Raw genomic sequence first — 57,671 nt, 5'->3', positions numbered from 1 at the left:
CCACGATTGATTAGCTCTGACATTTTTTGTCGATCAGTCAGTTTAATTAGCGTTAATAATTTCGTTTTTATCGTGCAATCAGTCTCGTCATTCCATTGGCTTAATACGTCAACTTGCTGTTCACTAAAGATTAAGTAGATGGAATGAGGAAACTCATTGATAGAAAGTGCTAACACTTTGCCCGCAAGACGATTGCGGGCTGGTTTAAGCACATTTTCCTGATATAAAACATGATTAAGTGCCGTTTCCATTGATACTGTTAATAATGGATAGAGCACTTGAGATGCGATATCATGAGAAAAAGTGGCTTTTTCCATTTTAGAATTTAAATCCTTTGTGTAATGCAACTATACCTCCAGTCATATTGGTATAGGTAACTTGATCAAATCCTGCTTCTTCCATCATACCTTTTAGCGTTTCTTGGTCTGGATGCATACGAATAGATTCAGTGAGATAACGGTAGCTATCTGCATCATTTACAATCGCTTGCCCTATTCGAGGTAAAATATGGAAAGAGTAAGCATCATAAATCTTACTTAACGGTTCAATGACAGGTTTTGAGAATTCAAGGACTAATAAACGTCCACCTGGCTTCAATACACGAAACATTGAGCGTAATGCTTTAGCTTTATCGGTGACATTACGTAAACCAAATGAAATGGTAATACAATCAAAATGGTTATCAGGAAACGGTAACTCTTCAGCGTTTGCTTGTACATAGTTAACATTACCAACGATACCGTGGTCACGGAGCTTTTCACGCCCCATTTTTAGCATTGAATCGTTGATATCAGCTAAAACAACTTCACCATTTTCCCCTACGAGACGAGAAAACTTAGCGGTTAAATCGCCTGTTCCACCAGCAAGATCAAGTACACGTTGATTACGTCTTACACCACTAGCTTCAATCGTATAACGCTTCCAAATACGGTGAACACCAAAAGACATTAAGTCATTCATTAAATCGTATTTAGATGCAACAGAGTGAAAAACTCGTGCAACCATAGTTTGCTTTTCGTCTTTGCCAACGGTTTGGAAACCAAAATCAGTCGTTTCCTTAGTTTGTTGAGTCATATTATTTGCCCGCTAATTAATCAAAATTTAATAAATCAATACTGTCTTTTGGAAATCTTATGTCTCTTTCTATTCAAATCAATCAGAAGCTGATTTTTCAACGAGATCTTTATCAATGGTTTTTTTTATCTCAACGCCTAACGTTTTAAAACCTTCTGCTTGATTAATAAGATTCCCACGACCTTCAGAGAGTTTTTTCATTGCTAGTAGATAGCTAGATTGCGCTTTTTGAATACTATTTCCTAGCCCCTGCATATCATCAACGAAAAGTCGTAACTTGTCATACATTTTAGCCGCTCTATTTGCAATTTCTTGTGCATTTTGACTTTGATATTCATAGCGCCATAAGGATGCAATAGTACGCAAAGCAACAAGTAGAGTGGATGGCCCAACTAACATAATATTATGTTTTAATGCTTCCTCTAATAAATCGGGAGAATGTCCAATTGCAACGAGATAAGCAGGCTCAATGGGTATAAACATTAAAACATAATCTAATGACGTTACACCGGGTAATTTGTGGTAATCCTTAACACTTAATCCTCTAATATGAGTTCTGATTGAGTTTACATGTGCCGCTAAAGCTTGTTTTCTTTCATGATCATCATTACTTGTAAAATATTTTTCATAAGCAACAAGTGACATTTTCGCATCAATTACGACGTCTCTGCCATGAGGTAAATGAACAATCACATCAGGTTGATAACGCCCACCTTGTTCATGACGAATACTCACTTGAGTTTCAAATTCATATCCTTCACGTAAACCTGATGATTCTAATATACGTGATAGTACTGTTTCACCCCAGTTTCCTTGTATTTTATTATCACCTTTTAATGCATTTGTTAGATTAACTGCTTCTTGCGCCATTTTGACATTAAGTTGTTGGAGTTGGCGAATTTCATACACTAACGTGTGCCGTTCTCTTGCCTCTTGCCCAAATCCTTCTTGAACTTGCTTACGAAAACTTTCTAGCTGTTCACGAAAAGGAGAAAGAAGATGAGTTAATCCTTGGCGATTGAGTTCTTCAGCCTTACGACCACTTTGCTCAAAAATACGATGAGCTAAATTTTCAAATTGTGTAGCGAGTCGTTGTTCACTATTAAGCAATAATCGCTGTTTATCTTCTGCTGATACACGACTTTCTTCAAAACGGGTTGTCACTTCCCTTAATTCAGCTTCTTGTGATGTTATGGTTTCTCGCTGAGCACGAACTTCTTGCTCTAATTGGTCAATCTGTTGTTGCAGTGCAGGAATGACAGTCGCTTTTTCTTGCGCAACAGCGATTTGAGTATAACCGTCACGTAACATTATTTCTTTTTCTGATAAGCGTTGTTGAACCAGCCACCAAACAACAATGCCACCGATTAATACACCACTTAGCAAACCAATTAATCCATACAGCAACTGAATATCCACTAAAACAGCCCTTTTGCTTTATTGCGAGTTAAGTTAAATCGCATAGGTACTATTGTCTAGCGACAATTTGTATCATACTCATATTTGCGAGAAAGTGCGCAGTTATCCCATCCATTTAGCAAGCCATTGCAAACCAAAAGCGCCTGGAGCCAAAACACCAAAAGCCCAAATCATCGCAGAAGTGATATTTGTCATTTGAAAATAGCGTTGAGGCATGGCACAAATACCGGCAACTAAAGGTACGATTGCACGAAATGGTCCAAAGAAACGACCAATAAATACCCCCCAAACTCCCCAACGATTAAAAAAGTGATGCCCTCTTACTAATACTTGAGGAGAACGTGAGATAGGCCATAAGTTTTTAACGCCATCCTTATAATGGAAACCAATCCAATAAGAGAGCCAGTCACCAAAGAAAGCACCTAAAGTGGCTGCCAACCAGATTGGCCAAAAAGAAAGTCCACTCTCTCCAATTAACGCACCTAAACCCAATAAAATAACGGTTGCAGGTAAGAGTAATGAAATAAATGCGAGCGATTCACCAAACGCGAGAAAAAACACAATGGGAATAGCCCACATTTCATGCTCTTTAACAAAGAGCGTAATGGTATGAAGAATATCTTGAACTGTCACAATAGAGACCTTGTATTCGGTTATCTTAAGTAAAATAAGCTAATTTAATTAACCGAATATAAATCACTTCACTATTCTAGAAAATAATTTTGTAATTTATCTCTGGTTATTCTATCTAAACCAATATCTTTTTCTAACCATGTATCAATATTGCCATAATGCTGGTTAATGCTTGTAATTGCTGTATTTAAGAAATCTTCTTGTACTGAATAAACATACGCGAACTTTTCAACAAGATTTTCATTAAGCGTTTTTGCAAGTTCTTCAAGGAGATAAGCGCGATAAGGTGCCAATGTTTCATTAGTTAAAAGATAGTCTTCCATGACGACATCAAATGATGCGCCTAAAGCAAATAGTACTAATGCAGAGCCAACACCTGTTCTATCTTTACCCACAGCACAATGTTGTACAACTCCACCCTTTTCAGGTTGCTGTAATAAAGTCGCTAATTGTTTATAGGCTGAGTTATTAATTGGTAGCTGTTCATATAGTTTGAACATAAATGCTTTCGCATCAAATTGTTCAAGCAATTCTGGGGATAAATTCTCAAGATCAGCAGAAACTTCTTTCGATAACGGATTAGCTGGCGCATGGTGATAATGTGCTCCATCCCAAATGCGGTCGGGCTTAGTTATAATTTCACTATCATCACGATAATCAATTATCTGAAATAAATTAATATCGATAAGAAGGGATTGATCGTTATCGGTTAGCCTATCAAGTGATCCTGACCGAAATAACATTCCAGGCTTAATAACCCCGCCATTATTCAGTGTTTTTCCACCTAAATCACGGAAATTAATTCCGCCTTTTAATGGTAATACAGAAGGATGTGCAGATAGGATCTCAGTCATAATATTTTTCTCATTGTTGTATGGTTAAGACGCTATGACCTTAACAGAAATACTATTCTATTGTCATGCCATATTAACTTAACAAATTTCTATAAAAAAACCCTTAATACTGTGATATTAAGGGTTATTATGACGTGAGATAAACTTATTTCATTAATGCACGAGCGGCTTCAATGACAATACCTAACGCATTGTTTTCAGTTTTCTTTAGTAGCTCTGCATCAGGGATTTCTTGTTGAGTACGATTAACAATAACACCAGCAACCATACCTGCACGTAACCCTTGGCTTGCACACATTGTCAGCAATGTTGCAGATTCCATTTCATAGTTCATTACACCCATTTCTTGCCACTCTTTCATTGAACCTTTAAAGCGACGAGTAACACGACCCGTGTAAGTGTCATAACGTTCTTGACCTGGGTAGAAAGTATCAGAAGATGCAGTTACACCAACATGTACAGTTGAGCCATTATCTTTTGCGGCTTTATACAGAGCATTCATACACTCAAAATCAGAAACCGCAGGGAATTCCATTGGCGCGAAATGTAAGCTAGCGCCATCTAAACGTACCGCTGCAGTGGTAACTAAAATATCACCAACATTGATGTGCTCTTGAATAGCACCAGTTGTACCAATACGTAAGAAAGTACGAATACCGAGCTGAGCTAATTCTTCTACAGCGATTGAGGTTGATGGACCACCAATACCCGTAGAGCAAACAATAACTGCTTTTCCATCAATCTCACCACGCCATGAGGTGTATTCACGTAAAGAAGCCAAATGAACTGGGTTATCCATTAATTTTGCAATTTTTTCAACACGCTTAGGATCACCTGGAACAATTGCTAAAGTGGCACCTTGTAGGTCATTTTTGGTTAAACCTAGGTGAAAAACATCAGACATAGCAGACTCCTCAATGGGGAAAAAACAAGGAATTAAATTAAAACTTACTTTATCGGTTTTTTTCACTGCTTATAGTGATATGCGTCACTTCACAGGAACCAAAACAAGTAACAATTTCATAAAAACGTGATTCACATCACAATTTGGTGGCGATTTCTCTATTTAATTATACCTAAAAAACGCGTGTATAGACTTATTTTCATTTATCAATAATGGTTATAAAACAATTTAATGATACATATTAAAGAAGGGGTCATTTATAAAATTCCGCTTATTTACTGGATTTAATAAACCACCAATACAGTATAGATGAATATCCTAACTTCACGTACACTACTCGCCTTTAAAAGGTTATCTAATATATAGCTATATGTGCGTTATTACAGGAGTCAGAATGAGCTTATTTAACCAGATAGCAAGCCTACTTGGCGGTGAAAAAATCAATCAATATAAAACAGTACTCGATTGGGTTGAATCTCAAGGTGGTATTGAAGGACTAGTCAAACGGTTTAATATCGCAGGCTTAAGTGAGATTATTCAATCATGGATAGGAACAAATGCAAATTTACCGATAAGCGCGGAACAAATTGAGCAAGTGTTTTCATCCTCAGTCATCAGTGAATTAGCTTCTAAAATAAATATGAGTCAGTCTGAAGCATCTGATATGGCAGCTCAATATTTACCTAAATTAATTGATAAAGTTACACCTGACGGCGTTATTCCTAAAGATTTAGACTTAATGAGCGCGGGAATGAATATTTTAAAATCAAAAATTTTTGGTGAGTAATATTCATTTTTTTATTTATTAATTCTCCTTAATTTTATGCGTTTCCCCTCCTGATTAAATATAGTGAGAAAACGCATTATTAAATTAATTACAGTAATTTTTCTTCAATTAGCGCATTATGGAAATGTTCAATTTCTTCAAGTGTAGCTTGCACTCGACCTAATGGTAAATCTAAAGCATATGGGATATTTTGTTCTGGAGAATACACCGCTAATAAATAAGTCTTACCGTTATTTTCAATAACAATAGGTGGTGATTTTTTATTTCCTGAATAAGAAACACTTATCTCTTTACCTGAAAGATTTATTTTATACGTCGCAATAAACATTTTATTTGTTGAAACTGTTTTTACTGGAATTGTCACCAATTTAAGTGGTTTAGTTCCTACTGACAATAATGCTTTCTTTACTTTGCTCGTTAATATTTGACGATAAATAAAGAAAGCGGTACAGAAACCAAAAAGAGCAATAAAAACAATCGCACTTGCAAAACGAAGCCAAATATTATCTATCGCAACATCTACTGTTAATTTATTTAAATCTGTTTTATCAGCAATAGCCTCTACTTCAATATCTTTCGCACCAGTACTTAAAAAAGTAAAGTTACGAGAAACGGTATTACCTTGATAACGTAAATCAACACTACAATTCGTTAAAACAAATAGCTTAGTACGACAAGAGCCATCAATATTCGCATTTACATATGTTGCGTTTTTACTAATATTGTAATCATACATAATATTAGGAATTTGATATGCACTAAATACCGTTAATACCAGCATGGCAATAACTAAAAATAAGGTACGAAATATCCCACCATCCCCTCTTAATGGGACTAATTTTAAAGGTCTTGAGGGAAATGCGTCTAAAACTTTATCTGAAAGTTTAATACTATTTTGCACAATAAAGAGATCCGTAAAATAAGAATTTTTTGCAGTATAACAATTAAAAATAATATCAATAATAAGATTTATTCTTAGTTTTACTTTATCTACAAATACATTTACTACAGAAAAAAATAAGCCTGAATGCAGAAGATAACTTTGCAAACAGGCTTATTAATTTCGTTAAACTAAATTTAAATATTTATTATACGTTTTCACGTAAATATTTAGCAGCTTCAACCATATTCGCTAATGCCGCGCGAGTTTCAGGCCATCCACGCGTTTTTAGACCGCAGTCTGGATTAACCCAAAGACGTTCTGCTGGAATACGTGATTGTGCTTTTCTTAATAAACCAACAATCCATTCCACATTAGGTACGTTTGGCGAGTGAATATCGTAAACACCTGGTCCAATTTCATTTGGATATTCAAAGTCTTCAAACGCCTCAAGTAATTCCATATCTGAACGTGAAGTTTCAATTGTAATAACATCAGCATCCAGTGCAGCAATTGAATCCATGATGTCATTAAACTCGCAATAACACATATGGGTATGAATTTGTGTCTCATCATCCGCAATTGCAGCACTTAATTTAAAGGCATCAACTGCCCAATCGAGATATGCTTTCCACTCATCACGACGTAATGGTAATCCTTCACGCAGTGCAGGTTCATCAATTTGAATAATGCCAATACCTGCTTTTTGTAAATCATCAACTTCATCACGTAGCGCTAAGGCAATTTGTTTTGCAATAGTTTCACGAGTGACATCTTCTCTTGGGAATGACCAGCAGAGTATTGTCACAGGTCCTGTTAACATTCCTTTTACTGGTTTTTCAGTTAATGTTTGCGCATAAGTAGCCCAATCTACTGTAATTGCTTCTGGGCGACTGATATCACCAATAATAACTGGTGGTTTAACACAACGTGAACCATAGCTTTGTACCCAGCCATTTTGAGTGAAAACATAACCATCAAAATGTTCACCAAAGTATTCCACCATATCATTTCGCTCTGCTTCACCATGAACTAATACATCTAATCCTAGAAGCTCTTGCTCTTTAATAGCTTGCTTAATATGTTCGCTAATATTTTTGCGATAAGCGGCTGTATCGATACGTCCTTTCTTGAAATCTAAACGAACAGTACGAATTTCAGTTGTTTGTGGAAATGAACCGATAGTCGTTGTTGGCCATAATGGCAAATTAAAACGTTCACGCTGTACTTTAGCTCGAGCAGTGTAAGGTGAATTTCTTTCACTATCTTGTTCGCTAATTGCTTTTAAGCGTGCAGCAACTTGAGGATTATTCACTCGAGATGAATGCTTACGTTGACGAATAGGTGCACTATACTGTGCTAATTCCTCATCATATTCACCTTCTGATGCATTTAGTGCTTTTGCTAATAATGCAACTTCACCGCATTTTTGAATAGCAAAAGCAAACCAGCTTTTCACTTCATCATCAAGCTTAGTTTCTGAATTTAAATCAATTGGACTATGCAGTAATGAGCATGACGTACCAATCCAAAGTGGGCGTTTACCTTTTAAACCAACAACTTGTTGATAACGTTCAGCTAAATCTGCTTTCCAAACATTTCGACCATTAATGGCACCTAATGATAATACCCAATTTTCAGGTAGCGATTCGTGTAAATGTTGCAAGTTATCTTTACCTGCTGAAATATCTACGTGTAAGCCATCAATAGGTAGTTTTTTAATAATATCAAGATGATGGGAGATACCATCAAAATACGTTGTCAGTAATAGCTTCACTTGACCTGCTAGCGCTTGATAAGCCTCTTGATACGCATTTTGCCATTGCGTTGGTAAATCAAGAACCAATGCAGGCTCATCAATTTGTACCCACTCAATACCTTTTTCTTTTAAGGCCGCGAGTACTTGCTGATAAACAGGAAGGATCTCTTTTAAGAGTGAAAGTCTGTCAAATTCAGGTCCTTTTACTTTACCTAGCCAAAGATAGGTAATTGGGCCAAGTAAAACAGGTTTGACGTTATGGCCTAAAGCCAGTGCTTCATCAACTTCATCTAGCAGCTCTTTCCACGCAAATGTAAATGACTGACCTTGCTGAAATTCAGGCACGATATAGTGATAGTTAGTATTAAACCATTTTGTCATTTCAGAAGCAGCAGCAGGCTCACCCGTTGGTGCACGACCACGAGCGACTCTAAATAAAGTATCAAGATCAAGCGTGCCATCTTCATTACGATGACGAGGTGGCACATTGCCAAGAAGTAGGCTTGTTCCTAATACTTGGTCATACCAAGCAAAATCACCAACAGGTAATAATTCAACACCTGCTTGAGATTGTTGTTGCCAATGACGAGCACGTAATTCTTTACCTACAGCAATAAGTTCTTCTTGTGAAATTTTGCCTGCCCAATAACTTTCTTGTGCTTTTTTTAACTCTCTATCTAAGCCGATACGAGGGAATCCAAGTGTGTGGTTGCGTATTGTCATAATTAAAATCCTGTTTTTAGCCGTCTAGATGTTTACACATCCATAATCTACAGGTAGTGTATAAATCACAAGCGCAAATTTTTCATTAACAACGTGAAGGTTTCTCATGATAGAAATTAAACATCTAAAAACGATACTTGCACTTAAGCAATCAGGATCTTTAGCAAATGCGGCAAATCAACTTCATCAAACTCAATCGGCTCTTTCACATCAATTTAGTGATTTAGAGCATAGATTGGGATATCGCCTTTTTGTGCGCAAAAGCCAACCTCTGCGCTTTACACCACAAGGTGAAGTGTTAGTCAGACTTGCTGAAGAAGTGCTTCCTATTATGCGTAAAGCGATAGAAGAATGTAACGAACCTGGCAGTGCCAGTCTTAATATCGCTATTGAATGTCATAGCTGTATTCAATGGCTAACCCCTGCACTTCAGCGATATAGACAAACTTGGCCTGATGTTACTGTTGATTTTCACTCTGGTGTCACGTTTGATCCACAACCTGCACTACTGCAACGAGAATTAGATATCGTACTGACATCAGATATTCTTGATGATACCCGTTTAAACTATACACCTCTGTTTGACTATGAGGTGAAGCTGATTTTATCGCCTGATCATCCTCTCGCTAATCGTTTGCATATTCAACCCCAAGATCTTACTGCAGAGACGCTTTTCATTTACCCCGTTCAAAGAGAGCGTTTTGATGTTTGGCGTCATTTCCTACAACCTGCAGGAATTTCACCTCAATTTAAACATGTTGATAATACTTTGCTATTAATTCAAATGGTGGCAGCAGGAATGGGTATTGCCGCATTACCGCATTGGGCTGTTGATAATTTTGAAAAACAAGGATTAGTCGTAACAAAAACACTAGGAGAAGGATTGTGGAGCCGATTATATGCTGCAAACCGCACAGGAGAGCAACATCAACCGGCTATCAGAGAATTTATTCGTTTATCAGGTCAACACGCAATTAACCATCTTCCTTTTGTGAAACAGGTCGGCGGATCCAGCGACGATGTATCCAAAGCGATCCAACAATCAGGCTTGCGCCAATGATAAAACTAGGCCAATCAGGATGCTGTTGCCAAATAGTAAAGTTCACTAATAGTCCTGCTGGAACCATCATGTTATTCATAATGGCTAGGGTTCCAGCATCAACTTGTGTGGCACCATAGTTCCACATAAAATAGCCTATACCTGAGGCACCAATACCTAGCCATAGCAGAACTCCCCACTGCCATGTGGTGGTTGGCACTTTTTGTACATCACCAAAGCAAAGCCACCCTAAAATCGCAACAACGCAAGCTCCAAGATAGAACCAAGAAAATGCATGATGTTGGGGTAAAGGGTGTACTTCCATTAATCGTTTATAGCCTACTTGACCAATAGCAAAGAAAATATTGGCGAGTTGCACCAATAATAACCCATACCAAAAGTCATCACTAAGATGGTCATAGCGAATAATCGCAGCTCCCAATACCGCTAATAATGAGCTAAAAACATAGCCCCAACGTAAACGCTGACGCTCTAATAAATCATAAATTAGCGTGACATAAAGCGGTGTTAACACTGTGAATAATAAAAATTCAGCTACAGTTAAATAGTTATAAGCGTGAAAAACAAATAGGTACATAATACCTAATTGACAGGCCCCTACGCCCATATACAATAAAATAACTTTAGGCTTGATTCCTTTCCAACGTAAAAACGGTAAAAAAACAAGGGCAGCTAAAGACACTCGAATCAAAACAGAAAGCCAACTATCAACCTGACCGGCGAGATATTCGCCAATCAAGCTGAAAGAGGCAGCCCACAGCAGTGTTGTTATAACAAGCAACCACATAATTAATTATCTTTCTCTACAAGTAAGGCTTCCATTAAATCCAGCTCATGAAGTAATAATTGCAAGGTTTCATTACTGATTTTTCGAGTTGCACGTAAATGGTAAAGCTCACCTCGTTCTGCACGTAATGCCGTTAAGCGAAAACGTCTTTCGAGATCTTCTTCTAACATATTGTGAATCATCTCGTCTTGTGTTGCTGTTCGGCGTCTTAAATAGCCAGCAACTCGAGAAGCAACCTCATTAATTTCTTCTGCATCTAATTGTTCTTCTGTGCTTCCTGCTAAGCGTTCTTCCATTTTACCTAAGCTAACAATCGCCACTTCAGCCATTGCTTTTCTAGCAAAACGAACCTCATTACCATCAGCTTCTTTATCTGTTGCTTGTACACCTTTTAATAAGAAAGGTAACGAGATAATCCCAATTAGGATAGATAATAAAATCACACCCGCTGCAATAAAAATAATTTGATAACGACCAGGGAACGTACTGCCATCGGTTAAGAAAAGAGGAATAGAAAGCGCACCAGCAAGCGTTATGGCACCACGAACGCCAGCAAATGATGATAACCATAGTTCACGCGTTGTATAGGTTGCGAAATCTAGTGGATGTTTTTTCATTAAAAGGCGGCTCATTTTTTTCATCAGCCATAACCAACTAAAACGTAATAACAATAATGCAAAATAGATAACGAAAACGGCCGCAAATAGCATCCATACTTCAACGTCAGGGTCAAGATCAGCTTGAATAACAGAACTCGTCCAAATGACAGGTAATTGTAGGCCTAACATAATAAAAACAAGACCATTGAACACGAATTCTAACATTGACCAAACACTATCAGCACGTAAGCGCATAGCTAAAGGTGCATTGCGGATAACACCTGATTTGCTAATCGTCATACCAGCCGCAACAGCAGCTAATATGCCAGAAAAGCCTATATGCTCAGCAATGAGATAAGAAGCAAAGGGGAGTAACAACATAAAGACGATTTGTGTAGCCGGATCGTCGCCACTCCAACGGCTCATTAGTCGCAGTGATTTACTATAAATAAGCGTTACACCAATCCCTGCAAGTAAGCCCCCTACTGCCACTTTAAAGAACTCAAGAGTTGCACCACCAACGGTAAAGACCATTGTCCCCATAGCAACAGCAACGGCGAATTTTAAGGCAACCAGACCTGAAGCATCATTCATTAATGCTTCACCTTCAAGAATACCCATGATCCTTTTAGGTATCCGCCCTTTTCCTACAATAGAAGAAAGCGCAACGGCATCTGTTGGTGATAATACGGCGGCTAATGCAAAGGCTGAAATCAATGGAATACTCGGCATTATCCAGTAAATTAAATAGCCAATACCGACAACAGTAACCATGACTAAGACAAGTACCAGAATAAAAATCTCTCGCCCATTTTGAATAAATTCACGGGTTGGCGTTTTCCATCCATCAGCAAATAATAAAGGCGGAATGAGCAAAACGAGGAATAGCTCAGGATCAAACGTGACATGTAAACCAAATTGAGGCCATGCCAATAAAGCCCCTATCACAATTTGTATTAATGGTAACGGAACACGGAAAGGAATAACTTTTGTCACAACTCCCGAAACAGACACCACCAAAATTAAAATTAAAATCGTAAAGAAAATTTCCATGTTACCTTACACGCCTATTCAATCCTGCAAAAACTCAACGCCTTTCTGTTTAATAAAAAAAGACCCACTAAAAATAAAGCAAAATCGATACGACTCTGACTTTTCTTCATTTTTACTATTTATATTTTAATCAGAACTACTTAAATCAATGAGCGGCTTTTGAAAATTAAGATTAATCGCACACTGATGAATATATGTCGCTTTAAAAAGTGCTTATCAACATTAACGGCATAAATAATCAAAAGAATACAATTTTCTTTCTATTTTTATTTCCATATCATTGTTTATAAAAATATGAATTATTAAACATATTGATACTCAGTTAGAAATAAAAAATATCGCTCTCACTTTTTATAACTCATTCTTTATTCAATAGTTCTAAGACGAGACATCATCACAACATCACAATATTTACCGTCTCTGAATGCCGCTTTTCGACGAACACCTTCTACTTCAAACCCTAAGCTTTCATAGAGATGTATTCCGCGCTCATTATCAGCATAGACTTCAAGCTCTATACGTGTGGCTGCTAACCATTGGAAAGCATAATCTATTGCGACATTTATCAAAGCTCTGCCAACGCCTTTTCCTGAATATTCAGCACCAACGCCAACACCAAAACTCACGATATGACGTCGACGAGGATGATTGTCAATTATCAGACATAAATGACCTGCAATTTGATCATCAAGAGTAGCAGTAAAATGGGGAATATTTTGCTCTGCAAATTCAGTTAGCCTTTTTTTCCATAGCGTGACTGAGGGGTAAGGAAATTGGCATGTACAGATGTATAAGTCTGGATGGGTATATAACCGTTGAATTGCAGGTGCATCTTCGGGTTCGCCATGGCGTATTTTTATTTCTTGCATATCTTCTACCAAAGAATTAATCACTAGTCTTAATTTCGACAATAGCGAATAAAATTAGATAAATAAATAGCAAAAAGGCGGAATAAGAATATATTCCGCCTTTTGTGTTTAAATTGGATTATTCAAATCAAATAGCCCAGTGTCCGGCATAAAATGCCACCAACGCGACAGTGATAAGCACAGTTCCTATATTGAGTTTACGCCATTCTCCTGCAAAGATGCGCCCAATGACTAAACAACCAAATCCCAACATAATTCCTGTAACAATATTGCATGTTAGTACAATAAAGACAGCACATACCATACCTGACATAGCATCAACAAAATCACTAAAGTCTAATTTAGTCACATTTCCTAGCATTAATAAGCCAACATACATTAATGCAGGAGCTGTTGCATAAGCAGGAACTAAATAAGACAAAGGTGATAAAAAAAGAATAAGTAAGAATAAAATTCCCACAACAGTCGCTGTTAATCCTGTTTTACCACCAGCAGCTGTACCTGCTGCAGATTCGACATAAACAGCTGCAGGTGCTGCACCAATTACACCTGCAAAAATACTGCTCACAGAATCTGAGGTTAATGCTTTACCACCGTTAATAATCTGACCACGTTTATCAAGTAAATTTGCTTGCCCTGCCACAGCACGAATTGTCCCTGTAGCATCAAAAATAGCTGTCATAACTAGCGCTAATACACTAGGTAATACAATGGGTTGTAAAGCGCCTTTGATATCCATGGCCATAAATAACGCAAGCCCATCTTCACCTAACTCAGGCATTTTAAAGAAGCCCTGATATTTCACATTAGGATCAAAAATAAGCCCTATAATAGAAATAGCGATAATAACCAACAGTACGCCACCCGGCACTTTACGTTTTTCTAAGCCAAAAATAGCAGCTAATCCGCCTAAAGACATCAAGACAGAAAATGAGGTGAATTCTCCCATTGCAACTGGCAAACCAGCAACTGGATTTTTAATCACTAAGCCAACACTATTAGCCGCAATAAGAAGTAAAAACAGCCCAATACCAATACCAGCACCATGTGCAATACCTATTGGTATATTTTTTAATATCCAAGTACGAATGCCTGTTAACGAAAAAAACGTAAATAAACATCCCATCAAAAATACAGCACCTAGTGCGACAGGGACTGAAATATTTTGTCCTAATACTAGACTAAATGCGGTAAATGCAGTTAATGAAATTGCGCAACCAATCGCCATGGGAAGGTTTGCCCATAATCCCATTAATAAAGAGCCAAAACCCGCAACGAGACAGGTTGCAATAAAAACAGCTGTATGTGGAAAACCCGCTTGTCCTAACATGCTAGGAACAACGATGACTGAATAGACCATAGCAAGAAATGTCGTTAAACCTGCGATCATTTCTTTGCGAACTGTTGTTCCTCGTGCTGTCAGTCTAAAATAGCCATCAAGCTTACCTGTTGTTGTCGATTGATTAGCAGACATTACATTCCTCAAACATAAAAAACGATTCACTTCCACCAAACGAAAACGATTACGTATAAATTAAACTACACCTTAATGAGAAAACTTCATAAAGGGAACTAAAAAGCAAACGATTGTTTTTATGTGTGGATCAAGTGAGAAAATTTGACGCAAACGATTATCTTGCGATTTATAGGTAAGAATCAAGAGAAAAAATGTTTTTTAGTAAATAAAATGACAAAAAAGAAATGCTGAAATTCTTCGAAAGAAAGAGAGGAAAGTAGATAGCCACTTTCCTCATAACAATATTTTTTATATTTATCTGATGTTGAGTTATTTTCTTAAGAGAAAATACACATAATTCTATGTTTATATTAGTGTTATTTTTATAGGAATAAAACATACACATCATTTAGCTTTATATTAATAAATAAATATTAATAACTAATCATGTTTATTATTCCACATAACATCTTTCATTTTTCCCTAGCTTGGCGTTTAAATACAGAATTCAATATAATTGTTTGAAAAACATTCAACCTAATAATATAAAGTTAGTAGATCTCTGCGTCTTTTAGCAACTTATTTCTCATTCAACATTAATGTTTCTAGATTATTCTTAAGTTAACAGCAATTAAGTGCATTTACCTATTTCAGATATAACTAATTGATTAATAATCATAAAATATAAATAAAAAATTAACTCAAATAGTGAGTATAAAGAGAACCGAAACAAATGATTAAATACATTAATCTCTCTATCGTTTTATTACATATTGAGTTTCTTATTACGATATTTTTAAATTCGATAGAGAGATAAGAAGACGAAATAAATTATAAGGAGTGGCTATCTTGTGTTTGTATCCCGGCATTAAATCGGTTCATTGTGGAAACTAAAAATAACCCTACCATTATTACAAGTAAAAAAGGTAATAAAGATGGTGATACTTCAGATAATACACCTGAAAGTAATGGGCCTGAAAGATTACCTATTCCCCATAACATCGCAGCAGACGCATTCGCGACCATCAAATTATTACCAGAAAAATATTGACCTATTTGTACTAATGCAATGGTATAAATAGCGCCCGCTGTTGCACCTAAGATTAATAATAAAGGCCATATTAAAAGAGTATGAGGCATGGTTATAGGTAATAACAAGCTGGCAAATAATGTCACAACGCCACAAATTCGATATAAACGTGTTCTATTCATATTGTCAGCAAGCCAACCAAACGGTATTTGCATAATGGCATCACCTGCCAAAATAGCGCTTATCATCATTGCAGCAATTGCTTCTGTATGCCCTACATTTAAGCCATAAATTGGAAACATCGATAATACAGTTCCATCAAAAAAAGCAAAAAAGAGAATACCACCACAAATTGCAGGCGCCACTTTTATAAAATATATAATCGAAAAACTAGGCTCTTTCGTATTTTTAGGTAATTTATCGCCTTTTTTCTGATCCATCATTAAAAAGAGAATGACAGAAATAAGATGAATAAAAATACTCAATAAAATAGGTGTTTTATCAGAAATCCCGTAAATCGCAATAATGGAAGGGCCTACCAACTGGCTTATCGTAAACACAGTAGTGTAAACGGCTAAAATTCGGCCTCGTTTATTATCTGGTGATAATTCATTTATCCAAGTTTCACCTAAACAAATCATGACACCGCTCGCGATTCCCGTTAATAAGCGTAAAGGGAAAAGAAGCTCAAGAGATAATGACCCCATTAAAGGAATTAAACTCAAAGCCGAAATAATAGTAGCAAATAACATCGCAAGACGTTTACCTACCCACTGCACAATATGGCGAGCAAATGGAGAAACAATTAACATTCCCATTGCAGGCGCGGCAGAAATTAATCCAATAATAGTCCCATTAATTCCAGCTACATTTAAACGTAATGCAACAATTGGAATAGTCAATCCAATAACTATACCGATAACGCCAATGCTAAGTGTAATCGTAGTAATAGAAAAAACTTCAGATTGGCGGTAATTTTGATATGACATAACATTTTGTTTCTACAAGGATGCAGAAATCTCTTTAAAAGAATAGTAAATAAAAAAGTAAAATGCATTATAGAAGATATAGATAAGATAAACAGGCTTTAAACAGCAAGACTTAGAAATAAAGATAATCTTTTATGTAAAGAAAATCTTTATCTCATCATGTGTTTTTTTAAGAAAAATATCGATAAATCAGTAAAGAACCTGATATAAGAACGATCGTATAGATAACATTCATAAAGCGCGCTTTAGACATACGTAATGTTAAATTTCGCCCAATCCAAACACCCGCAAACATAGCAGGCAAGAAAACAATAGCAAGTTGAAGAATATCTAGTTGCCAGTAAATTCCAACAAATAAAAAAATGATAACTCGAATTAGTGTACTAAAACCGATTAATGTGGTTTGAGTTACTCGAAAACTATTTTTATCTTCAATTCTTCCTGATAAATAAATAGCATACAAAAAACCACCACTACCAAATAGTGCACTAAATACACCACCAATCAACCCAAAAGGATAAACAAGATATTGAGAGAAATGACTAGATTTCTTTTGCCAAAATAGAGCATATAAGGCGTAAAAAACTGCAAATAATCCTAATAGTAGAGAAAGAATATCAGGGCGCGTCGTCAATAAAACAAATGCCCCAACAAGGCTACCAGTGATAATTAACGGAATAAGGTAACGAATTTCTTTAAACTCTGCTTTTTTACCATCTCTAATCATATTGACAATAGCGGCGCTTAAATCAATTAACGCTAGCAATGGTACAACCATAGGTAAAGGTAGATAAATTGCTAATACTGGGCCTGCTATTAATGCTGAGCCAAATCCTGCCATGCCAAAAATGATATAAGCAAAAAAAAGAGTCAGCAGACAAATAATTAACTCAGTCCAAGAGAGTAATTCAACCATAGCTATTCCTAAATAATTACTATTCGCAACAATGATATTAACCTAACTGTTAAAAATCACACATAAACGAATAGCACATTTATGAAATATGATAGAAATGGCATCTCATTTTTCCGCATATCGCTGTTTAATGCTATTATCTAACGAGAATAACACTTTTAAACTAACGATATCTTGAATTGCAATGAACCCACAATCACCTAAAAAAACAAATGAATACCTTGGTAATAAAGTAAAACAGTTACGTCAATCTCGTAATCTGTCACTTAATGAGTTATCAAGAAAATCCGGTATTTCTAAAGCCGCATTATCAAAATTAGAATCTGGCGACTCTAATCCTAGAATTGATACTTTAGAAGCTATCGCGATTGCACTTGGCTTTCCTTTAGGTGATTTATTTAGTTTTACACGAGAAGAATATCCCCGTTTAGAACGACATAAGCCTATTGTGGGTGATTATGCTCAAGAATTTAAATTTCGTATTGGTATTGGCAATATTACTGAAATATGGCATATCGAAATGAAACATGGTGCTATTATTAACAGCCCCGCTCACGTCGATGGTACTCAAGAACATATTATGGTTTATTCAGGCAAGTTGATGATGCGATTTGAAAATGAAGAGACGGTATTATTAGAAACGGGTGACTTTTATGCATTCCACGGTAACGTTCCCCACTCTTATATTTGTGTTGAAGGGCATTTACGTGCTAGCGTAATTATGTCTAGCCCTAATCAGCAACACTATCATCGTCGTCCTTAAGACCTATCTACTACATAAATTCGTAGTATCGCATTGTCATTTTTATTGCTAAATATCCTATGATTGCAATGCGATTACCTATCTCTTGAAATATGATTTTTATCTTAATTTAAACTCTTTTTCTTTATATTAATTCCTTTATATTAATTCCTTTATATTAATTCCTTCATATTAATTCCTTCATTCTGAAAATTTTATCAATATTCTTTTCTTTTCCATTTTACAATATTTTTACACTATGCTTTTAGTATTAATTTTTATTGGTGATATAAAAAAGGAAGTAGCAAATGGGAGCTGATCATAATCACGGCGATATTAAATCATTACCTGCATCTCGTTTACTCATTGCATTAACATTAACAGGCTCTTTCATGTTAGTGGAATTTATTGGTGGCTATTTAACGGGGAGTTTAGCTTTAATTTCCGATGCGATGCATATGATGACAGATGCTTTCGCACTTTTATTGGCGTTGATTGCTATTCATGCAGGAAGAAAAGCCGCTGACTTATTTAGAACCTATGGATATGCTCGATTTGAAATTTTAGCGGCTACTATGAATGCTTTTATTTTACTCGCAGTGGCTTTTTATATTTTATATGAAGCTTATCGACGTCTTTCTATCCCTGCTGAAATTCAATCTATAGGGATGTTATCCATTGCAGTAATTGGTCTTATCGTTAATCTTATTTCAATGAGAGTGCTCAAAAGTACTAAAGACGATAGCCTCAATGTTAAAGGAGCTTATCTAGAAGTATGGGCTGATATGATAGGTTCTATTGGCGTGATTGTTGGCGCATTTATTATTTGGTTAACGGGGTGGCAACTTGTTGACTCTATTATTGCAGTCTTAATTGGTTTTATGGTTTTTCCTCGTACATGGATATTGCTTAAAGAATGTCTGAATATTCTACTTGAGGGTGTACCTCGTGGCATTGATTTAACGAATGTTCATAATACCATTACCAATACGCCAGACGTTATTAGCGTTCATGACTTACATTTATGGGCTTTAACTCAAAGTAAATTAATTTTAAGTGGCCATATTGTTTATGATACACAAGTTGATAGCGAGGCATTAAGAATAAAAATAGAGCAATTATTACGCGAGAAATTCCATATTAGTCATATCACATTGCAAATGGAAAGCGAAGATAGAGAACATCTTGAAGACAACCATCATTAATTTTCCGCTCATATTCTGGCTCATCTTACTTAATCGTGAGCCAGAATAATCGGTAATAAATAAATTAATTTAAGTAACTTTCCATTTGTTCAAAAACACGTAAATCATCGCTAAATCTTACTTCTTTTACATCTTCTAATTTTTCAACCTGACTCACCATTTGTAATAGGCGCTCATCTTTTTGTACTAATAGCCAAATACGGCTTTTATCGCTATTTTTCATTGGTAGACAAAGAATGCCATCAACGTTAAAAGCGCGACGAGCAAAAAGACCACAAATATGTGTCATGACACCAGGATGATTGCGAACAATTAATTCCAGCGCGATAGGTTGTGATTGTAGTGACATAGATTAAGCTCCTATCATGTCGATATTAGCCGCACCCGGCGGGACCATTGGAAATACTTTTTCGTGAGTATCAATCATTACGTGAATTAAGCAAGGTCCTGGTTTTGTAATGGCCTCTTGTAATGCAACTTGAGGATCTGTTGCTTTATTTAAATCACAAGTATCTAATCCAAACCCTTTCGCAATTGTAATAAAATCTGTTTGATAGGGATAAGCAGCAGCATAAATGCGCTCTTCAAAAAAGAGTGTTTGCTGTTGATGCACCAACCCTAATGCCTGATTATTAATCAAAATAATCTTAATATCTAATTGATGCTCAGCTGCCGTAGCTAACTCTTGAATATTCATCATAATGCTACCATCACCAGAAAAGCAGAGAATTTTTTTATTAGGCTCTGCTAATGCCGCACCAATCGCAGCAGGTAAACCAAACCCCATAGTGCCTAAACCACCTGATGTTAACCACTGACGAGGACGATTCAGCGGGTATGCTTGTGCTACCCACATTTGATGCTGACCAACATCCGTGGTAATTATGGCGCTATCATCAACACATTGAGAAGCCGCCAGCACAATTCCATATCCGCTAAGAATATTTTCAGAGTTTTTCATTTCCAAAGGAAATTCTTGCTTTAGCGTATTTACACGCGCTATCCATTCACTACGTTGTGCAATATCAATTAAAGGCAGTAATAAGGATAAAACAGATTTTGCATCAGCATGAATGGCAATATCAGGGCGCTTGATCTTGCTTATCTCTGCTTTATCAATATCAACATGAATAATTTTTGCATTAGGACAAAATTTTTCTGCTTTACCTATAGCTCTATCATCAAATCGCGCACCAATAACGATTAATAAGTCAGCTTCTTCTAAAATAAAATTGGTGCTGCGAGCAGCATGCATCCCCAACATCCCTAAATATAATGGATGAGAAGGTGGCATTAATCCTAATCCCATTAATGTCATTGTGGTAGGCAGTTGGTTTTTCTCTGCTAACTCAATAGCGTCACTACATGCATTTGAGCTGATAATACCGCCACCTAAATACAAAACAGGATTTTTAGCTCGATTGATCATTTGCGCTGCTTGAATAACCAAATCGGTATTAAATGCAGGTGTAGGGTCGCACTTAGGAATAGACGGTAATTGCGCTAAAGTTATTGTCGCTTGTTGAATATCTTTAGGTACATCAACCCATACAGGTCCCGGTCTACCAGACATTGCAATACGAAAGGCATCACAAATTACATCAGGTAAATCGGCAATATTACGTACTAAAAAGTTATGTTTAGTAATTGGAATAGACATACCATACGTATCAACTTCCTGAAAAGCATCAGTACCAATCATCGCTGAAGAAACTTGGCCTGTAATACAAACCAGTGGAATAGAATCTAATTTAGCATCAGCAATAGCAGTGACTAAATTTGTTGCACCAGGGCCACTTGATGCGATACATACTGCGGGTTTTCCATTCGCTCTTGCAATACCTTGAGCAATAAAGCCAGCACCTTGCTCATGGCGAGTAAGAATATGGCGAATTGATTTACTTTGGCTTAATGCGTCATAAAGAGGAAGAGCAGCACCACCGGGTATTCCAGCAACAGTGGTAATACCTTGTCGTTCTAATAAATAAACGATTAATTGTGCCCCTGTAAAGGTTCTTCCTATGGCATTCTCTTGTGATGCACCCATTATTCTATGTCCTTCATTTTAGGCCGGACTCTATGGGCAGGTCGCAATAAAAAACCCCGCCCGGTTTGTGCGCCGGCGGGGTTGCGAAACTGTGTTGATTCGGACCCGTTACGGCGTTTTGCCGACGACCACCACCACACGTACGACAGCGACAGACGCGGCAAGCGCTGTTAGTCGTAGAGTTTGTAGTAGAGTAGTCATTAACATGGGTTACCTATCAATTTATTATGTGATTATTTAATGTTGTGTTTGCTAGTTCTCTATCTTTAAAAAACCATAAGTTCCATCATTTAACAACCTTTTTTTATATTTATTTTTTATTGGCGTTAAAAACGAGATCTTGATCACTTTTGTTCAAAAGAAAAAATTTTTCTTAAATCAGCATAAAAAACTGGCATGTATCAATTTTACGAGATAAATAAGCAATTAAGTTAAGGTATTAAATTGGCTAACATACGCTTAAAATAGTCTAATTAACATCATCACTGCACTGCAAATAATTAAGAGTAATGTTGCATATTGAAAAACACGATCAGGCATTCTGACTAATAACCATTTAGATAAAGGAATCGAAATTAAAGATCCTAAAAATAATAAAAGTGCTAAATGAATATCTGTATGGCCATCTTGCATATAGGCTAATGCAGAAGAACCTGACAATAAAGTTGTGGTAAAAATAGAAGTGCCAATAGCCTGTTTAATAGAGAGGTTGGCATAGCGAAGCAATAAAGGTAAAACAACGACACCACCACCGACGCCGGTTGCACCTAAAACAACACCTGCACCTATTGCAGGTAATAATAAGGCTTTAATATTTAAAGGGGCTAGCTCTGTTATTTTTGTCTCAACAGCAGGTAAAGAGAAAAACATTCGTTGTACAAAAAGATAAAGAGAAAAAATAATGGCACCCACGACCAAAGCATTAATTCCCCATTCAACTTGTTGTTGATATTCAGCAAGAGAACCTAAATAGTTAACAAGAAGACTTGCTAGAAAGGTACTTGGTAGCATTATTCCTAACACTATCATGGCTCTTTTGAAAGGAATATTACCAAGACGAAAATGCATATAAGAGGACGTCACTTTCATCAACATAGATAATAAATTAGCCGTTGCTACAGCCATTAACGCATTCATACCAAAAAAATACGTCAAAACAGGTAAAACAATAACACCACCACCGACGCCTGTTGTACTTATAATTAAACCAATGACTGCACCCACCGCTAATATGGTGATAAATAACATTATTGATTTCCTTGCATCACTGCTTCTCGGCCTTTTAATAAGGCATTTTCTGCTGATTCACTGACTTGTGTTAAATATTTAAAAAACAGCACATCAAAAGCTATCATTTGCAAGACTTGTGGCGTGATAACACCTAATTGAGAGTGTTGTTCATCATAAAAATACGGTAAGGTATAATCAGCTAATCGGGTTGCTTCATCTTGACCAAAGCGAGTTAATGCAACAGTCAAACACCCTTCATTTTTAGCTGATTTAAGCATGCGGTTAATATCTGTGGTATTACCTCTTGCCGTTACAGCAATTGCCATATCTTCAGAAGATAAGTTAGCAGAATAGGCAAGTTGAGCATGAAGATCTGGGCTAAATAATGTGTTTTTATTTACTCGAATTAATTTATGGAAAATATCACTTGCCACGACCGCTGATGCACCAATTCCAAATAATACAATACGCTTTGCAGACACCATATTCTTCGCCAATGCATCAATAACATCAGCATCTAATAATGCCAAAGAATCTTGAATAGCCGTGGTAAAAAGGTTACCCGTTTTTGAGATAATTTGCTTAGTGGTATCTGTTTTTTCTAAATTTCCATAAAGAATATTACCACTGGTTTTTTGTTGTTTTTCTTCTAAAAGATAATCGACTTTAAATTCAGGATAACCGCTATACCCCATTTGGCGAGAAAAGCGGATAACAGATGCACTGCTCACATTAGCTTTAGTGGCAAGTTCTGCAACATTCATGCTGACAATATTTTCACTATTTTCAAGCAGATAATTGGCTATACGTTGCTCTGTACCTTTTCCTTGTGTCAGCAAGTGCTTAAGCTTTTTTGTCAGTGTTGACATGCTGTTATCCTTTTATTTCTGTTTTTTATTTCTGGCTTATTTTTCTGGATCGGTAAACCCAATTAACATACTGGCGATAAAACCGACAACCCATGCACCTAATACGGCGATTAAAAACTTAATAATTTGGCCATCACCGACTAGAGGTATTAAAGATAATCCCGCTGTACCAAAAGGAATAATAATGCCGACTTGGAAGTAAGCCATTAATGCACCACCCGCTGCGCCACCAATACATCCTGCAATAAAAGGTTTACCTAACGGTAGTGATACACCAAATAATAACGGTTCACCGACACCGAAAATACCGACGGGTAATGCTCCCATTAATGTTTTCTTTAAACGTTCATTTTTGGTTCGTAAATAAACCCAAAAACAAGAGCCAACTTGTCCCATTCCGCCCATCGCTAAAATAGGGAACAAATAGTTTAATCCAAAAGTATTTAAAATTTCAGTATGAATAGGAATTAAACCTTGATGTAGTCCAGTTAATAATAAAAATAAGAAACTACCACCTAATGCTGCACCGGTGACAACAGCGCCACCACCATGATTTAATAATGATAAAGAAACACCTTGTGCTAATAATTGATTAAGATAATGGCCAATAGGTTGGAATATCATAATTGCCACAAGAGAAGACACTAAAATAGTGACAAATGGTGTCAATATCAGGTCTAAACTCTCTTTAACAATACTACGAAACCATAATTCTAATTTTGATGAGAATACAACAACCATTAATACCGCAAAAATACCACCGCTATTAGGCTGTAATTTTTCACCAAATAAGGTGATATCAGCAAGTCCAGGCATAGCTAATAATCCCGCCATCACTGCACCAATTGAGGTCGATGCGCCTAGCTCTTTCGCCGTATTAATCCCTATCATAATGGAAAGATAAGCAAATACTGTGCTACCTATAAGCTTAAATAATTTAAATAGCTCAGGAAATTGTTCAACTAATCCTGGTGCAACAAGACGAATAATATTAATTAGCCCCATTATCAAACCACAGCCAATTAATGCTGGAATCGTGGGTACAAAAATCGCAGCTAATGTATTTAGCATACGGCGAATTGAAAAACCTTTTTTCACTGGTGTTGACGCTGGTTTTTCTTCACTATTACCCGATGCTTGTTGCATGCGTTTATTCATAATGGAATAAACTTTTGCTGCTGTTCCCATACCCACGATGACTTGATGCTGTTCACCATTAAATACAACACCTTTAACGCCTTCAACTTGCTTTAAAGCCTCTGCATTAAATAGCGAGCCATCTTTTAAAATCAATCGAATGCGAGTCATACAATGTGTTAATGTTTCCACATTATCAAACCCACCAGCTTGTTTTTCTATTTCTACTGCTAACGTATCGAGGTGTTCTATTTTATTAGCCATAAATGTGCCTGCTAGCGTTTAGATGTATTTACTCATATTGCTATTTATATTTATTTCCTAATCTTTATCTTATTATTACTATTCATTCTATTAGTCGTTAAATAGAGCAAGTTGTTGTTGTAATGAATAATAAGGATATTGTTGTATAATCTGTTCTGTTTTTTCTACACTCAAATGTAATTCATACATTAATATCGCTTTTCTAGGATGATAGTTAACCATTTCTAAAAGTGTTTTCGCTTTCTCAATCGAGATTGCACATACTTCACTAACGATACCTTCTGCACGTCTTTTTAATTTCTCATTACTGGCAATAACATCAATCATTAAATTTTTATGCACTTTGCCAAGTTTAGTCATCACACTTGTGCTTAACATCCCTAAAATCATTTTTTGGGCTGTGCCACTTTTCATTCTTGTTGAACCTGTTAATACTTCAGGTCCAACATTAGGTGATATCGATAAATCTGCAATATCACTCATCATACCTTTACCGCGTGTAGTAATAGATACCGTTAACGCCTTTATTTCTTTACCATATTGTAAGGCAGCAACAGTAAAAGGCGTGCGACCACTAGCCGCGATACCAATAATGACATCCTGCTGAGTTACGTGACGACGCTCAAGTTCTTTAACAGCAGCATTTTCGCTATCTTCAATATTTTCAACCGCTTTTAACATCGCATCGTGACCACCCGCAATAATGGCTTGTACTAAGGAAGGTGAAACACCAAAAGTCGGTGGACACTCTGCACTATCCAATACCGCTAATCGCCCACTGGTTCCAGCACCAACATAAAAAATGCGACCGCCTTTTTGAAGACGTTTAGTCACTGCATCGACAACAATGGCAATAGCTGGGAGCTCTTTTTCTACCGCATTAGCAACCGTTTTATCAGTATTATTAATTAACGTAACTAGCTCTAAGGGTGTTAGCTCTGAAAATTGTACTGTTTCGTGGTTACTTTCATTTTTAAGGCATTGGTTCAATGCATCTTCATTCATCATAACGACCTTAATGAAAACAAATTTCATATATAGATACACTCTATGAAATTTTATTTCAATCATGTTCATCGTTATTCTGTGAATGTAATCACACAATATTAAAAGTAAGATTATTTGTGAGATAGATAATAGATAAAAACGATGACGGGATAGATTAATCCCCATTGTTCATTGAGGGGATTAATACCACGATTTAGTGACGTCATTATGCTTTATTTAAAAATAAACCAAATTCTTCAATACTAGGATAAGACGATTGTGTTCCTTTACCTGTCACGCTAAGTCCTGAAAATATAACGGCTTTATTTAATGCCTCTTCAATTTTTCCAGTATGAACGTAATAATGAGAGAAACAGCCAATAAAGGCATCACCTGCACCACTCGTATCTATAGCATCAACATCAATAGCTGGAATATATTTTTCCATATTACTATTTATCCACAATGCACCTTTCTCACCTAATGTCACAATAATATTTTTAAAGCCTTTTGCTAATAAAGAACGTGCAGCAACACGGATTTCATCCATTGTGGTGATTGGCATATTAGTGAGTATTTCAAGCTCTGTTTCATTAGGCACAAAAAAATCACAACGCGATGCAATATTAAGATCAAGCGCTTTTGATGCCGGCGCAGGATTAAATAACACCGGAATATGATGCTTATTACCAAACTCAATAGCGTGATAGACCGTTTCAAGGGGGATTTCTAGTTGTAGCACTATTATTTTGCACTTTTTCAAACTTTCAGCAGCTCTATCAATATCTTCTGGTGAAAGATGTTGATTGGCGCCTTTTACAATCAAAATGCTGTTTGATGATTGAGAAGTCACAAAAATGGGTGCAACACCACTTGTTGTACCTGGTACTTTTTCCACATAACGTGTATTTATGCCATAAGACTCTAAGTTCATGATGGTGTTATCAGCAAAAATATCATCACCCACTTTTGTTATCATCATAACTTTAGAGTTTAATTTGGCTGCTGCTACTGCTTGATTAGCCCCTTTACCGCCACAGCCTATCTTAAAAGCAGGCGCTTCAAGCGTTTCACCTTCTTTTGGCATTCTTTCTATATAGGTTATCAAATCCACCATATTTGAACCGATCACTGCGATATCCATAGCGTTTTACTCTTAGATAAATGTTTAAATGTGAAAATCGTTACATTTTGATAGATGTATAACAATATCATGTTATTTAAATATCATTTGTGATTGTTATCTCGTTATAAGCTGACTAATATGTTGCGAAACTAACATACGTTAGCAATAACAATCATTTGAAGGAATAGACTATGCGCCCATTAGCTAATTATATCGATCACACCCTACTTGCAGCAGATACAACCGAGACACAAATTAAGACATTGTGTGCTGAAGCGGTAGAACATGGGTTTTTCTCTGTTTGTATTAACACTTCTTATATCCCTTTAGCAAGAACTTGTCTTAAAGGAAGCGATGTGAAAGTCTGTTGTGTTATCGATTTTCCATTTGGCGCTGGCTTAACAGCAACAAAAGCCTTTGAAGCAGCAGAAGCAATTCGCCAAGGTGCACAAGAAGTTGATATGGTTATTAATATTGGCATGTTAAAAAGTGGCCGTTTAGACTTCGTAAAACAAGATATTGAAGCAGTGAAAGCGGCTTGTGGTAATACCACATTAAAAGTTATCTTAGAAACTTGCTTATTAACAGACGAAGAAGTACGTTTGGTTTGTGAGATATGTCGTGAGATTCGTGTTGATTTTGTGAAAACATCAACAGGATACAGTACAATGGGTGCAACTGAACATCACGTTGCCTTAATGCGTCAAACTGTCGGTGATGACATTGGCGTTAAAGCATCAGGAGGTGTTCGTGATAAACAAACAGCATTAAAAATGATAGAAGCGGGTGCAACACGTATTGGTGCAAGCGCAAGTGTTGCCATTGCGACAGATACAAATGCCCCTGAATCAAACTATTAATTAGTTAGCATTATTTTTAAGTGATGCTATGAAATAACACAAGGATTTTCCGGTGATAGAGACCAAACAGCACGAACGTTTGCGCCGCCTCAGTGAATGTATTAAACGCTCGGGTCGCATCCATCTCAAAGACGCCGCGAGGATCCTTGAAGTTTCAGAAATGACCATTCGTCGTGATCTTAGCTCTGATAGCGATAATCCATTTCCTATGTCATTATTAGGTGGTTATATTGTTGCTCTTGCACAACCTCATTGCGGATTATCGACAACAAATATTATTACCCCTGATCAGACTCAAGAATTACACATTCCCAACCTTGCCGCTGGCATGATTTCTGATGGTGATGTTCTTTTTTTCGATAATGGTCAGTTTATTCCCGCATTAATAGAACTTATTCCTGATAATATTCACTTCACCGGAATTTGTTATTCTCATCGTGTATTTCTTGCATTAAGTCAGAAAAAAAATGCCACTACATTACTTTGTGGTGGTGAATATCGTCCTAAAAGTGATTCTTTTTATAACCCAACACAATCTTGTTATCTTGATGATATTAATCCTAAAAAAGCCTTTCTTTGTGCTGAAGGTATTCATCTCGATTTTGGTGTAACGTGTTATAATATCGATGATCTTTATATGAAGAAAAAGGCAATCGATAAATCTATCCGAAAAATTCTACTGACTAAATATCATTATTTTGATGAAACTGTTACAGCTAATATGGGAGAGCTATCTCAATTTGATGTTATTATTTCCGATAGAAAATTAAATAAAGAATATGAAGATTACTGCAAAATTCATTCAGTAAAATTTATTTATTAATTTATATTTTACCTTAAGCAATATTATCAATATACAATAATTTTATTTATTAAATATATTTTTTCATTATCATTTTAAATTATTATTTTCATTTCTAATTGCCAAAATAAAATAAAATGGCTACTATACAAGCAATTTAATATTTCATTTCTATTTTACATAACGCAAGGAGGTATCACATGACAACGATAAATATGAATACTCTTTGCGGACAATCTCAGAAGTAATTTCTCCCTTCTTTTCTGTCCGCCAATCAATTTATTTTTTATCCTTTACATATATGGATTGGTATATGGACAAATGTGTTCATTATTTATCTGAGCGAGTTTATTACCTCGCATCGGATAATACTTGGATTGAAAGCAAAGCAATCCAACAATTAGAAACAACAGCAACACTGCCTGATATGGCTTATGTCGCAGGCATGCCCGATCTTCATCCTGGACGTGGCTATCCTATTGGCGCTGCCTTTTTTTCAGTTAATCGCTTTTATCCTGCTTTAGTGGGTAATGATATTGGCTGTGGAATGACATTATTTCAAACAGAATTTAAAACCAACAAACTTAACTTAGATAAATTGGAAAAACAGTTAAGTGAAATAAGTGATATTGCACCATTAGAATGGTTAACTGAACATTTATCACCAGAGATGCAAAATCATCCTTTTGCACAATCTTTAGGATCTATTGGTGGTGGTAATCATTTCGCTGAATTCCAACAAATCGATCAAGTTATTAATGATGATCTTTTTATAAATAGTGGAATTGATAAAAAGCAATTATTACTATTAGTTCACAGTGGATCTCGTGGTTTAGGTCAATCTATTTTACGCAATCACACTGAACAATTTGGTCATCAAGGTTTAAGTGAAGGTAGTGATGAGGCAAAAATCTATTTACAGTCTCATAATGATGCTCTGCGTTATGCCAAACTCAATCGTCAATTAATTGGTGAAAGAATGATGGGCCAAATTCGGACTAAAGGTATTGTTATCTCAGATGTAAATCATAACCTTGTTGAAAGTTGTGTATTACATGGCCTAAAAGGTTGGTTACATCGTAAAGGCGCAACACCTGCTCATCATGATATTATTGTTATTCCCGGTTCTCGAGGTGACTATAGTTATATTGTTAAACCCCTTGTTTCTGATCTCAGTTTACACTCACTACCCCATGGCGCAGGCCGAAAATGGATGCGTACAGAGTGTAAAGGTCGCTTATCACATAAATTTACACCTATTCAACTTTCACGCACTGCATTAGGTAGTCGCGTTATTTGTGCGAATAAACAATTAATTTATGAAGAAGCACCTCAATCTTATAAATCGATTGAAACCGTTATTGAGAGCATGACTCATTTAGGGTTGATAGAGGTTATTGCCCGTTTAAAGCCCATTATGACTTACAAAACTAGTGGGGATAACGTCTAATGTTATTACAATTTTCCTCAGCCCAAGGCCCTGAAGAGTGTTGTATAGCTGTAGAAAAAACACTCAATTACTTTCTGACATCAATAGAAAAAAAAGACACTAAGGTGACAGTACTTGAAAAAATACCTTCTCGTCATGGCTTAAAATCAGCATTAATTTCCATTGAAGGTAATAATGCCCATTTAATTGCACAACAATGGGCTGGTTCTGTGCAATGGCAATGCTTAAGCCATTTAAGACCTCGACATAAAAGAAAAAACTGGTTTATCGGTGTTTCATGCTTTGAACAACCCGATGATATCAGTGATTCTGAAATTGTTTTTGAAACTATGCGCTCTAATGGTCCTGGTGGACAGCATGTTAATAAAACAGAATCCGCAGTAAGAGCAACGCATATCGCCACGGGTATTAGCGTCAAAGTGCAATCAGAACGAAGCCAACATGCTAATAAAAAACTAGCTAAACAACTTATTGCTTGGCATTTAGATAATTATTTACTGAAACAAACTGCGTTATTAAATAGCCAACGCCATATTGCACATCATCGAGTAATAAGAGGTAATGCGACACACTGTTTTTGCGGGAATGATTTCATTCCCATATTAAAATAAGTAACAAAAAATTAACTTTAAGTTAATAAGACATCTCCAACATTGTTATCAATCTTGGGGATGTTCTTTTGTTTTAGCCAACCTTAATAAAACATAATTGTCTTTTAATACTTTCTCTTTAAACGTTTTTTCATTTTGTTGTAAAGAAAAAGCAATAAATAGAACACATTTCATTTATAATCACTTATAAATTATCACTATTGAAAATTAATTTTTAAATAAAACTAGCACACTTATATTAAGGTACTACTTAATGATAGTGTTTTTCTAAAACCTCTCCTTCATTGGTTAATGAATGATGACTTATTTTAGAAAGGAGTGTTTGAGGTAATGTCCTCAATATTAATGAGATAATAATAAGTTCATCGACGGTAATATTAATATAACCACTTTCTAACTTTAAGTAGTAATGCTCACTAACACCTAACTTTATTGCCATTTGGACACTAGATATTTCTAATACTTTTCTTCTCTGTTGTATTCTTTTGCCTACTATTGAGTTGATCATCGTATATCCCCTTTTTTCTTACAGGAGATTATATCGACAGTTATACAATAAATCGATAAAAACGATCAATTAAAGAGTTACGATTGGCTATACCTATCGAATGTACGTATATTGATCGATAGTAACAATAATTAATTTTTAAAATTTTTCGGCAAAAATAAATAATTTATTTTATATCAAATTTAACCCATTATTATATTTTATAAAACATAGAGCAAGATTACTTTCCATATATTTTTATCAATATCCTTAATAGAAATACCCTCTATTTTATATAATACCTATTGATGCAAATCACAATCATAAAAACCTCATTAACATAATGAATAATAAAGATTTATTAAAAATAATTTATTTATCAAAATATTTATTTTTGATGCTCTAAATAAGCGTCTTTTTTTTAGTATCACCCAATGATATTTTCAATTGTTATAATTCATATATGTAACCGTACGTATGTGATGGCATTAAAAATAACTCGCTTTACCTATAAATAATAAACTTAAATTTTAATTAATTTTTTTGATAAAATTTTCATGGAATAATAAACATACTTAGTAAAAACATACTAACAATAATTAAAACACATCCGATTATTGCAATAGATAAAGTAGGTAAAAATAAAAAACAAAAATAACATAATATAAAGATGATAATTATATGAATAATAACATCAAATTGTTTATATAAAAGCACCATTATATTCTTTAGAAAAATTATTATTTTTTCATTTTATTTTCACTCATTAAAATTAATAGTATATTCTATGATATAACTCTCAATTTAATAAAACAATATTTAAAGATCATGCTCAAGAATAGGGATGGTTAAAGCCTAGACATACAGCTACCATTAGAAAAGACTTAATGTTAATTGAAGCCTAGACTTTAATATATTTATTTAAATATCAATTAGAAATTATATATTATCTCTTACTCACTAATAAGACCTTCTGTTATTAATGCTTTTCTTACTGATTCCTTATTTTTCATTCTTAAATACCAATCTCGTAGATTTGTGAATTTTTCAAAATTAATATCTGCATTATATGTAGGTACCAGCCATTGTGCTTTTCCCCACTGGGTTAGTGCAAATAAATAAGCATCAGCTACAGAAAATTGCCCTGTTAAATAATCTTTATTTGCTAATTCATCATTAATCCAAGAATAACGTTGCTCTAATTTAGGCTTTGCTGTTTCAGTACCATACTTTCCTGATAATTCAGGTTTAAGTAAAGGAATAAATCCTTTATGTATTTCTGAAGATAAGAAATTTAACCATTCTTGTAATTTATATCTCTCGATTATACCGTTAGCTGGTATCATATTTTTTTCTGGTTTTAAATCAGCAAGATATTGAATAATAACAGAGCCTTCTTTCAAGGTTGTTCCATCATCAAGTTCGAGTAATGGAATATACCCTAATGGATTGATGTCATAATAATTTATTCCTTTATCTGTCATATGTGTTTTGCTATCAACTTTTATTAGCTCTACATCCAAGCCAAGTTCATTAACAATGATATGTGGAGAAAGAGAACATGCAGCAGGCATATAATATAGTTTCATAAGTATTTCTACCTTTCTTTGTATTAGTTGATGACACATTAACAGATAGAGGATATAAAAGTAAGAAGGCATAAAAATGTCATATAGGTACAAAATATATACCAACAAACAAAGATGGATATTATGAAAGATAATATAAGTGGTTGTCCTGTAGAAGAATCAATGCGTTTATTAGGCGGACGTTGGAGATTATTAATTGCCTATTATCTCCTTAGAGGGCCAAAGCGTTTTAGTGAATTACGTAAGTATATGCCAGCTATATCACAAAGAATGCTCACACTTGATTTACGGGCATTAGAAAAAGCCGGATTTGTAAAACGTAAAGTCTATCCTACCTCCCCCATAAAAGTAGAATATTCACTGACAGATGATGGATTAAGATTAAAAGAACTTATTGAAATAATGTCTGATTTTGGTGAATGGCTAATACAACGTCAGCAATAACTTTAAGATTATTATTATGAAAAATATTTTACTCTTTATTATAGGAATTACTCGCTGTTTAAATGCATCTGCAGCTAATAAAGATCCAATATTGGTTTATACATTTAATAAAAAAGACCATTCTCATCTACTCTTGAGAATAAACTCGCTATTAACAAAAATATCTTCTATGTCCTAAGCTAAGTCATAAATATCAGTCAATTAGAAATTATAAAAGCCAATATTCTGATAGTAATTTAATCTATTTTAATCAGTAAAATTATACGTTTAGCTCAACTCAGTAAAGATAATATGTACTATCTAAAGTGATTGATGAGGCTCTAGAATTTTAGACATAAAAAAAGACGCTATTAGCGTCTGATTTTTGGTGCGAAGGCCGGACTCGTACATAATACTTAACCTCATGATCTAAATTAAAATATTAAAGTGTAAATTTATTTATACCAACGCATGTACCAACAGATGAAATTCTTACTTTTTTTGATGGTTATCTAATATAGGTAATTGTGATACTGAATAAGCTAGGAAAATAGAAGAGAAAAACACGATTTCTGTATACATTATTTCACTTTTTACTGCAGTTAAAAACAACCAATTACTGAAAGGTGTGAAGACAAAAATATGATAAATGTATTCGCACCTCCGGTAAATAATTATATTATTTCAGGCAATGCGTTTCCCATTCTTTTATAGCAAACGTGTCCATCATACCTGAAATATAGTCAACCACAGCGCGCTTTTTTTTGGCATCAAATGTATCAGTTTCCTCTTTGGGTAAGGAAAACTTAAGTTCAGGAGAAAGGAACTTATAATTCTCATCCTTATTATAGAATAAGTATAAATCCTTAATTATCACATTTCCTCTAAATTCATAGGTAAGTATATTGCGTTTTCGCATGATAACTTTAAAAAGAAGCTTTTTTAGGCCTTCAGATAACGCATTTAGTTTTCCAAATCCAAGTTCGTGAAAACCATTTTTGTTCTTAATTACAGAAATGTCCGTGACGAGGCAATTGACAATATTGGAGGTCAACTCCTTGCGAAAAATCATTGCAAATTCTTCTGAAGTCTTTAGTGAAATAGCCTTAAAGGCTGTTGCTTTTGACTTACTGACAATTTCTCTAAATTGATCCAATGCCCCCTGGTACTTATCAGAAATCAGAAACTCATACTCAATGTCTTCGATTGTGACCATATTTCTACTCAAGGCGTCTTCTAGGTCATGTGCTGCATAGGCAATTTCATCAGAAAGATCCATTATCTGCGCATCAATCGTTCTTTCTCCAGATTTCAAATCGAGCTGATGTTCAGCAAGCAGATTAATGTAAAAATCAAAGTCATCATCATAAATGAACTTGTCAGCCGAGGAACGAGGATTGGGATACTTAACGACCGAAAGTAAGCTACGATGAGTCAGATTTAACCCACTGCAGTTTGCGTATTTTTTTTCAAGCTTCCTCAGGATGCGTAGCGCCTGCGCGTTACCTTCATAACCGCCGATATCCTCAGAAAGCTCATTAAGCAGCTTTTCACCTGAATGACCGAAAGGGGGATTACCGATATCATGAGCCAAAGCTGCCAGTTCAACTACCACTGGATGTACCAGTTCAAGGTCTGAAGCAATACTCCGAGCGATCTGCGCTACCTCAAGACTATGCGTTAGCCTATTTCTGTTGAATTTTTCAGGATCGACTTCAAAGAGTTGCATCTTTCCCTGTAATCTGCGGAATGATGATGAATATAGAATGCGCGCATAATCCCTCTGATAGTCATCTCTATTTCTTACTTCAAAATTAATTCCCGAATATTCTCTGGTATTTGCCAAAGCATTAATCAACTTTTTCTCTTGCTCTTGCGCAAATGCTTTTAATTCGTTGTCGTACATATTTCATCCTTACTGAAAAAGTCATAAGGCTAGAATACAGAATGAACAAGCTAGGTTGCTATGTTCGTAAAGTAATTATTTAATAATGAGTACAATTACCGCAACTTCACATCTTACAGCATAGTCTACTTCCTATTGTTCGACATAAGCTGCATGTAACGTCCACTTTGGTACAAAGCAACCCTGTCGAGCTAGATTTAGTTTTACGTCACAACTATGTCAGATCAAAACTGAGCTAATACACATATTGGCTTTCACTACCAAAAATGGCTTGATAGTATTAATGTTATCAAGTAAGGCTATCAACCTAATATAAAAACTAATTGTAGCGCTATCTGTTTAAAAGATAATGACTACAACTAAAATTATTTTTCCCCAGCCACCGACATCTTTGCTAGCTCTGGATTATTCGCCTGAAAGATCGATAGCGGCAATTCAACCTTACGCCCGTTCTGATCTTCCACAGCTTTAACCACTTCAAATTCAGCGACATCTTCACACGGAATTTCCAATCCTGCAAAAGTGGCACGAGTGGCGCTAGAATCGCCAAAAGGTTCCACTTCCAGTACCATATCCCCTAATACTTTTCCTTGCCCATCTTTCATTCTCAAGGTTATCTCAAGCGCACCAAACTCCGCGTGGTCTAAAACCATATGGTTACCACCATTATCGAGGGTAAATGAATAACCACAGTAGCCTTGGTTAATAAAATTTGAACTCGTATGTGTGATGCTCGCATAACGCTGTTGTTCTTCAGCCAAGCTAAATGTACTGACTGCCAATAAGCTCATTGCAAATATACTTTTTATCTTATTCATTACGTTACCTTTTGTTATCTTTTATTGTCCTCGCTACCGCAAGTAACGGTAGCGAGAATGTTATTTATTGTTGATTGGTTTGCAATCCACCTTTAGTACGGTCTTTTTCTTTCCAGCGCGGTCGGTTCTTGCCTGAGAACTCTTTTTGCATACTCCAATACCCAATGGGGTAACGAGCTACAATCGTCCCGCCAACACCAATATCGACCGAAGAGTACTGACCATTATTAATCGTCCCTTTTTGGACATAGGCGTTAGGGCTACAAGTGCCCGTATCGCGTTGTTGCCAGTTTCCATCGGTTCTTGCCACGATATAAAAATCACCAAATGCGCAACCTGACGCAGATTTATGATTTAGTACAGCAACATAATGCTTGGTTGAGCCCACAATCCGACAGGTGTTGTTTTGGCTTCCACACACTTGCCATAAGGTTTTACCGCCATCCCCTTTATATTCCCAAATGGTATTTTTAGGGGGCTGGCTGGTGGCAGAGGCTGATGATGTCATCAACCACAGTGAGGCCAATACAGTTACAACTACATATCTTTTCATTATAAATTCCTATCAACATAAATAGAAACGTCAGATTGACGCTTGATGAACACCGTCTAATGGGTGCTTGGCTTTCCCTGATATGGCGTATTAGGTGGTTATCTGGTGAATAAGACATTCACAACAAAAATTGCTGATCATATTTAATGTTATGGCTAGCGGTTTAATCGCACTGAAACCCAGTGACGAATTCGCCGATGAAGATAAAAGGCAATACCACTGGCAATAAGCAAATCAACTAGCAATATCGTGGTGGCGATACCTTCAGTAAAACCGTATAGCCAACCGGATGACATGATGATCAGTAGGCTAGAGAGGGCTAATCCGATAATGATGGTAGATATAATGGCAACTAATTTGGGGTTGAAATGGATTTTATAATCAATCCCCTTAAAGGCGCTCAAAACCCACAAGCCTAATTGCGCCAAGAGTTGTGGGATAACCAACGCCAAGAGATATAAAACGAAGTACATCAATGTGATCCCATACGGGTTCATGATGAGGGCGATAAGCTGGAAATGTGTTAGCAATACGCCAGTGATCCAAAGGCATAACAAAATACTGATAACGATAGCGATCCGTTCTAAACCCAACTGTAAGTGTGAAACGGTGTTCATATTTTTAAGCTTCCTTATGTGATGATGAACTCACGGTATGAGGGTGACTTTGAATAGGCATGGCCCATTCATGACCGCAATCGCGGCACATCCAGCCCGTGCCCCATGCAATGATGTCTTGTTCAGAAGAGCAGTGAGGGCAATGGGTTGGATGCGATGCTAGTGGGGCTAATAACGTCATGGTCGGCTCCTTTCTTTGTGTGATGGAAGAGAGGTAAGTACTTGTGATATCAATCTAAAATGCGGTAATGCCGCGATAAAACTGTTTTGTTGTGACAATTGCATCACTGCGTGTTTCGGTGTGAAGGGGGTATTTAGCGGCTGAACTTGTTGGATATCCTCTAACAGCAAAACATGCACTTGCTGATGATATTCCGCCAGTAAATACCACTGGCCTTCACGGTAAATCAGTTGATAAGGTTGTAGTGGATTAAAACGACGTTCAGGCGTAAGTAGGCTAATAGATTGCTTACTGGTAATGGCATACACCAATTGATAGAAATGGTCGGCATGCAAAGCCGAAATCTTATGGGCGTGGTGCCAAATCAAACAAGGTGCATGGGGCTGCTGTGTTAACAGTAACCCGAGTAAGCGGCTGTCTAGCCCCGGAAACAACCGAGTCATTCCAATCTGTTTCACAAAAGTAAGAACATCTTTGTCTCGATAAGCTTTTAACGTATTGATGGGCAAGCGATAACAACCTTGCCGACCTTCTACACCCAGATAAGCCAAGCGTTCACGTAAATCCCGTTGTAACGTGCGTTCAGAAACATTGAACTCTTGGGCTAAACATGAGAGCACAAGGCTTTCTCCTGCCATTAAGCGGGCAATCAGCGCAGAGAGTCGCACAGCCATGCGGTCATATTTTCGGTTAATCTGAAACATAACGTATTGCTCTCAATAACAGACGTTAGGAAATTAAGAAGTGAGGGAGTTTAACTTAGGGGATTGACAGGTTATGTCTGTTGGGAAAAATTCTCATTCGGCTTTTTAGTGAAAAATGACTATAAGTAATTCATTGATAAATAACGTTATGATGTTTATTTGAACGATAAGAATGTAAGGTGTAACGACACAACCTGTCAGGGCGGGAAAATTAGTTGGGCTGGCGAGGGGCGAGTTGGTTAAATAAGGTATCCGCCATCACCCACAGGGCTTTATTGAGTTTGATATCGCCATCAATCCCATTCACCGAACGAGTGCGGGCACGTTTACCTTTTGCTGTACTGCCTGATAATCCTCCTTTAATCAGGTTTTCTTGTAGACGTTGGTACACTGTCCAGAGGTCTTCTTTTTTATCTTCAACGCGTCGGGGCTGTAGAATTTGCTCTCGTGTGACGGGCTGGAACTCTTCACCAAAGCGGTAGGTTAACGCCGCTTCCGCAAAGGCTTGCTGGGCAGGAGGCGGTAACAATAACGACTGCATACTTTCGCGTTTTTCAGCCACTTGCTCAAACGTATCGAGTACCTCATATGCCCCTTCAATTACTTTACCCACCACATCCCCTTTATGGGGGACACGTACTTCACCTAACACATCACCGCACACCAAACCGTTAGAGCACACGGCTCTAAAGAGTCCCGGTAACATTTGATAGCTACTTGAGCCATCATGGCTATTGAGCAAAATAATTTCAGGAACTTGTATTCCCGTAATTTGGTCATGGCGTCGAAGTCGTAACATATGCTTGGTGTGTTCTCGACGGCTCACATCACGTACTCGAGTCTGGCAGGCAAAGAACGGGTAGAAGCCTTCTTTTTGCAGGCTATCGAGTAAGGTAATGGTAGGAATATAAGTATATCGTTCACTGCGTGAATCGTGTTTTTCTTCAGAAAACACACTCGGTACAGTACGGAATAACTCTTCGATGGTCAGTGGGCGCTCACGACGAATACTGTTAGCAGAGCCAAAACGCGAAGCTAATAAACTCATGATAGACTCCTGATTAATCAATTAAGTGGAAAATGGCAGCGGATTCGGGATGTTGTGAAGCGTAGTCACGCAGTTGATAAAAGCGGTCGCACATCACTTCACTTTCTGTTTGGAATGACCAGATACTGTACAGGATCAGACACACCACAATCCCTGCCGCTTCTTGGCTCACCGTGGCTTCATTGCCGTTGTGCATGTTGAATAGGGTTAAGGTGTGTGCATTGATATCGGGGTAGATAAAGGCACCGCCATTGGACAGTGTGCAGTATTCCCAATAGCCACCGTTATAGGCCTCACAAAATTGCCCTAGGGTGGTGAAGATCACCACTTCAAAGGTGACCCAGCCTTTCACTGCACCAAAATGGTTGAACCAAAAATCAAGGCGTTGTTCATCGGGGACTAATTCCATTGTGATAGAGGATTCAGTTGTGTTATTCATAAGTTGATACTCCAATAAAAAGAAATAAAAAAGCGCCAATCCCGTTAAGGACTGGCGCTTGATGTCATCAATGTGGTGTTAATTTAAGAAGTTAAAAGAAAAAACTCCACAGGGATTTAGCGACGGAGACGATGCTATTTTTGACCGTACCAATCGTACTTTTCATCAAGGCAGGTAGGGGAAGGATGTCTATCAGCGTATCGACGATATCGCTAACGCATTGCCCAAAATCGTTACGTGCTGAAGTTTCTACAAATTGCGTCCGGTAAGTGTTGTTCAGTTGCCTAGCCACACCGCTACTGGCTTTCGCCGGTAACGCCAGTATTAGTTGCTCTGCTAATTCAGTGAGTTGATAGTTTTCGATTGCAGATACAACCATCACAGGATGATGCGGCTTAAATGCGGTTATCACGGCTTGTTGCTTCAATTCTAAGCTAGCCGCTTGCTCAGGGGATGGCTGGTGGCTCAGTTCATTCCACTGGCGGTAGGGTTCTATTTTGTCGGCTTGGTTCAGCACAAATAGAAAGCGACTTGGTTGATAACCACATTGCTCAGTGAGAAAGCGATAACACTGTTCATCAGAAGACCACGCTCTATCATCGGCCTTAAGTACCCAGATGATTAAATCCAGCTCTGGTAGTAAGTTACGATAGAGCTGGTGGTATTCTCTATCTCGCTCAATACTTTCACCTACACCGGGTAAATCAACAAAGGTGAGTGTATGGCTCTTCATTGTCATACTGAAGCGTTGGGCTTGTCGTGTACAGCCAGAGACATCACTCACAGGCGATAGCTGGGATTGGAATAGGGCATTGATTAAGCTGGATTTGCCAGCACCTGTTTTACCCATCAGGCCGATGGTGGGGGAGTAGTTGATTAGGTGATTGAGTTGGTTGAAAAAGAGATTTTTAAATGAAGCAGGAAAGGCGGATATCACCCTTCCTAATTCGGGTTGTAGGTTCATATTACATCCTTGAAAAATCATTGTGGCTATTCAAGTTAATAATATATATCTGTAATTTTTTTAATTTTCCTTTTTAGCTTCCAATATTAACTTTTCTAATGGTTCCTCTGGTAAGTCAATTTGATCAATCATAGCTTCAATAATTTCATTAATATTTTTATTATGATGCTTTGCTATTTTTTTTAATTTTAACTTTGACTCTTTAGATATATAGGTATTCAATACCTCTTTACCTTTAACTCCATCACGGAATTTCTTTTGACTCCATGCTTTTCTTGTTCGCAATAAAAAAAGCTTAACATCAGATACTTTTGAATCAGTTACGCAGAGAAATAAAAAAAAATCAAAACATGAAAGAACACACTTCCATCCATCATTTTTAATTAAAACATTAACATCATTATCACGCCAAATATTTATTTTCCTATCTTTCATTCTAGACACTATCCACTCTAGTGAACCTATACTTTTAGGTAAAAAAGAAAAAGGATTTTGATATTCCTGATAATATGAAAGATATGTTTTTTTCATTTCATTTACATCTGTAATAGTTTTCTTGTAATCAATGACAACTGTAATAAAATCAAGTAATGCTATCATGTAATGAAAAGGCATATCCTCACCATTTAATGAGTATAGATCTATAGGTGAGAAATTTTCGGTGGCAATAATAGAAGGAGGGAAAGCACCATTTTTTAAATTATAGTTATATATTTTCATTAGATAATTAATAACCAAAAATGAAAAGCGTTTATCTTTAAAAAAACTTTCCCCGTTAACTAAATTTCTAAGTAAAAGAAGATTAACCTCATCAAAGAAGCCTTCACTATTAATCCCACTCTTCTCTAAAAATTCTTTCATTAAAAAAATAATTTCGGAATCATTTTTTTCAAATTGATTCTTGGTAAAAAAACCAAGAGGAAAAGCTTTATTACTCTTGTAGATAAGATACTCACCAATATAAATCTTTCTATATTTTAGATAATTATCATTAATTTGAATTTTCATACTTTCTTCCATTTTCATCACTTTACCCTCATTCAATCTAGTAAGTAACCATAGCACAGACTAACACTGTATTTTACGTAGCATTGATTGTGTCATAATAGGTCATTTATAGCTTGTATATCGTGACATGAACCAAGAAAACAATATCAAGTATAGCTAAAAACAAAAGAAACTAATATCAGAGTAGATAGAATGAGCGGGACTGTGCGTATAACCATTAATGACGGCTACACAGAGTATGTGTGTGAAGATTTGCGTGTTGGTATAGTATTATTATTAATAAAGTCACTCATTGATTATTAATAAAGTCACTCATTGATTATTAAATATTACCCTGTCACCTATTGCGTAATTTATATAGACCATAATTTATAAACGATAAACTCATATTTTTAACAACACCGATTCTAGATATGAAATAAAACCAACCAAAGGTATAAATCATGTCTAGAAACACCTACAACGAGCATTACATTCAGAAAATAAACCACACGATTCGTAAATCCCTCCTAACACACAATCGTGTTGCTGCTATTCGAGTGGATTTGCGCTTTCCTTCATCAAATATATTTAACTTTAACGATTCCAGCGTTATTACTCGATTTTTTGAATCATTAAAAGCCAAAATAGAAGCTGACCTAAAACGTAAAAATAAAGCATGGAAGCGTAACCATTCATGCTCATTGTTTTATGTATGGGTTAGAGAATTCGGTGAGATAAAGAATAGAAAGCACTACCATGTGCTTTTACTATTGAACAAAGACGTTTATAAAGGTTTAGGGGATTTTAAGAAAACGGAAGGAACGTTATACGCATTAATACAGCAAGCATGGTGCTGCGCTATTGGTATTGATTACCCTACTGATCGTTATTCAGTTCAAATTCCAGATAAAGCTGTTACTTGGCTAGATAATAGTAATACCTACAATGAAAACTCTATTTTTGAATTAAACCAGCGCTGTCGTTACTTAGCCAAAGAGCATACAAAATATTATGGTGATGGCGAGCGTTCTTTTGGATGCAGCCGTTAATCTACTAATAAAAAACATGAGGGGGATATCTTTTGGAAGAGAGATATCCCTAAACATTTATCGATATCCCTTCTGCCTTTTAACTTTAAAGACAGGAGTTCAATAATGAGTACTCAAGCGATTCCCTTATTAGATGACCAATTTGTTGATATGAAATTTATAACCCGTTTAACGGGACTAACAGACAAGTGGTTTTATAAATTGATCCAAGATGGAGAGTTTCCAAAGCCTATAAAGCTGGGTCGTAGCTCTCGCTGGTTAAAGAGCGAAGTTGAAAATTGGTTACAAGCACGTATTGCCGAGTCCAGAGCATAACCATCACATCACATCACTACCCTATTCTGCTTTAGTAACACCGACAACACACTCACTGTTGTTCCGGTATATCCGTACCACTTGATGCACGCTAGAACGCCTCCTGAACCATTATCTGTCCAAGCTGATATTGATGTCAGCTTAATCGTCCATGATTGCCTACTAAGATAGCACCCGACTTGAACAATGTTCGTTTGCTAACAAACTGAATTAGTCTGTTTAACCAGTTCAATAATCCTGAGCTACGTCCTAGACTGATGTGACTGTGCTGATATGATTTGATGCTGGGTTTTCCGCCAAACGATTGGCTGAATGTCCTGAAGATAAAAACTGAAGAACAGCAGATAGAATGGATAATTGGCAAACAGACGGAGAACTGGGGACTGGGGACTAGGGACTGGGGACTGGGGACTGACAAGGATAATGGATGATTATGTGTTGTTTGGTTGGTAATTCAATATTTCGTATCAGTGTACTCATCTCTTAAGCAACAAGATTTGAACTTAAACGATGCCTTTATGATAAGATAACATAACGATATTGTGTTTTCTAATCATCCAAGGTAGTTAAATGACAACGGCAAATGACGCACAGCAGTTACGCGAACTTCAGGGTAAACTATGGGATATTGCAGATTCCTTACGGGGTAAAATGCATGCAGATGAATTTCGTGATTATTGCTTGGGCTTTATTTTCTATAAATATTTATCTGAGCAGTTTGCTAACTACGCTGACAGCATCTTAAAACAAGATGGCTTAACGTATAGCTCGCTAGATATTCATTCACCCGATTATTCCGATATTCTAGAAGCTGTTAAAAGTGATGCAGTTGAGGCCATTGGTTATTATCTTCCCCCCGAATCCCTCTTTCACTCTTTAGCTAAACGCATTCAAGCTGACCCGAAAGGTGTTGGTCAAGGCTTTATCTTAGAAGACTTGAGTAAGATATTACGCGGGATTGAGCAAAGTACTCTCGGTTCTGACTCTGTTGATGATTTTAGTAACCTGTTTGAAGATTTAGATTTAACGTCAAGTAAGCTAGGTAATACTGAAGCCGCAAAAAATGAACTTATTGCCAGTATTATTAATAAACTGGATGAGTTAAGTTTTAACTTAGCTGACGCCAATACTGACATCCTTGGCGATGCCTATGAATATCTGATTGGTGAATTTGCCAGTGGTGCAGGTAAAAAAGCGGGCGAATTCTATACGCCACAACCGGTTTCTAAGTTACTTGCTAAAATTGTCACCGCTCATAAACTCAAATTAAAAAATGTTTATGATCCTACGTGTGGTTCTGGCTCTTTACTGCTACGTGTGAAACGAGAAGCTAAATCCGTCGGTAAAATCTATGGACAAGAATTAAACCGCACAACCTATAACTTGGCACGAATGAATATGATATTGCACGGTGTGCATTACGCTGATTTCGAAATTGTGCAAGAAAATACCCTCACCCAACCTCAGCACCTTGATAAACGTTTTGATGCCATTGTTGCCAATCCACCATTTTCTGCACACTGGCCAGCTGATGGTCTGATGCTGAGTGATCCACGTTTTAGTCAATACGGCAAATTAGCACCCAAAACGAAAGCTGATATGGCATTTGTGCAACACATGTATTACCACTTAGCGGAAGATGGAACGATGGCGGTAGTATTACCGCATGGGGTTTTATTTCGCGGTGCCGCTGAAGGTCATATTCGAAAATACATGATTGAAAAACTCAATTGTATTGATGCTGTTATCGGGCTTCCTGCTAACCTGTTCTATGGTACGACTATTCCTACCTGTATTTTAGTGCTAAAGAGATGTCGTAAAGATGATGAACATATCCACTTTATTGATGCCAGCCAAGAGTACGATAAAGTTAAAACACAGAATCTTTTATCCTCAAACCACATCGATAAAATTATTGATTGCTATACCGATAGAACAGTGATTGAGAAATTTAGCTATTTAGCGTCTTTAAAAGAGATAAAAGATAACGATTATAACCTTAATATCCCACGTTATGTGGAGACTTTTGAAGCTGAAGACGATATTGATATTAATGCTATTGCTAAAGAGATCATTACTCTTGAATCAGAGATGGTCAGTGTAGATGAAAAGATCTCTCAATATTGCCAAGAATTACAAATTTCCTCCCCCCTAACTTTGTCTAAAGGATTTATGTAATGAAAGCTCAGCCAACACTTAGATTTAAGTTATTTAATCAGATATGGGACTATGATTTATTGATAAACTTATCAATAAATAAATTGTTAAGTAATGGCGTTTTCAATGACCCTGCTCATGTTGGTTCTGGCTACAAATTAATAAATGTTGTTAATATGTATAAAGAGCCTTTTATTTATGAAGGTGATTTAACCCTCATAAATTTAGATAAAAAAATATTTGAAAGAAATAAAGTTTCCCGTTTTGATATATTTTTTACTCGTTCTTCATTAGTGAAAGAGGGAATTGCGTGGTCAAATATTTACTTAGGGGATTCTTTAGATATAACCTATGACGGTCATTTAATTAAATTCACGCCAGATAGTTCCAAAATTAATCCTTTATTTTTAAACTATAATTTGAAATCTAGTTCTGTTCGAAAACAACTAATCAAAAAAGGTAAAACAGCAACAATGACCACTATTGGGCAAAGTGATGTTGCTTCGTGTCTTATTTGTTTTCCAACACTCATTGAGCAACAAAAAATTGCCGATTTCTTATTATCAGTTGACAAAAAAATTATGCTACAAAGTCGAAAAATCGAGCTATTACAGCAGTATAAGAAAGGAATGCTCCAAAAATTATTTAGTCAAAAAATTCGATTTAAAGATGATAATGGTGCTAGTTTTTCTGAATGGAACGAGTGTGAATTATCCAGCATTGCTCTAAAAGTTAATATTAAAAATAAAGATAAAAATATCTCAAATGTTTTAACAAATTCAGCAACTCGAGGAATAGTATCTCAAGCTGATTATTTTGATAGAGAAATAGTTACATCAAGTAATTTAGGTGGGTATTACGTTGTTAATATTGGTGATTTTGTCTATAACCCAAGAATATCGTCCTCTGCACCAGTGGGACCAATAAAAATGAACAAACATAGCTTAGGAGTAATGTCTCCGCTATATACTGTGTTTAGATTCACTAAAGGTAACAACCAATTCTATCAATATTTTTTTGAAAGTACTCAATGGCATGACTATATGAAAAGTGTAGCTAATAGTGGTGCAAGGCATGACCGAATGAATATTACAACATCTCATTTTCTCAGTTTACCCATTCCTCAACCTTTAGAAGAAGAACAACAAAAAATTGCTGATTTTCTATCCTCTATCGACGATAAAATAACCATTGAAAATAATAAACTCGATAAATTAAAACAATGGAAACAAGGCTTATTACAACAAATGTTTGTTTAACAATGATTCATAAGTAAAATACACTATCTTTACCCTATTAATATTAATTAAATAAAAGGAAGGAAACCCTCATATGCAAAAAACACAGAGTGAATTTGAGTTAGAGCAGGATTTAATTCAACATTTAACCACTGATTTGCATTATGACTGGGTTGATGTGCACGATGAAGCATCAATGAAAAACAACCTTCGTCAACAAATTGAAATACATAATAAACTTCAACATTTACCGTTAACAGACGGTGAATTTGAACGTATCTATTTGCATCTCACCGCAGGAAATACCGTTTTTGAACGAACTAAAGTACTACGTGATTATTACACCTTATCACGAGATGATGGTACTCAAAAATGGATACGCTTTATTAATCAAGAAGATTGGTGCTGTAATGAGTTTCAAGTTACCAACCAAGTTCGGCAATATAATGCCGAACAACAAACGCGTAAAACGCGTTTTGATGTCACGATCTTAATTAATGGATTACCTCTAGTTCAAATCGAGTTAAAACGTCGCGGGTTAGAATTAAAAGAAGCCTTTCATCAAATTGACCGTTATCACCGTGATGCCTTCTGGGTTGGCAGTGGGCTTTATCTCTTTACGCAAATCTTTATTATTAGTAATGGAGTTAATACAAAATACTACGCCAATAATAAAACATTAGATTTTGAGCAAACCTTCTTCTGGGCAGATAAAGACAATAATCTTATTACCCATTTGCGCGCCTTTACAGATGAATTTTTAAAGCCTTGCCATATAGCTAAAATGATCACCCATTACACTATCTTAAATGAAACAGGTAAGTGTCTTATGGTTATGCGACCTTACCAGCTCTATGCCTGTGAGGCAATTATTGAGCGAGTAAAAGGAGCCTCTCATAATGGATATATTTGGCATACTACTGGCTCGGGTAAAACACTGACTTCGTTTAAAGCCAGTCAGGTCATTATGGGAATGGAAGAGGTCGATAAAGTTATTTTCGTTGTTGACCGTCGTGATTTGGACTATCAAACCGCAAAAGAATTTAATGCCTTTCAAAAAGATAGCGTCGATACAACGGATAATACGCGCTCTTTGGTGAAACAACTTATCGATACTGATACTAAGTTAGTCTTAACAACCATTCAAAAACTCAATACCGCCATTACCAAAGAAAACCATATTACCAAGCTTGAGCACTTACAAGATAAACGTATCGTTTTTATTTTTGATGAATGCCACCGTAGCCAATTTGGTGAAACGCATCGCAATATTAAAAAGTTCTTTCGCAACTCACAATTATTTGGTTTTACAGGGACACCTATTTTTGCGGAAAACGTCAATCTGACGATGGGAATAGAGCAAACTACAGAAATGTTGTTTGATGATTGTCTTCATAAATATGTCATTGTTGATGCAATTCGGGATGAAAATGTATTGCGTTTTTCAGTGGAATATTTAGGGGAAAATAGAAAGGTTAACCCAAGTCATAGTGATGCCATTCTTACCCAGCCCATAGAGAGTAAAGAAATCTTAGAAAGCGAAACTCGGCTATCACAAGTGACTGATTATATTTTAGCATGCCACGATGCTAAAACTGGGCATCGTGAGTTCACGGCTATTTTTTGTGTTGGTAGTGTTGAATTACTTATCCGTTATTATCAGCTGTTTAAAATAAAACAGGCTGAACTACAGCGCCAAAATCCACATTATCGCCCATTAAAAATTGCCACTATCTTTACCTATGCTCCTAATGAACCTATTGATAAAGAAAGTGTCAGTGATATGCTAGATGAAGAAGATATTGTACTACCTAACACTAAAACACCTTCATCCAGCCGTGATTATTTGGATTCATTTATTCTTGATTATAATCAACTCTTTAGTACAAATAAAAGCGCAAAAGACAGTGATAGTTTTCGAGACTATTATGTTGATATTGCAGAACGTGTGAAAAACCGTGAAATTGATATCTTACTTGTCGTGAATATGTTCCTAACAGGTTTTGATAGTAAACCACTCAATACATTATATGTTGATAAGAACTTACGTTACCACGGACTAATTCAGGCCTTCTCTCGCACTAACCGTATTTTAAATAAGAAAAAAAGCCAAGGTAATATTGTTTGTTTTAGAAACCTCAAACAGAATACCGATGATGCTATTCGTTTATTTTCAAATAAAAACGCAAAAAGCATCGTACTAGTTCAGCCTTATAATGAATACCTCACTGATTATCGTGAAAAATTAAAAATCTTATTGGATATTGCTAACAACCCAGCTGCGGTTGACTTGCTTCAGACCGATGAAGAGAAAGAGGCCTTTATTAAAGCCTATCGCGATGTATTACGCCTACGCAATATCATGAATACGTTTGTAGAGCATGACGATGATAATTTAGTCGTCCCCGCTCAAATGTTGGAAGATTTCAAAAGTAAATATCTTGATATTTATGACAGCGTACGCCGAAACCAGCAAGAAGGAACTGACTCACCGTCACCTCTTGCTGAGATTGATTTTGAATTAAGCCTCATTCATCGTGATGATATTAATGTTGGTTATATTTTACGACTACTTGGTGAAATGCGTGATATGCCAGAAGATAAAAAAGCAGAACGCAAAAAACAAGTCCTCGATATTGTTAGTGGCGATACACGTTTACGCAGTAAGCAAGCATTGATCCAACAATTTATTGAAAATGATTTATCACGCTTAAAACAAGATGATGATATTCAGCAAATTTTCCAAGCTTATTTAGACACAGAAAAACAAAAAGCCATTGATGAAATGTGTGAACGTGAGTCACTCAAACCAGATATTATTCGTCGTATGATAGAAAAATATCTCTTTGAAGGTCGTTTTCCTCGTACTGAGGAGATGTCAGAGGCGTTAATCAATCAACCTAAAATATTGCAACGTAAAAAAATCTTTGAGCATGTTAATCAGAAATTGAAAACCTTTTTCGATACGTTTATTGATGGCTTAGAAGGACTTTAATGGTGAGTATAAATAAAACGCGTTCACTTTATGACAAAACTCTGGCCTTTCTCAAACAAAATCAAGGTAAACAATATACTGCGCGTGATATTGCTGAGAATTTAGTAAAACAAGATCCTGACTGGGCGATGGATAAAGTGAACAAAAGCCAAGCATTATCGACCTTAGATGATGCAGTGAAACAATATGCGGCTGAAATAGGTGCACAAACACCGAAATGGTTAACACCGAAAAAAAACAAAATCGCCAAAATAAAAACAACAATAGAGCGCCCACGAAAATATTTTTATAGTGAAATGACCGATGATGAGGAAATCGCGCTAAGCGAAATCACAGATGCGACAGCTAGTCCCAATGATTGGAGTGAGCATGACCTCTATCCTTTACTTAATAAATGGCTAGAGAGCAACATGAATATCTATTCATTACGAATTAATGAAAAGAAAAGCCAAAATACACAAGGTAAAAATGGGAACAAGTGGCTTCACCCTGACTTAGTTGGCTTAGAAGATAAAGGACAACATTGGCAACCAAAATTAAAAGCATGCGTGAATGAATACAGTGAACCAAGAACACGCTTATGGTCTTTTGAAGTCAAAAAAAGAATTAATATGAGTAATGTGAGAGAAGTGTTCTTTCAGACAATATCTAACTCATCATGGGCAAATTTAGGTTATTTAGTCGCAGCAGAAGTGACCGGAGAAGATACGCTTAAAGAGCTCAGAATGCTTTGTGCGGCACACAGTATTGGCGTGATTTTACTCGATAAAGATGACATAGCAAATACTCAAATTCTAATTCAAGCTACCGAAAAAGAAAATGTAGATTGGGAGCTTTGTAATCGCCTAATCTCAATCAATCGTGATTTCGAGCATTATATTGAGTTAGTCAGCGAATTTTATAAATTGGGTGAAGTAAAAAAAGCGGATTGGAAGTGGAGTAACAGAAATAAGGAGATAGTATAAATGCAAATAGAAGCAGAAACTAAAAGTTTAAAAAAATCCTAGCTGATGATGAAATATTTTATCAAGTTCCTGATTATCAAAGACCTTATTCATGGAATAGTGATAATGTAGAGTCGCTAGTAGATGATTTAGCTACTGCATTTAAAAACTCTAAAGATAAAAAATATTTCTAGCATTGTAGGGTTTGCATGGGTATTAGAATACGGAGAACAACATCGTTTGCATATTCATGCTGCCTTTTACATTAATGGTCAACGTCATCGATAGACGTATCGTTTTTGGGAAGATATTCGCGATATATGGAAAGAGGTTACGGAAGGTGGAGGCTATGCACACCACTGTAAACCTAAACCACATTATCGAGCTCGTGGTGAACGTGTTATTGAATATTCCGACAAAGATGGTCGTAGAGATATGAAATATATATTAAGTTATTTAGGCAAAAACAGTCAGTGCACAGAACACCGTATTTATCAGCTCAGTAATATTCAGGCTGCAAGACAAATTGGACGACAACGAAATAAAAATGGGTGATTGAAAACTGACATCATAATTTATTACCGCTGAAGATCTATCTAGTTGAAAGTGTATAAAATAAAAAAAGCAGAAAAACCATTTAATATTAATTGATTGTCTTTTTCTGCTTTTTTATATGTAAAAAATACACTCTACTAAACATTAGGCTCAAAAAAGTTGGTACTCATTCTAGTTCATTTTAGGGTATAAATGTGATAGACATTTTGCTCTAACTCGTCAGTTTAGGATTAAAATTTCTATGGGTTAACGCCTACATAAAATACAGAGCCAGATTCAATGCGTTTGTTATACACTACTGTAGAGTACTCTATAAATTATCAGGCAACTGACCATTCTCTAGGTATTCCATTAACTCATTATTTTCAAGAATAGATCTGTATAGTACAGCATCCCATGAATTAATAGATTTTTCTTGTTCCATATCCATACACAAAGCTAAAACATCTCGCAAGTTTGTTGTATCAGGTTGCCGACAGTTATTAGCTCTCCGCAGAACACTTATATACCTTGTCTTAAAGTACTCTTTGAAACGAGTAAGAAAATCAATTCCTTCCAAATGAGACTTTACCAATATCTTTAGCTCTTCTGGTAATTCATCCTTAACAGCTATATCTATTGCCGGAGTCGAAAATGGAGGTGTAAATATTATCGAAAACAAAGGTCTGTTTACGTCATCAAAATATGGATGAATGTATCTCTTTTGCCCATCCTCAGTGACATAGTCTGTAAGTTTCTCGCCTTGGCACCAATCACACATTGGTGTCAAATTCAGTAACAAAACTGATAGTTCAGGAAATATATCTTTAGGGAGATAGTGATCAAGCGTTCTCGGCCTTCCAGGCTCCCCACAGCTAGGACAAACAACTAGTCCATTATGCTTCCGCATAGCCTCCAGTTGCTTGAACGGTAACTTTTCAGATTTAGGTGTGTATAGGCCAACCAAAGATTTCTTTCGCTGACTAGCTTCTTCTTCGGAATCTGTATAGTCATTCAAGTTAAGAGGAGTAATCCCTAACGGGCTTCCATGATGCTCTATGAACAATTTTGCTTGGTTTATAAGGTCATTCGTAATCCGAGCGTAAAATCCTTTATATTTTTGCCTTTCGTTTATCACCTTTCTCAAAATTTCGAGAGAATCCTCTTCAGGAAGCCGTATTTTAGATACCATGAGACTTCCTTGAATTAAGCAATTTTATCAACATTTCTTCATTTAGCTCATCCCCAAGCTTGTCAATAATATCCTGAGGATCTTCATATATTGCTAGCTGCTCTTCTATCCATTTATCGAACGGTTTAGTAATGGAATTATCACCAAAAACATATGATGAGATTCTCTGCATATCACCACCAAATGTTTCAAATGGTGGATATTCGACTTCGACTTGATCATTCTGCTTTCGGTAAACGTGCACGCATTTAGCCGGAATCTCCCTAGTGATAGCTAAAGAATGAGTAGCCAAAATTGCTTTAGATGTAAAAGCTTTCAAAACCTTTTTAAGCAACTCAATAAACTCTATTTCAAGTGCTGGATGTAAAAAAAGTTCCGGTTCATCAATAACAACTAAGCTATCTTTTCTTATTTGTCCAACCACATTTACCACAATATAGCAGAACAGCCTTTGACCAGAGCTGATTTCAATTGCCTTATTTCCTTTAATAAAGATAGTGCCAGATTCAAACTTAATGCAACTTTTTAAATCAATATTCCATTCATCTATTTTTTGAATAACATGATTATCAATTTTAAGATATTTCTTGCCTTCACCAACTAAAAAATTAGAGAAATCTGGAATCTGATTAAGCAGATCAAAATCTTTAATTATTTCAAATGCAATAAAGTCAAAATCAATAGCCGACATCAAGACAGACAATATGGTTTCGAATTTATATGTCCAATTAGGAAGTGAACCAAACTTCAAATCATCATGTAGTGACTTCAATATTGACGATACAGAATCGCTTGCTGGTAGATTTCTACTAATACCTACCCTCTGATTTCCATCTAGGTCCTCAATGATCCTACGAAAACCAAAATACCTATAAGCATCTTTGTCATTCAAATTTGTCTTGGATAAATCAATTGTGAATTCTTCAAATGGACTATACGATATAAGGATTAACTTAGAAATATTTGGATAGTGATCAAATGGTTTATGCTGGCTTTCATCCAGGGAAAGTTTGCTTCCTCGTTCAACACCTAACCAGTATTCAACTAAAGACTTTAATGTATAAGATTTCCCTATACCATTTTCACCAATAAGGACATTAATATCATAAGGAAGTAAATCCGAATTGAACTTGAAACGAATTGGTTCAATCAAACCATCTCTTCTTATAGTGTTAAGTGTGAAGTCTTTAATGCTTGATACCTTTTCATTAAACAGCTTCCAGCCGTCTTCATAAGCTTTCCTTGCGCCCGCTTCTCTAAGAGGTGATGTAGAAAAATCATCATGTTCAATTAATTTGATAGCATTTTCATCTTTAATAACATTCTTTAAATAACCAGCATCTCTTATTAGGCTAAGAACATTTTTAGCCTCATCTATTCCAATCTTTGCAATCAAAAAATTATAAAAATCAATATCACTTGGGACCGATACATAATTAGTTTCTGGTATCGGGAAAAATCCATCCCACCCATTATCACATAATTCGTTTAGTTTTTTTGGTGAATAATTGTCATTTTCGATTAACAACTTAAGGCCAAATTCAATAAAAACTTTACCATCAACATATAAGGCTGCATTGAGAGTAGTACTTACCCCATAGTCATCCCAATTGTTGAATGATAGTGAAAGCATGGTATCTTCAGATGGTAACCTCGCCGGAGTTACGCGCCAATTGGAGCCTTTCTGATAAAACACTTTCATTGAATATTTATTCCTTTTAAAAGATCACAAAGATAATTTGCTCGGATGCATAACTTATTTCAAAGGGGCTACGTTGTGGCTAAGTCACATTTTTAGCAGTCCAGCATGCTAAACTTGTTAAATACTTTAGCATGCTATCACCTTCTTAAAGTTGATTGACACAGTAAACACTGTCTTTAACTTGATTTAAACTACAAGCTGACGATAAACGTTCACTGCTGGTTAAGTCTCCAATACTTATCTATTCAACAAGAGCCTCGCTGTCTTCTCGTAATTGTATATTAGCAGCGAAACAATCCTAATACTTATCCTATTTCAATCGGACGGTTGAATTAATGTGATTACCTTTGATATAACCTAGGAAGTTATGCTGATTCTTACGAAACCAAGCTGCGTAGTTAAGGCGCTGTGTCAAACTGTCAACTTCAACGAGTAGGTTCATTGAAATTGAACCATATTTTTCAGCTAACTAATCAGTAATCTTGCTTAAGAGAACCATCGAATTACACGCGGCATTATGGCAAGAATTTGATCTGGATAACGCTATTTGGGAAATTCCTGCTGAAAGGATGAAAATGCGCAGGCCGCATCTTGTGCCATTGTCGACACAAGCGTTAGATTTACTCCATGAACTCAAGAGCATGACAGGGAACTATCATTATGTTTTTCCAGGACGGAACGATCCGAACAAACCGATGAGTGAAGCTAGCATAAATCAAGTTATCAAGCGTATCGGATATGGCGGTAAGGTCACGGTTTTAGGCATACCTTATCAACGATATTGCATGAATTAGGATATGAGAGTTCATGGATTGAAATGCAACTCGCACATGTTGACAAGAATAATATTCGTGGTACTTACAATCATGCTCACTATTTAGAAAAAAGAAGGCATATGATTGAAAATTATAGTAATTTATTATTAGGTAAGGTTTCAAAACCTAGTTGATTAGCTTACAAATTGATGTGAACAAGCCTAATTTGAGCATCTTATTTCAGCCACCAATCATTTAGTATTTGGAATACAAATAATGAAGCAGATACAATACGGTATGAAGAAAATTAATCTAATCAATCAGTTCAACCTCGAACGTTGATTCCTAATATCAAAACCTAAGAGAGCGAAAATGGAGCAACTTTCTTATACATATAGCAATCTTCTAGAGTGTATCACTTATAGTGATCTCATGGATAATAAGAGTTTAATTGACTACTCAGCCAGAGTTTTGGCATCAAAGAGTGCACAAAGGAAAGCTGCGGAAAAATCGTTCCTTGAAGATGGTGTCAAAGAAATAAACATTTCTGGAAAGAAAGGCATTAAATTTAAAACTATTGAAGATAAACTCATATCAAGGTTATTGGTTCGAAATATAAAAAAAAGCTACAAAATCTCGCGGGTCAATAGGCATGATATTATAAAAAATCTAATTATAAATCTCAAAGATGGTAGTCCTTATAATATAGCAAGGCTGGATATAAGATCATTTTACGATAGTATAGATTTCAAAGTTCTCCTTGATAAGATCGTATCTGATGGAAAGGTATCAAGGTACGATATAAATCTATTGTATAAATTTAAAGACTCTTTAGATCAGAAAATGATTTCTGGACTTCCTCGAGGCATAAGTTTAAGCGCTACTCTGGCCGAACTATGTCTTCAGGAAATTGATTCATTCTTTTTAAAAGAGAAAGATGTTTTTTATTACTCTCGGTTTGTAGATGATATATTAATTATTCACCATGGAGGGAAAATAACAAAACAATTTATCACTGATTATTTCTCGAGTCACCTGCCTGGAAATCTTACTTTACATGAAAAAGAAAAATTGGCTTTTTTGAATATCGCCGGGGCTAGGGCTAATATCAACGATGACAAGACGCAAATTGACAAAGTAGATGAAATAGATTTTTTAGGATATAACTTCAAAATATACAATTTATATAATGAAAATGATCATGTGTTTTTAAGTCTAAATAGGAAAATACATGTTGACCTGTCTATTAAGAAAATTCATAAAATTAAAGTAAGAATTATTAAATCATTTGTTGCGTTTATAAATAGCAATAAGAGTCATGATGACTTTTTATTACTTAATGATAGAATTAAATTTATCACCGGAAATTATCCAATTCGAGATCCAGTTTCAGGCATTAAAATAAATTCGGGTATTTTTTATAATTACCAATATAAGAATGTTAGCTTCAATTGTTCTCTGGTGGGACTAGATAATTTTTTAAGAAGTATTTTGTTTGGTAGCAACAATATCTTCTCAAAAAGAATATCAAACAGTCTCACCATCCAACAAAAAAGATTAATAGCTAAGTTAAATTTTAAAAGTGGCTTCTATATGATTAGATTTCATACTTTTAGCTATTCAAGATTAAAAGAAATAAAGGAGTGTTGGAAATGAATAGATCTGCTAAAGCTGTGAAAAGAAAAGATCACCTTCGCGTTCTTTTAACAGAAACCTCTCCGTATGAAGTGCCGGCTATTTTTTCTAATATAGGTTTTTATAATAATATCACACATCATAATAAGTTTAAATCTACAGGAGATATTGTTTCATTTCTCTTTGAGAAAAATCTTAATGAAGATTATACAATTCCATTAACATATAAAATAAAAAAAGACATCGATTCCTCTCGCGTATTATCACTAATCCATCCAAGGAGTCAGTTAACTATAGTTGATTTTTATGAAAACTTTTCAAGTATGATAATCTCATCATGTCAGAAAAGTGACTTCAGTCTTCGATCTCCATCAAGGATATCATCTAAATATTTTATTAAAAATAATGAAATGAATGATTTGGAGTATTCACGAGGTGAAATACAATCTGAATATGATGATAAAAAATATAAGCATTTAGCTTCATATTTTTCTTATAATCGATATACAAGATTACATAAATTTTTTAATTCTATGGAGTTTATTAACTTAGAAAAGAAGTTTGATGTTTTCTGTAGTATTGATGTGGCCAAATGTTTTGATAGCATTTATACCCATAGTATTACTTGGGCAATTAAAAATAAAGAGTTTTCAAAGCAGAATAGACATGTAAAGAACTCGTTTGGAACAATATTTGATCGCTTAATGCAATCAATTAATTATAATGAAACTGCTGGTATATTAATCGGTCCAGAAGTTAGCAGGATTTTTTCAGAGGTTCTTTTTCAAGATATTGATAGAGAGGTTGAAAACTTACTTGGAGAGTTACAATATTTAAATGGTAGAGACTATACTATTAGGCGGTATGTGGATGATATATTTATCTTTACCCTTAATGAAACTATTCTAAACGATGTTAAAGACATAGTAGAAGATACACTGAAAAAATATAAGCTTACAGTAAATAAGCAAAAGACATCTACTACTCTACGCCCCTTCTCTACAGCGAAATCAGGTACTATAAATCATCTGAATGAAATTCTTAATTCGCTAACAAGCAAATTCATCGACCCTGAAAATCCTGAGAAAGTAAAAAAAATATATAGTAAGCGAAATACAGTTGTGTCGTATTTAAATAAGATAAAATCAATGTTCGTACTCGAACGTGAAAACTACAACCTAGCATCTGGTTACACTATTTCCTCTTTAACTAATATTGCTATAGATTTGGATCGGAAGTGTAAAGCTAGTAGCGATTTTATGAAGAATAATGAGCGTCAAATTAGTGATTTCTTCTATGTCGCTACAGAAATAA

Annotated in this window: 53 protein-coding genes and 1 pseudogene (1 of these 54 running past the window's edge); 19 read left to right on the top strand and 35 right to left on the bottom strand. The window is 35.8% G+C overall.

The genetic code is table 11. The features are described 5' to 3' along the window. The 6 genes from M983_RS10345 to udp all read right to left on the bottom strand — a co-directional run. Positions 1-317, bottom strand: the start of a protein-coding gene (locus M983_RS10345; RefSeq protein WP_066750077.1) for a ubiquinone biosynthesis accessory factor UbiJ. It extends 325 nt beyond the left edge of the window; 317 of the gene's 642 nt are visible here — the first part of the coding sequence; it begins with the start codon at positions 315-317; its stop codon lies off the left edge, out of view. A gap of 1 nt (position 318) precedes the next feature. Next, positions 319-1,074 (bottom strand): bifunctional demethylmenaquinone methyltransferase/2-methoxy-6-polyprenyl-1,4-benzoquinol methylase UbiE, encoded by a 756-nt coding sequence (ubiE, locus tag M983_RS10340; protein ID WP_066750075.1) that lies wholly within the window; start codon positions 1,072-1,074, stop codon positions 319-321. A 78-nt stretch (positions 1,075-1,152) separates the two neighbouring features. After that, positions 1,153-2,493, bottom strand: a complete 1,341-nt coding sequence (rmuC, locus tag M983_RS10335) for a DNA recombination protein RmuC (protein WP_066750073.1) — start codon at positions 2,491-2,493, stop codon at positions 1,153-1,155. 102 nt (positions 2,494-2,595) lie between these two features. Further along, positions 2,596-3,072 (bottom strand): DedA family protein, encoded by a 477-nt coding sequence (locus M983_RS10330; protein ID WP_425415194.1) that lies wholly within the window; start codon positions 3,070-3,072, stop codon positions 2,596-2,598. Between the two features lie 125 nt (positions 3,073-3,197). Then, positions 3,198-3,980 (bottom strand): tyrosine-protein phosphatase, encoded by a 783-nt coding sequence (locus tag M983_RS10325; RefSeq protein WP_066750069.1) that lies wholly within the window; start codon positions 3,978-3,980, stop codon positions 3,198-3,200. 145 nt (positions 3,981-4,125) lie between these two features. Continuing rightward, positions 4,126-4,884: a uridine phosphorylase gene (udp, locus tag M983_RS10320; protein WP_066750062.1), complete on the bottom strand. Its 759-nt coding sequence runs from the start codon at positions 4,882-4,884 to the stop codon at positions 4,126-4,128. Positions 4,885-5,278: 394 nt separating this feature from the next. Here udp and M983_RS10315 point away from each other — a divergent pair, with 394 nt between their 5' ends. Further along, positions 5,279-5,671: a YidB family protein gene (locus M983_RS10315; RefSeq protein WP_066750056.1), complete on the top strand. Its 393-nt coding sequence runs from the start codon at positions 5,279-5,281 to the stop codon at positions 5,669-5,671. 88 nt (positions 5,672-5,759) lie between these two features. On the opposite strand, the gene M983_RS10310 is transcribed toward M983_RS10315, so the two are convergent. Both M983_RS10310 and metE read right to left on the bottom strand, forming a co-directional pair. After that, positions 5,760-6,572 (bottom strand): hypothetical protein, encoded by an 813-nt coding sequence (locus M983_RS10310; RefSeq protein ID WP_066750053.1) that lies wholly within the window; start codon positions 6,570-6,572, stop codon positions 5,760-5,762. A gap of 187 nt (positions 6,573-6,759) precedes the next feature. Beyond that, positions 6,760-9,033: a 5-methyltetrahydropteroyltriglutamate--homocysteine S-methyltransferase gene (gene metE, locus M983_RS10305; protein WP_066750051.1), complete on the bottom strand. Its 2,274-nt coding sequence runs from the start codon at positions 9,031-9,033 to the stop codon at positions 6,760-6,762. Between the two features lie 106 nt (positions 9,034-9,139). On the opposite strand from metE, the gene metR reads away from it, so the two are divergent. Further along, positions 9,140-10,093, top strand: a complete 954-nt coding sequence (metR, locus tag M983_RS10300; RefSeq protein ID WP_066750049.1) for an HTH-type transcriptional regulator MetR — start codon at positions 9,140-9,142, stop codon at positions 10,091-10,093. Here metR and M983_RS10295 read toward each other — a convergent pair. From M983_RS10295 to M983_RS10270, 6 genes are all read right to left on the bottom strand, one after another. Then, complete coding sequence (locus M983_RS10295; protein WP_066750046.1) at positions 10,008-10,880, bottom strand: carboxylate/amino acid/amine transporter; 873 nt, start codon at positions 10,878-10,880, stop codon at positions 10,008-10,010. The genes metR and M983_RS10295 overlap by 86 nt on opposite strands. A gap of 2 nt (positions 10,881-10,882) precedes the next feature. Next, positions 10,883-12,532 carry a Na+/H+ antiporter gene (locus M983_RS10290; RefSeq protein ID WP_066750044.1) on the bottom strand — a complete coding sequence of 550 codons (1,650 nt, stop codon included), beginning with the start codon at positions 12,530-12,532 and terminating at the stop codon, positions 10,883-10,885. 365 nt (positions 12,533-12,897) lie between these two features. Beyond that, positions 12,898-13,401: a GNAT family N-acetyltransferase gene (locus M983_RS10285; protein ID WP_066750042.1), complete on the bottom strand. Its 504-nt coding sequence runs from the start codon at positions 13,399-13,401 to the stop codon at positions 12,898-12,900. 127 nt (positions 13,402-13,528) lie between these two features. Beyond that, a complete protein-coding gene (locus M983_RS10280; protein ID WP_066750040.1) occupies positions 13,529-14,875 on the bottom strand; it encodes an NCS2 family permease in 1,347 nt (448 codons plus the stop codon). Between the two features lie 813 nt (positions 14,876-15,688). Continuing rightward, on the bottom strand, positions 15,689-16,876 hold the full coding sequence (locus tag M983_RS10275) for an MFS transporter (RefSeq protein WP_066750038.1): 1,188 nt from the start codon (positions 16,874-16,876) through the stop codon (positions 15,689-15,691). Between the two features lie 169 nt (positions 16,877-17,045). Beyond that, positions 17,046-17,792, bottom strand: coding sequence for a sulfite exporter TauE/SafE family protein (locus M983_RS10270; RefSeq protein ID WP_066750036.1), 747 nt, complete (start codon positions 17,790-17,792; stop codon positions 17,046-17,048). A 184-nt stretch (positions 17,793-17,976) separates the two neighbouring features. On the opposite strand from M983_RS10270, the gene M983_RS10265 reads away from it, so the two are divergent. Continuing rightward, entirely contained in the window at positions 17,977-18,555 is a 579-nt protein-coding gene (locus M983_RS10265; protein ID WP_066750034.1) for a helix-turn-helix domain-containing protein, read from the top strand. A gap of 287 nt (positions 18,556-18,842) precedes the next feature. Then, positions 18,843-19,739 (top strand): cation diffusion facilitator family transporter, encoded by an 897-nt coding sequence (locus tag M983_RS10260; protein ID WP_066750033.1) that lies wholly within the window; start codon positions 18,843-18,845, stop codon positions 19,737-19,739. A gap of 64 nt (positions 19,740-19,803) precedes the next feature. Here the strand turns inward: M983_RS10260 and ilvN are convergent, their stop codons facing one another. From ilvN to rbsK, 7 genes are all read right to left on the bottom strand, one after another. Further along, positions 19,804-20,088 (bottom strand): acetolactate synthase small subunit, encoded by a 285-nt coding sequence (gene ilvN / locus M983_RS10255; protein ID WP_066750032.1) that lies wholly within the window; start codon positions 20,086-20,088, stop codon positions 19,804-19,806. 3 nt (positions 20,089-20,091) lie between these two features. Further along, positions 20,092-21,786, bottom strand: coding sequence for an acetolactate synthase large subunit (ilvB, locus tag M983_RS10250; protein ID WP_066750030.1), 1,695 nt, complete (start codon positions 21,784-21,786; stop codon positions 20,092-20,094). A gap of 459 nt (positions 21,787-22,245) precedes the next feature. Next, complete coding sequence (locus tag M983_RS10245) at positions 22,246-23,034, bottom strand: sulfite exporter TauE/SafE family protein (protein ID WP_066750028.1); 789 nt, start codon at positions 23,032-23,034, stop codon at positions 22,246-22,248. After that, positions 23,034-23,885 (bottom strand): MurR/RpiR family transcriptional regulator, encoded by an 852-nt coding sequence (locus M983_RS10240; RefSeq protein WP_066750026.1) that lies wholly within the window; start codon positions 23,883-23,885, stop codon positions 23,034-23,036. The genes M983_RS10245 and M983_RS10240 overlap by 1 nt, the downstream gene beginning before the upstream one ends. A gap of 36 nt (positions 23,886-23,921) precedes the next feature. After that, entirely contained in the window at positions 23,922-25,286 is a 1,365-nt protein-coding gene (locus tag M983_RS10235; RefSeq protein WP_066750024.1) for a PTS transporter subunit EIIC, read from the bottom strand. 90 nt (positions 25,287-25,376) lie between these two features. After that, positions 25,377-26,291, bottom strand: a complete 915-nt coding sequence (gene murQ, locus M983_RS10230; RefSeq protein ID WP_066750023.1) for an N-acetylmuramic acid 6-phosphate etherase — start codon at positions 26,289-26,291, stop codon at positions 25,377-25,379. 208 nt (positions 26,292-26,499) lie between these two features. Further along, positions 26,500-27,417 carry a ribokinase gene (rbsK, locus tag M983_RS10225; RefSeq protein ID WP_066750021.1) on the bottom strand — a complete coding sequence of 306 codons (918 nt, stop codon included), beginning with the start codon at positions 27,415-27,417 and terminating at the stop codon, positions 26,500-26,502. Positions 27,418-27,590: 173 nt separating this feature from the next. Between rbsK and deoC the strand changes: the two genes are divergently transcribed. The 4 genes from deoC to prfH all read left to right on the top strand — a co-directional run bounded on the left by deoC (position 27,591) and on the right by prfH (position 31,122). Continuing rightward, positions 27,591-28,259, top strand: coding sequence for a deoxyribose-phosphate aldolase (gene deoC, locus M983_RS10220; protein WP_066750019.1), 669 nt, complete (start codon positions 27,591-27,593; stop codon positions 28,257-28,259). A 52-nt stretch (positions 28,260-28,311) separates the two neighbouring features. After that, on the top strand, positions 28,312-29,082 hold the full coding sequence (locus tag M983_RS10215) for a DeoR family transcriptional regulator (protein WP_066750017.1): 771 nt from the start codon (positions 28,312-28,314) through the stop codon (positions 29,080-29,082). Positions 29,083-29,374: 292 nt separating this feature from the next. Next, the gene (locus M983_RS10210; protein WP_066750015.1) at positions 29,375-30,511 is read left to right on the top strand and encodes an RNA ligase RtcB family protein; all 1,137 of its coding nucleotides are present in this window, start codon (positions 29,375-29,377) and stop codon (positions 30,509-30,511) included. After that, the gene (prfH, locus tag M983_RS10205) at positions 30,511-31,122 is read left to right on the top strand and encodes a peptide chain release factor H (protein ID WP_066750013.1); all 612 of its coding nucleotides are present in this window, start codon (positions 30,511-30,513) and stop codon (positions 31,120-31,122) included. Before M983_RS10210 ends, prfH begins: the two co-directional genes overlap by 1 nt. A gap of 250 nt (positions 31,123-31,372) precedes the next feature. On the opposite strand, the gene M983_RS10200 is transcribed toward prfH, so the two are convergent. After that, positions 31,373-31,630: a helix-turn-helix domain-containing protein gene (locus M983_RS10200; protein WP_066750011.1), complete on the bottom strand. Its 258-nt coding sequence runs from the start codon at positions 31,628-31,630 to the stop codon at positions 31,373-31,375. 932 nt (positions 31,631-32,562) lie between these two features. Continuing rightward, complete coding sequence (gene gstA / locus M983_RS10195) at positions 32,563-33,198, bottom strand: glutathione transferase GstA (protein WP_066750009.1); 636 nt, start codon at positions 33,196-33,198, stop codon at positions 32,563-32,565. Between the two features lie 123 nt (positions 33,199-33,321). Between gstA and M983_RS10190 the strand changes: the two genes are divergently transcribed. After that, positions 33,322-33,642 carry a winged helix-turn-helix transcriptional regulator gene (locus tag M983_RS10190; protein ID WP_066750008.1) on the top strand — a complete coding sequence of 107 codons (321 nt, stop codon included), beginning with the start codon at positions 33,322-33,324 and terminating at the stop codon, positions 33,640-33,642. Between the two features lie 658 nt (positions 33,643-34,300). On the opposite strand, the gene M983_RS10185 is transcribed toward M983_RS10190, so the two are convergent. The 10 genes from M983_RS10185 to M983_RS10150 form a co-directional block, all read right to left on the bottom strand. Further along, positions 34,301-35,527: a deoxyguanosinetriphosphate triphosphohydrolase family protein gene (locus M983_RS10185; RefSeq protein WP_066750006.1), complete on the bottom strand. Its 1,227-nt coding sequence runs from the start codon at positions 35,525-35,527 to the stop codon at positions 34,301-34,303. Between the two features lie 365 nt (positions 35,528-35,892). Next, positions 35,893-36,345 carry an IrmA family protein gene (locus tag M983_RS10180; protein WP_066750004.1) on the bottom strand — a complete coding sequence of 151 codons (453 nt, stop codon included), beginning with the start codon at positions 36,343-36,345 and terminating at the stop codon, positions 35,893-35,895. Between the two features lie 64 nt (positions 36,346-36,409). After that, positions 36,410-36,898 carry a hypothetical protein gene (locus tag M983_RS10175; RefSeq protein WP_066750002.1) on the bottom strand — a complete coding sequence of 163 codons (489 nt, stop codon included), beginning with the start codon at positions 36,896-36,898 and terminating at the stop codon, positions 36,410-36,412. A 155-nt stretch (positions 36,899-37,053) separates the two neighbouring features. Then, entirely contained in the window at positions 37,054-37,302 is a 249-nt protein-coding gene (locus M983_RS17920; protein ID WP_245684036.1) for a hypothetical protein, read from the bottom strand. Beyond that, complete coding sequence (locus tag M983_RS17915) at positions 37,289-37,450, bottom strand: hypothetical protein (RefSeq protein ID WP_245684035.1); 162 nt, start codon at positions 37,448-37,450, stop codon at positions 37,289-37,291. Before M983_RS17915 ends, M983_RS17920 begins: the two co-directional genes overlap by 14 nt. Before the next feature lie 242 nt (positions 37,451-37,692). Beyond that, positions 37,693-38,139, bottom strand: a complete 447-nt coding sequence (locus tag M983_RS17910) for a WYL domain-containing protein (protein ID WP_245684034.1) — start codon at positions 38,137-38,139, stop codon at positions 37,693-37,695. A gap of 472 nt (positions 38,140-38,611) precedes the next feature. Continuing rightward, on the bottom strand, positions 38,612-39,448 hold the full coding sequence (locus M983_RS10165; protein ID WP_066749998.1) for a DUF932 domain-containing protein: 837 nt from the start codon (positions 39,446-39,448) through the stop codon (positions 38,612-38,614). Between the two features lie 13 nt (positions 39,449-39,461). Beyond that, entirely contained in the window at positions 39,462-39,887 is a 426-nt protein-coding gene (locus M983_RS10160) for an antirestriction protein (RefSeq protein WP_066749996.1), read from the bottom strand. A 91-nt stretch (positions 39,888-39,978) separates the two neighbouring features. Further along, the gene (locus M983_RS10155; protein WP_066749994.1) at positions 39,979-40,851 is read right to left on the bottom strand and encodes a GTPase family protein; all 873 of its coding nucleotides are present in this window, start codon (positions 40,849-40,851) and stop codon (positions 39,979-39,981) included. Positions 40,852-40,911: 60 nt separating this feature from the next. Further along, on the bottom strand, positions 40,912-41,877 hold the full coding sequence (locus tag M983_RS10150; RefSeq protein ID WP_066749992.1) for a hypothetical protein: 966 nt from the start codon (positions 41,875-41,877) through the stop codon (positions 40,912-40,914). A 425-nt stretch (positions 41,878-42,302) separates the two neighbouring features. Between M983_RS10150 and M983_RS10145 the strand changes: the two genes are divergently transcribed. The 7 genes from M983_RS10145 to M983_RS18065 all read left to right on the top strand — a co-directional run bounded on the left by M983_RS10145 (position 42,303) and on the right by M983_RS18065 (position 50,733). Next, the gene (locus M983_RS10145; RefSeq protein ID WP_066749990.1) at positions 42,303-42,890 is read left to right on the top strand and encodes an inovirus Gp2 family protein; all 588 of its coding nucleotides are present in this window, start codon (positions 42,303-42,305) and stop codon (positions 42,888-42,890) included. 105 nt (positions 42,891-42,995) lie between these two features. Continuing rightward, complete coding sequence (locus tag M983_RS10140) at positions 42,996-43,205, top strand: helix-turn-helix transcriptional regulator (protein WP_066749988.1); 210 nt, start codon at positions 42,996-42,998, stop codon at positions 43,203-43,205. Between the two features lie 570 nt (positions 43,206-43,775). After that, complete coding sequence (locus M983_RS10135) at positions 43,776-45,383, top strand: type I restriction-modification system subunit M (RefSeq protein WP_066749987.1); 1,608 nt, start codon at positions 43,776-43,778, stop codon at positions 45,381-45,383. Beyond that, positions 45,383-46,621, top strand: a complete 1,239-nt coding sequence (locus M983_RS10130) for a restriction endonuclease subunit S (RefSeq protein ID WP_066749985.1) — start codon at positions 45,383-45,385, stop codon at positions 46,619-46,621. Before M983_RS10135 ends, M983_RS10130 begins: the two co-directional genes overlap by 1 nt. A gap of 73 nt (positions 46,622-46,694) precedes the next feature. Beyond that, positions 46,695-49,595, top strand: a complete 2,901-nt coding sequence (locus M983_RS10125; RefSeq protein WP_066749983.1) for a type I restriction endonuclease subunit R — start codon at positions 46,695-46,697, stop codon at positions 49,593-49,595. Positions 49,596-49,597: 2 nt separating this feature from the next. Beyond that, positions 49,598-50,560: a COG2958 family protein gene (locus M983_RS10120; protein ID WP_210433241.1), complete on the top strand. Its 963-nt coding sequence runs from the start codon at positions 49,598-49,600 to the stop codon at positions 50,558-50,560. A 35-nt stretch (positions 50,561-50,595) separates the two neighbouring features. Then, positions 50,596-50,733 carry a DUF262 domain-containing protein gene (locus M983_RS18065; RefSeq protein ID WP_083954586.1) on the top strand — a complete coding sequence of 46 codons (138 nt, stop codon included), beginning with the start codon at positions 50,596-50,598 and terminating at the stop codon, positions 50,731-50,733. A 671-nt stretch (positions 50,734-51,404) separates the two neighbouring features. Here the strand turns inward: M983_RS18065 and M983_RS10115 are convergent. Further along, positions 51,405-52,265, bottom strand: a complete 861-nt coding sequence (locus M983_RS10115; RefSeq protein ID WP_066749981.1) for a hypothetical protein — start codon at positions 52,263-52,265, stop codon at positions 51,405-51,407. After that, on the bottom strand, positions 52,255-53,967 hold the full coding sequence (locus M983_RS10110) for an AAA family ATPase (RefSeq protein WP_066749979.1): 1,713 nt from the start codon (positions 53,965-53,967) through the stop codon (positions 52,255-52,257). Before M983_RS10110 ends, M983_RS10115 begins: the two co-directional genes overlap by 11 nt. A gap of 491 nt (positions 53,968-54,458) precedes the next feature. Between M983_RS10110 and M983_RS10105 the strand changes: the two are divergent. The 3 genes and pseudogenes from M983_RS10105 to drt3b all read left to right on the top strand — a co-directional run. Continuing rightward, positions 54,459-54,916, top strand: a pseudogene (locus M983_RS10105) (tyrosine-type recombinase/integrase); the annotation flags it as partial. A gap of 178 nt (positions 54,917-55,094) precedes the next feature. Continuing rightward, the gene (gene drt3a, locus M983_RS10100; protein WP_066749978.1) at positions 55,095-56,378 is read left to right on the top strand and encodes an antiviral reverse transcriptase Drt3a; all 1,284 of its coding nucleotides are present in this window, start codon (positions 55,095-55,097) and stop codon (positions 56,376-56,378) included. Beyond that, on the top strand, positions 56,375-57,671 hold a 1,297-nt coding region (gene drt3b / locus M983_RS10095), incomplete at its 3' end, for an antiviral reverse transcriptase Drt3b (RefSeq protein ID WP_167348681.1). The genes drt3a and drt3b, both read left to right, overlap by 4 nt.

This window comes from Proteus myxofaciens ATCC 19692, from assembly GCF_001654855.1.
In the GTDB taxonomy this organism is placed as follows: Bacteria; Pseudomonadota; Gammaproteobacteria; order Enterobacterales; family Enterobacteriaceae; genus Proteus; species Proteus myxofaciens.
This window is presented reverse-complemented; position numbering and strand designations above follow the sequence as displayed.

Bases quoted from the DNA above. Each gene is read 5' to 3' on its own strand.
- M983_RS10165 (WP_066749998.1), bottom strand. From the start codon at position 39,448: ATGAGTTTATTAGCTTCGCGTTTTGGCTCTGCTAACAGTATTCGTCGT.
- metE (WP_066750051.1), bottom strand. From the start codon at position 9,033: ATGACAATACGCAACCACACACTTGGATTCCCTCGTATCGGCTTAGAT.
- M983_RS10210 (WP_066750015.1), top strand. From the start codon at position 29,375: ATGGACAAATGTGTTCATTATTTATCTGAGCGAGTTTATTACCTCGCA.
- ilvN (WP_066750032.1), bottom strand. From the start codon at position 20,088: ATGTCACTACAATCACAACCTATCGCGCTGGAATTAATTGTTCGCAAT.
- M983_RS10145 (WP_066749990.1), top strand. From the start codon at position 42,303: ATGTCTAGAAACACCTACAACGAGCATTACATTCAGAAAATAAACCAC.
- M983_RS10180 (WP_066750004.1), bottom strand. From the start codon at position 36,345: ATGAATAAGATAAAAAGTATATTTGCAATGAGCTTATTGGCAGTCAGT.
- M983_RS17915 (WP_245684035.1), bottom strand. From the start codon at position 37,450: ATGCCTTTGGATCACTGGCGTATTGCTAACACATTTCCAGCTTATCGC.
- M983_RS10185 (WP_066750006.1), bottom strand. From the start codon at position 35,527: ATGTACGACAACGAATTAAAAGCATTTGCGCAAGAGCAAGAGAAAAAG.
- udp (WP_066750062.1), bottom strand. From the start codon at position 4,884: ATGTCTGATGTTTTTCACCTAGGTTTAACCAAAAATGACCTACAAGGT.
- M983_RS10295 (WP_066750046.1), bottom strand. From the start codon at position 10,880: ATGTGGTTGCTTGTTATAACAACACTGCTGTGGGCTGCCTCTTTCAGC.
- metR (WP_066750049.1), top strand. From the start codon at position 9,140: ATGATAGAAATTAAACATCTAAAAACGATACTTGCACTTAAGCAATCA.
- prfH (WP_066750013.1), top strand. From the start codon at position 30,511: ATGTTATTACAATTTTCCTCAGCCCAAGGCCCTGAAGAGTGTTGTATA.
- M983_RS10270 (WP_066750036.1), bottom strand. From the start codon at position 17,792: ATGGTTGAATTACTCTCTTGGACTGAGTTAATTATTTGTCTGCTGACT.
- M983_RS10155 (WP_066749994.1), bottom strand. From the start codon at position 40,851: ATGAACCTACAACCCGAATTAGGAAGGGTGATATCCGCCTTTCCTGCT.
- M983_RS10115 (WP_066749981.1), bottom strand. From the start codon at position 52,265: ATGGTATCTAAAATACGGCTTCCTGAAGAGGATTCTCTCGAAATTTTG.
- ilvB (WP_066750030.1), bottom strand. From the start codon at position 21,786: ATGGGTGCATCACAAGAGAATGCCATAGGAAGAACCTTTACAGGGGCA.
- M983_RS10280 (WP_066750040.1), bottom strand. From the start codon at position 14,875: ATGTCTGCTAATCAATCGACAACAACAGGTAAGCTTGATGGCTATTTT.
- M983_RS10190 (WP_066750008.1), top strand. From the start codon at position 33,322: ATGAAAGATAATATAAGTGGTTGTCCTGTAGAAGAATCAATGCGTTTA.
- M983_RS10150 (WP_066749992.1), bottom strand. From the start codon at position 41,877: ATGAAAATGGAAGAAAGTATGAAAATTCAAATTAATGATAATTATCTA.
- murQ (WP_066750023.1), bottom strand. From the start codon at position 26,291: ATGAATGAAGATGCATTGAACCAATGCCTTAAAAATGAAAGTAACCAC.
- M983_RS10240 (WP_066750026.1), bottom strand. From the start codon at position 23,885: ATGTCAACACTGACAAAAAAGCTTAAGCACTTGCTGACACAAGGAAAA.
- M983_RS10130 (WP_066749985.1), top strand. From the start codon at position 45,383: ATGAAAGCTCAGCCAACACTTAGATTTAAGTTATTTAATCAGATATGG.
- M983_RS10265 (WP_066750034.1), top strand. From the start codon at position 17,977: ATGAACCCACAATCACCTAAAAAAACAAATGAATACCTTGGTAATAAA.
- gstA (WP_066750009.1), bottom strand. From the start codon at position 33,198: ATGAAACTATATTATATGCCTGCTGCATGTTCTCTTTCTCCACATATC.
- M983_RS10285 (WP_066750042.1), bottom strand. From the start codon at position 13,401: ATGCAAGAAATAAAAATACGCCATGGCGAACCCGAAGATGCACCTGCA.
- rbsK (WP_066750021.1), bottom strand. From the start codon at position 27,417: ATGGATATCGCAGTGATCGGTTCAAATATGGTGGATTTGATAACCTAT.
- M983_RS10200 (WP_066750011.1), bottom strand. From the start codon at position 31,630: ATGATCAACTCAATAGTAGGCAAAAGAATACAACAGAGAAGAAAAGTA.
- M983_RS10325 (WP_066750069.1), bottom strand. From the start codon at position 3,980: ATGACTGAGATCCTATCTGCACATCCTTCTGTATTACCATTAAAAGGC.
- M983_RS10235 (WP_066750024.1), bottom strand. From the start codon at position 25,286: ATGGCTAATAAAATAGAACACCTCGATACGTTAGCAGTAGAAATAGAA.
- M983_RS10160 (WP_066749996.1), bottom strand. From the start codon at position 39,887: ATGAATAACACAACTGAATCCTCTATCACAATGGAATTAGTCCCCGAT.
- M983_RS10125 (WP_066749983.1), top strand. From the start codon at position 46,695: ATGCAAAAAACACAGAGTGAATTTGAGTTAGAGCAGGATTTAATTCAA.
- M983_RS10110 (WP_066749979.1), bottom strand. From the start codon at position 53,967: ATGAAAGTGTTTTATCAGAAAGGCTCCAATTGGCGCGTAACTCCGGCG.
- ubiE (WP_066750075.1), bottom strand. From the start codon at position 1,074: ATGACTCAACAAACTAAGGAAACGACTGATTTTGGTTTCCAAACCGTT.
- drt3a (WP_066749978.1), top strand. From the start codon at position 55,095: ATGGAGCAACTTTCTTATACATATAGCAATCTTCTAGAGTGTATCACT.
- M983_RS10245 (WP_066750028.1), bottom strand. From the start codon at position 23,034: ATGTTATTTATCACCATATTAGCGGTGGGTGCAGTCATTGGTTTAATT.
- M983_RS10140 (WP_066749988.1), top strand. From the start codon at position 42,996: ATGAGTACTCAAGCGATTCCCTTATTAGATGACCAATTTGTTGATATG.
- M983_RS10260 (WP_066750033.1), top strand. From the start codon at position 18,843: ATGGGAGCTGATCATAATCACGGCGATATTAAATCATTACCTGCATCT.
- M983_RS17910 (WP_245684034.1), bottom strand. From the start codon at position 38,139: ATGACTCGGTTGTTTCCGGGGCTAGACAGCCGCTTACTCGGGTTACTG.
- M983_RS10290 (WP_066750044.1), bottom strand. From the start codon at position 12,532: ATGGAAATTTTCTTTACGATTTTAATTTTAATTTTGGTGGTGTCTGTT.
- M983_RS10315 (WP_066750056.1), top strand. From the start codon at position 5,279: ATGAGCTTATTTAACCAGATAGCAAGCCTACTTGGCGGTGAAAAAATC.
- M983_RS10275 (WP_066750038.1), bottom strand. From the start codon at position 16,876: ATGTCATATCAAAATTACCGCCAATCTGAAGTTTTTTCTATTACTACG.
- M983_RS10175 (WP_066750002.1), bottom strand. From the start codon at position 36,898: ATGAAAAGATATGTAGTTGTAACTGTATTGGCCTCACTGTGGTTGATG.
- M983_RS10135 (WP_066749987.1), top strand. From the start codon at position 43,776: ATGACAACGGCAAATGACGCACAGCAGTTACGCGAACTTCAGGGTAAA.
- deoC (WP_066750019.1), top strand. From the start codon at position 27,591: ATGCGCCCATTAGCTAATTATATCGATCACACCCTACTTGCAGCAGAT.
- M983_RS10330 (WP_425415194.1), bottom strand. From the start codon at position 3,072: ATGTGGGCTATTCCCATTGTGTTTTTTCTCGCGTTTGGTGAATCGCTC.